This window comes from Glaciecola sp. SC05 (genome assembly GCF_041380235.1).
Classification (GTDB): domain Bacteria; phylum Pseudomonadota; class Gammaproteobacteria; order Enterobacterales; family Alteromonadaceae; genus Glaciecola.
Map to the genome: position 1 here is coordinate 115343 of NZ_JBGIYY010000009.1, position 57671 is coordinate 173013.

A 57671-nucleotide genomic window follows, 5' to 3' on the forward strand; every position below is an offset into this window, starting at 1 on the left:
GCCGTCATTACATTGTGTTCGCCATCTAACGACCAGATATGAAAATGATGAATGTCCTCTACATCCTCACTGCCTAACAAGACATCACGCACTTCATCCAATTGTTTCTTATCGGGCGTCGCTTGCAAAAACAATAGTAATGTTTCTTTTAAATTGCGCACTACGTTAAATAAAATGAACAAGGTAAAGCCTATGGATAGTATTGGATCGAGTATTGGCCACGGCTTAAACATTAGCACAACAGATACAATGAGCACGGCTACCCAACCAAGCACATCTTCCAGTAAGTGCCAGTTGAGTATTTTTTCATTAAGCGTAGTCCCACCGCTCAATTTGTAAGCCGCAAAACCGTTTACGGTAATGCCAAAGATAGAAAGCAATAACATGCCCTCTACTTGCGGCATCTCAGGGTTCGATAGACGAGGTATAGCTTCAAATAATATCCACACTGAGCCGGTGATTAACACCAACCCATTTATTAATGCGCCTAGCAGCGAAAAACGCTTATAACCATACGAGAATGTATTGTTGGCCTCTTTATCACCGAGTTTGTTTAAGCCCCAAGCGGTACCTATCGATAGACTATCACCTAAATCATGAACGGCATCTGCCATGATAGCGGTGCTGTTTGTTAGCCAGCCGCCAATAAACTCGATAATCGTAAACACCACATTTAGGAAAAATGCCCAGCCTATTCGATTGGAAGCGCCGTCACTGTCATTTGCATGGTTATGACTGTGCATGATTAATTTGCTCCAATATTTTTTGATTTTCATCGCTTATGGGTAGTGTTTTAAACGGGCTAACGTTTGCGCCGCCGGTGTTGCCTGTTGGAATAAAGCCAATGGCTGTTTTCGTTAATGCACCTATTAAACGAAAAACCTGTCCTACGGTTTCTTTAGGATCGCGTTGTTTAATGCCGTGTTTGAGCATGTGAAAATGTGCTAAACAATGTAGGTAAGTGGAGTGTTGACCGATGACGTGAGCATCTTCTAAGTGATGAAATGCCGAATCATACTGCTTACTGCGAATTGCTTTGGAATAGTCCTTAAGTTTACCTTCAACAAAAGGCTTTGCCGCTTGATAATAACTCATGATACGCCCCCAGAATTTTCATTGTCAGTTAGTGTTTGATTAGCGACTAATTCATTTTTCGCATCTTTTAATATCATCCATGCCCCGCGCAGCACAATTACTGAAACAACCACACCGATAATTAAGTCTGGTAAACGGCTGTCTAGCCATAGCACCAATGCGCCAGCGAAAATAACGCCCATATTCGCAATCACATCATTCGCTGAAAAAATCCAACTTGCTCGCATGTGCACTTCACCATTTTTATGGCTGCGGATAATAAACAAACAAATGACATTGGCGACTAAGGCCACCGCACCCATTCCCATCATAAGATGAGAGACTGGTTCACTTCCCATGACGGAGCGGCGAATAATATCGATTAGAATAATAGCGCCTAGCATCAATTGAAAATAACCACTCACTCTTGCCGCTTTGGCCTTGTGAATAATAGACTTTCCCACTGCATAAATACCAATCGCATATACAACGGCATCAGCCAGCATATCGAGCGAATCAGCAATTAAAGCCGTGGAGTCAGCGAGCACGCCAACGCCAAGCTCAATCACAAACATGATCGCATTAATCCCCAATAGCCAATACAAGACCTTTTTTTGGGATGCATCTTGGATTTCAACTTCGCAGCCGCAACCGCTCATGAAACAGTCCTCTTTTATACTTAATGAAACTAGTATAAAGTCTATACCCACTATAGAGTCAATTAACAAAAAGCGTTTTTTATGAAAATAGGCGAATTATCAAAAAAGAGCGGTTGTTCAATTCAAACCATCCGATTTTATGAGCGAGAAAAACTCATTAGTCCTTCTCAGCGAACAGATAGTAATTATCGGCTTTATGATGCATCATCATTGAGCCGTTTGCGCTTCATACGTCAGTGCCGCTCACTTGACTTGACCTTGGCGGAAATTACGCAGTTATTGGAAACTAAAGAGAGTCCTGAAACGAGCTGCGCTAGTATTAACAATTTAATACATGACCACATGGAAGATGTAAGTCAAAAAATTGCAGAACTTAACGAGTTAAAAGCGACACTTGCACTGATGGTAAAAGCATGTAGTGACAATAACAAAGTAAAGGAATGCGGCGTATTGCAGCTTCTAGCAGATTAGTGTTTCTAACCTAATGATGCCGTCACTCTTGTTGAGCTAACAATTAGAAAGCGGGTTAGTCACTGCTTTTTTGTTGTTGTCAATTAAAGCAATAATCACGAACTAGGAAACGCTTTTTTATGTGCTTCGAATGTCCGGAATGGAAGTTAGAGCAGCCCGTCAAAAGTTCGCATCTCAATGATTGCTGTTAACATAAACTTTTCACACAAATTTGAACGGCGTACGTCCCCTTGCCGTTGAGCTGTCTTAGACAAGTTCGGGCAGTTGCGACATACCCATTTTCTTGTATTTGTTATCGTTAGAGTGAAAAACGGTTATTTGGAAGTTGATAATGAAACTAATTTTTTTTCCAATAGCTGACGTTTAATAACGCACGCGTATGGGCTGATAATAATTTGCTAAAATGGAAATCGACCGTCTGTCGAAAGTCCTGATTAGATGGGTTGTTTTGTGTCAATTCAAATTGATATTTTCAATATAGGTAAGTAGCGGCCTTCGATACTACCAGATTGCTCTTTACCAGTAACTTCCATTCCCATGGATTTATAAAAACCTTCTGCATTAGGATCACTTTGGACCTCAATAAATTCAGCTCCTCTAGCAGCTCCGGTTTGTTTAGCATGTTCATATAACTCGCGGCCGACACCCCGTCCAATCATTGATGGATCAATAAACAATGCTTCCAATAGAATAGTTTGTTGGTAGATATTTTCGAGTTTATAAAAGCCAATAATGGATTTGTTTTTAACTGCAACAATGTAAATGCACTTTTCATTAGCAAGTTGCTCTGGCGTATGAGACAGCTCAGCTTTGCATGCTTCCATAAACTCTAAAGAATAACCCCAGTGGGCTTTTGAAGTTATGGCTAATGCAGATAACCTTTCTGCTTCACTTGGTTTTGCTGTTCGAAACTTGGTCATAGAATACCCATGCTAAATCGTTTGCAATGTTCCTGCGTTAAGCCAAAAGTTTTATGAAATCTGCGAGTCAAACTGCACGTATGAGTGAAGCTCATTTTGGTGGAAATCCGCTAAAGGCTATTAGACAACACACAGCAACTGAACCGCTTACGTTGGTTTTTAACCGCCTTTATGACTATTTCTCAGGTGAGTTCTCCATTTACTTTCTAATTCTAACTCAGATAATCCAAAAATTGCCTCAAAGTCATTAGGTTGTATAATTAGTTTTCTGATAGCGTCATAGCCGTAATTACTAATTAAAAACTCAACTATTAATGCAGAAAAAATATATCCATTCTTATCACCAAACTCAACAGTTCCAGCATTGCTTAAAATTTCCCAGCTAGGAATCTCATATTCGTTATCACTATTCACGAGAATCCTTTCATTTGTTTCTGTTAACTGCTTAGCGTAGTAAAAAGCAAATCCTTCATCCAACCATTTTGGTAAACCAACTTGACCTTGTTCACGCATATTTAATACAACAGCATGGCATAATTCGTGAATGATTGACTTCATAAGAGATTCGTAATTGTGAACCTTACCTGGATTCAAAGGGGATACCATCATCAATAAATTTTTCCCAGCAGCCCCAACGACCCAATCAGGAGCATCTTCAAAATTAATTGCTTTATGAAATTCTTTAATATCTGGATAGATAATCACTGCAATTTTATCTGCAAATTTTGTTTTCATTGTTCTGGTCAAGTCCAACCGGACACATTCCTAAAGGAATTTTCATACTCAATGGGTGATTGATCGCCGTTCGACGAATGCAATCGCTCCAGATTGTAATATTTCACATATGCAGCAACATCTTGCGTCATGTGCTCTCGTGTTGGTTGCGCTACTTTGAACAACCAGTCATATTTTAAACTGCCAAAAAACCTTTCAACCACCGCGTTATCCCAACACGCACTGTTGTGGTTGAATTAGCCGGACACTTCAATAAAGGATAATATTAGGCCTCAATGGCCGATATCAAATCGATTACTCCAACAATCGATATCATTCGTTTAGGGTTATAGGCCAATGCATGCAAGCTCATTTCAGTAGCCACATTCTGTTTGCGCTTCATTAAGAAGTGGGTAGCGTCCTTCCACATTTTGATGGTGCCAAATGGATGCTCGACGGCTTGCTTTCGTAGTACAGCCGTTTCGGGTGCGTTATCGAGTCTCTATTGCATTGCGTTGTCCATATTCACTTCCATCATTTACTGGAATAGTTTTCAAGGTAAACACTTTTTGTACTTGCTGTGCATGATAGCGATGCGGTAGATGGAGGATGCGCCTTGCAGGTGTGATTAACATTCTCTTTTCCAAAGCGCTTGGCATCTGCGACAAGTTGCACAACGTAACAACTCGTCCGAGCATATGCCGTTATAACTTCTAATGCACAACAAAATAAAGAATGGATTCTAATTTCAGAAAAATAAATTTGTATTTATAAAATAAGTTAATATACTTAAATAAGTTATTTAAGTTTTTATTTTGAAGGAGTATTAAATGGGTAGAGTCGCGGAATTTTCTGATGAGGAGATCATCAAGGCAGGTAATCATTTACTCAGTTTGAGTAAAATCGTTACACCTTTTGGTATAAGGCAGCTTATAGGAGGTGGAAGTGCACAGCGTATAAAAACAGTATGGTCCGAAGAGGTGGCAAAACGAAATAACGAGGCACTTAATGGCGACTCCAGCAAAGAAATCGAACTGCCAGCTGAAATGCAGGAGGCTCTTGAAAAAAGTATTGAAATGATTTCTCAACAATTAACGAGAGTAACCAAAATAAATTACAAGGTAGCCGCGGATGTAGCTGAAAGCAGAGTCGCTTCAGTTATAAAGAAACATGAAGAAAAGCTGGAAGAGTACAAACACTCAGAGTTCGAGGCATGCCAAGCTATTGACTCGCTTGATAAAGAAAATGAGGAACTTAAAAATGAGGTTACTTCTCTTTTAGCAAAAAATAGCTTACTTAGTAATGATAACGCTAAGTATTTCGGATCGATTGATTCATTAAAATCTCGTTTAGACGGTATGGACTTAAAGCTCGAATCGAAACAGTCTGAGCTTGTCGTACTTGCTAGAGAAAATGCTGAGTTAAAAATGCAAGCTAAGTCAGGTACTGGTAGCGCTTAAGTAAAAGTCTTAAGATTCTCGTTAGACTTTGATCTTCCCCTATATCTGTAGACATCTTTTACTTATTAAGGAAAATAAGGTAAGAAGGTAGAAAGTTTCTGGCAAAACCTAGGAAGAGCGAACATTATGGTTGAGATAATTAGAAAACTGAGTCGCCTTATAAAAGACCCAGCAATTGAGCGACTCGACTTGACGTTATCTAACCCAAATTTTTTCGAAATTTTGAGAATTTCTCATACCGAAATTAGGCACTCTAATTTTCTTGCATGGATATCAGATCCTTGTTCATATCCATAATCATCGAATCAATATCAATGACGAACAATATGATGACTTAGATATGTTGGAAGCCGATATTAAAAAATTGTTAGCGAAAGAAAAGTCATTCATCGAAAACGTTGAATCAGTGTTATTAAGTGCGCTAGAAAAAAGCTAAACGCCTTTTTAGTATCGTTTTATTGATACCATATTAATCGAGATATCGATATTGGGAACACTGTTTGCCTATGATCAATATGCCTTGGCCACTACAAAATCTAAAGCGCTACTTATGGAGGCATAGTGAGCAAACCTAAAATCCACCAATCCTTACAAAGCCGCTACCCTGAAGTAGCTAAAGAATGGCACCCCACAAAGAACGGAGCTCTGACGCCTGAGGATGTTTTTCCGAAGTCGGACAAGAAAGCATGGTTTCTATGTTCAAATAACAACACACATGAATGGTATACAAGACTTGCAGATAGAACGAGTAAGAGCTCTGGATGTCCATTTTGCTACCGACGAGTCACCCCAGAAACCAGTTTAGCGGCTAAGCACCCTGAAATTGCACAAGACTGGCACCCTACAAAAAATATCGACATTACGCCTAAGCAAGTAGCACCCAAAAGTAACAAATACTTCTGGTGGGTATGTAGCAAAGGGCATGAATATAAGATGCAACCCACTGAAAGAGTCAGTTATCATCGGGGATGCACAGAGTGCGCAAAATTTGGCTGGTCAGCACAAGAAACACGCATATATTGTGAGATTAAAGCGCTTTTCCCAGGGACTAAGTATCGATATAAGGTAAAGGGGAGTGAGATAGATGTATACATTCAATCCATTAGAATTGGCATCGAATATGATGGTCACTATTATCATCACAGCAAGGCGGTTAAAGATCGCGATAAAAACATATTCATGAAAAAACAAGATGTCGCGATTGTGCGAGTACGTGAACATCCCCTCCCGAAATTGTCACTATTAGATGTGATTACACCCGCTCGAGAGATATCAAAACAGGATGTAGATGCACTTATAACGTCCATAGTCGCATTAGTCCCATCAACCGCTAATATGGTATCTGATTACCTTAAGGAGACTGAATTTGTAAACGATGACGAATTCTTGGTTTATATGAGTTATTTTCCAGATCCCTTTCCAGAGAAGTCCTTAGCAGTGGTATATCCAGAGGTTGCATCACAATGGGATCATCGTAAAAACCATCCATTAACGCCTTATAACTTTACCCATGGCAGTCACCATCGCATCTGGTGGAAGTGTGCACATGGCCATTCGTTCCAACGCACCATTAATCATATGACGGGCAGTCGTGATAACAAATATAAAGGGTGTATAGCTTGCCGTAACGCCAAAAAGCTACCGCCTAATGACGCGCAATTGGACATTTTTGATTAATAAGCATGTCTATACAACACCACAAACGCCAATAGCGCTTTTTTAACATAACCCCCGATATGCGCTGCAGCCAACCGGCGTTGGTGACGATACTCGCGCTATAGGCGCAAAGGGCAGTTTAAGGCTCCGATTTTAGGGAAATTATGACCATTTAAATGGTGGAGAAATTAACCACTTTAGAGTTTTCAGGATTTTGCATTATTATCAATGATTGAAGGCTACTTTTAAACGTTCTCATATCAAAAGCTAAGAATAGTATTCTTTTGCACATTTTCATCATCAACTCGCTGCTAGCTATACTCTCGCACTTTTTGCAGCGATAGCTTAGCCATTTCGTGCTTATAAAAGGCATAAGAAATTTTGAGCCATCACAAGCGTCGCGTATGTTTAAATAGAATATGGAGTTACTGCAAATAAAAATTATTCACCATTTTGTTTTGAGTAGAATGCAATTTTTTGATACTTGTTACTTATAAACAAGCACAAAGGTCTATGTAAATAGCATTAATGAAAGATAAAATGATGCAACTTAATTAATAATAAACAATTGCTGGCATTTGATAATTCATAAAGTAGTATTATCATTTTGCAAATAATGAACTAAGAGCGCTGTGCAATACATTAAGAACGACGTTAAGACTATTCTTGAGAAAATCAAAGAGGTTTATTCGCTGAAAACTGACACCGATCTTTCTAAAAAACTTGGCGTTACTAAATCGTTTATGTCTCGTTTGAGGGCAGGTGAGCGTTCATTTTCCCCGACAAAAATGCGCGAAGTCGAAGCTTTGCTATACGCTAAACAGATCATAACATGCTCATATTTGGAAGGCGGATTTGAGCCTTCAGCACTCGATACTACTTCAGTAAGCCCTGAAATGCGTAAACGCATTATTGAAGTGGTTAAGGGTAAGTGTCAGCTTTGTATCAGCGATGCACCCTTCAAAGACAGCAGTGGGACTCCATATTTAATCGTCAAACCACTACAAGAATATGAAATGAGTACATCTTCAAAACTAACTGCACTTTGCCCAAACTGCTCTGCTCGTGTGATTATATTAAAGAATCCAAAAGACATTAGTCTTTTAAAAAGCTTTGTACATCTATGAGTTAAGCATATATACCTTTCTTAAATTTCAAAAATTGTGGCTATAAATTAAATGTTAATATTGATGAAGTCTTAGCTTTTCACGAGCTGAGATATCTCGTCGACCTAATGTCTACACTAAAATCAACTTCTATATTTTCTTAATAAATCAAAGGGAAATAAGCTATTAAAATTAAAGTTGACAAATAGGCAACTTTATCATATCATCCTCAAAGTCAAATTAAAGGAGAAAAATATGGCGTTAAAACTAACACGTAAATCAGGCGAGTCTGTCATTCTAAAGTATTCTGATACTTATGGTTTGCCTCAAAAAGTTCGAATTCTGCTTCGAAAAATTAAACGAAACGGTGACTTTGAGCTTGATTATCAATCATCAGTAGGCGCTAGGATACTTTCGTCGAGTGGACTAATTCAGGCCGTCAAATCAAATGAAAATCTTTTCATACGTCATGGAGTTGAGGACGTTTTATTGGTTAATGTGTCAGACGGTGTTGGTTCTAGACTTATTGTACGATTCGGTGTTGATAACACCGTGGGATCGCAATTTCGTATGTGGTTTGATGCACCAGAGGAGGTGAAAATTATCCGAGATGAACTAGAAAATGCTGCTTAGCAATTGAATAAATTTGACTACCCTGGGTGGTCGTCTATGCGGCAAAAAGTTGGATATAAGGCAGCGTTACACAGAAGCGCTGCTATTAAAGTATTGAGGTCTACAGAGGGATAAGTATGTCTGTAAATGAAAATCATCGAGCTAAAATAGAGATAGCGTTTCGTGAATATTTGAACAGCGACTATTTTCAAGGGCATGTTTACCCCGGTCAATTTTATGAGTTTTGTAAACAAAAGCGGGAATTTGAAAAAATAAATCACACACTTTGCAATCGAGTTCAGTTATCTGTAGAGCGGCTTGCAATGAGAGTAGATGCGTCTTTTCGAAGAAACGCGCCGCTCGACTCAACCGTTAATCAAGCTAAGCAATATTTAAAAATAGCGTTAGAGTGTACTGAAAATACGACAAATTTGTCGAGAGAATTGAGGACTTGTTTAGGTGATAAATTTGGCGATTTCACGAAGTATTTACCCGTTAAGACTATTGAGTATATGCATTCGATAGGCTTAAAACCTAATGAACTACCGGCGCTTGTGCGTGATGATTACCCAAAATTTTTCAGAAAAATGCAAATGGAAGGCTATCAGAAAACGTCTCAATACGTTGAATATATGAGAAATGAAACGATTCCTCTGCCGTTACGAGAGACAGTTCAGCAAGATGAGTCTGGGTTTCTTTACTGCTTCATCTCGAACCATGCGGCTAGAACGAAGGGGTATGTTGTCGTAAAAATCGGGCGCACAAAGCGTGCACTCTCTCGAATTTTATCTCATAAGTCGAGCTGGGATGAGCATCGGGTTATGCTACTGGCGTACACTTCGGCAGTTAAAAACAATGAGGAAAAACTCATTGCACACTTTGAGAGTGATCCCTTAACGATATCTTTTTATGACCCTAAGACTAAACGCAAATCGCCAGAGCTTTTCGAAATTCCGGCTTTATACGCTAATAAGTTATTTGCAGATTTTTTGGAAAGTCTAGGTTAATTTTTGCTTGAGAAAATTGCCATTTAGGAGCCCACTATGAATATAAGATTTAAAGAATTCAATCGTGAAACTGTAATTAGTTTTTTTAGAAACGATGTAGCTTGCGCCGTTGTTCATCTCAAAAATGGTGACTCATTCGCGTTCTATAATGATTCATTTAAGGCACTTAACGATGGCCCAAATAATGAGAGTGTCGTTATGAAGGCTGTGTGTGATGTTCACGATAAGCTCGGTGGATAATGGCATCTTATGCTCAACAACCAACAATATTGAGCGCCATATTCGATTGCAAAATTCTCAAGCGGCAACTAATTCACTCGCATCATTTTTAAAATTTCTTAAAGACAATAGCGAAGCAAGTCCTAGTTGACGACGACTCAGCAATAATATCGCCCCCGTTAATTTTTATAATGGACTTGGCAATCGTTAAGCCAAGTCCCGCACCTTGCCCATCTCGTTTGCGTGAAAAATCTGTTCTGTAGAAGCGATCAAACAAACGACTTAAATGTTCTTCAGGGATGACATCTCCATGGTTAATTATTGAAATGGAGATGGCGTCAATCGAATCCTTTGTTTCAATAATAATTTCATCGTCGTTAGGTGAGTAACGAATAGCGTTAGATATCAAATTACTAAGTGCCTGGCGAAACATTGTTTTATCACACACTAACTCAATTGACGGGCCGCGCAGTGTAATCGTTATATCTTTCTCATCCGAAAGTACTTCAAAATACTCAGTTAAGTCTTTGATCTCTTGGTTAACGGCTATTTTGTCTTTACTGGGTGTAATCAATCCATGCTCGGTTTGCGCTAGCAACAACATGTCGCTGACCATCTTGCTCATTCTTTCATATTCTTCAAGATGCGAATACAGTATATCCGTATACTCTTCGTTACTTCTTTCTCGGTTTAAAATTACTTGCGTTTGTGTCGTCAAGTTAGTTATTGGGGTTCTTAATTCATGTGCGATATCGGCGGAAAAAAATGACAGTCTTGAAAAACCATCTTCCAACTTTTGGATCATAGTATTGAACGAGTCGACTAACACCGTTAATTCAGTTGGAACGCCATTGGTGCTTAACCTCGCATCTAAATGGTCAGCAGATATTGTTTCAATTTTTCTACTTAAGTTTCTAAGTGGCGAATGTCCTCTATAAATCGCGAACCTTGCAGCTAATATCGTTACAATGGCTGCGAAGATAGTAATTAGCCATAGCGTTTTCTTAAAATTTTCCATATACGTCATATGGAATTCCATATTTGAAGCAACAATAACGCTATACGTTTCTTCTTGGCCACTTAAACTGACACTCGTTGTTAGCTTAGTTGCACGCAACATATGCTGAGTGTCTTGAAACAATATTAAATTATCAGGCGCTACGATTTCAAAAGTGGACGAATTCTTAGGAAAAAAACTAAAATCGGCATCCTTACTTGAGAAGAGTGTTTCGCCCAGTGCGTTTTCAACATGATAGTAAACACCATGATGGCCAGAAACCGCTTCAAACAGGGTTTCCGAAGGGGGCGTATTGTTCAGTGCTGCTTCTTTAAGTTTGGCATCAACAGCCAGGTAAACTTCGTTGAGTTCAGACGCATCTTGCTCGGTAAAATGCTGCTCTATTGAATGGATGACAATTGCATGCATCACCGAAAAGCATAATAGGACCGTTATTCCAACTAGGCTGGTTGTGCGAAAAGCGAGAGAGTTAGGCACAGAAAACCACTTATTCATTGTCAATCGCTGATAATTTGTAGCCCATACCACGAATAGTTTGGATTAATTTTGGAGAAAAATCGTCGTCAATTTTTGCTCTGAGACGTCTAATAGCCACGTCAATCACGTTGGTGTCGCTATCAAAATTAATGTCCCAAACTTGTGAAGCAATTAGGGAGCGCGGCAGCACTTCTCCTTGCCGCCTAACCATTAGCTCAAGTAAGGTAAATTCTTTGGTCGTGAGATTAATGGTTTTACCTGAGCGTGTGGCAATGCGAGACGGTATATCTAGCTGTAAATCGGCAATTGCGAGGGTATTGATTGGTACTGCAATGCCACGCCTCAGTAGTGAGCGCACTCGAGCAAGTAATTCTGCAAAGGCAAAAGGCTTTACTAGATAATCATCAGCGCCTAACTCAAGTCCTTTAACTCTGTCTTTAACGCTGTCTCTGGCCGTCAAAAATAATACAGGAGTGGGGTTGTTTGATTCTCGGAGCGAACTCATTATTTTCCAACCGTCAATATCAGGTAGCATGACATCTAAAATGACGAGCTCGAAATTACCTGTCATGGCTTTGTGGTGACCGTCCAAGCCGTTTCTCACCAACTCAATCACGAATCCCGCTTCTGATAGACCTTGTTTGATGTAATCGCCCGTTTTAGTTTCATCTTCAACTACCAATATTTTCATTTCAACTCCAGTTGATGAGGCAAAACCAATGCACCTAATTCTAAAGTGGGATTATTCTTTCATTGTGCCTGCGTCATTACTAAACCGCTGATCGCCATTATAAGGTACAACCGCATCTAATGTTGTCTTGATGACAAAATTGTAATCTGCATGTAATCGTATCGTCAGGTTGTATCGGTAATATAGCGTACTCAACTAGGTTTTATTAACAGCGACTGTCGCATTTGCTGGTTTATATTAAACTTCACAACATTGGATAAGCTTAACTTGTTTAAACGTTTCGTGCATATTATCTTCATCATTACGATGCTTGTATCGCAAGGTGCTAAGGCGTTTAGTTCTACTAATATGCCATGCTCGCAAGATCAAATGATGATGCCTAGCATGATTGAGATAGATACTCAAAGCTCACCTCAAACCAAACGCGCAATGGATGAAGGAGATATGAATTGTTGTGCAAAGGACTGTTGCTGCCCCATCGGTTTATTAACTATTGCCGCGCTCATAGGCGACAGTTTAATCGCGGAACCAAACTTCACTGAAACAAAAGTAGCGTCTTGCCACGCCGTATTCACAAGCATTTTCCCCTCACAATTACAACGCCCCCCAAAGAGCCTCACTGTTTAGTCACGCGCGTTTTTTGCTAATAGCCTCGTGAAAATAAGCATTGGCAAGGCCCAAGTTTATTTTCGCTCATTCATACTAAACACATTTTAATTGAGAGGACTTCACTATGAAATTTTCTATCTTGTTGCTTGCAAAGGCAAGCATACTTGCATCCGTTTTTATCATGACGGCATGCTCAGATGCATCAGATGCATCAGATGCATCAGATATTACGGCACCTCAAACGGTTGCAAACGATTCAACGAAAACAACACCTATTGAACTTACTGTATTTAAAAGTCGAACGTGCGGCTGCTGCCAAAAATGGATAGATCATGCCGAAGAATACGGTTTTGACGTCACAGCTAACAACGTAACGTTTCTTTCTGAGCTAAAGGATGACAAAGGCATTGCGCCGAACTACCGCTCTTGTCATACAGCAGAGTCAAAAGAGGGTTACGTATTTGAAGGGCATGTACCAGCAAAATTTATCAAACAATACTTAGCTACAGTGCCAGCCAACAGCATTGGTTTATCAGTACCTGCTATGCCTGTTGGTTCGCCAGGTATGGAAATGGGAGAGCGTTTTATGCCTTATCAAATACTCCTTTTGCATAGCGACGGCAGCTCAACAGTATATGCAGAGGTGGCAACTTATGAGGAGCAATTTTAATGAAATGTTTTATGTCTTTCATTTCGGTCACAACGTTCGTGTTTTTTAGTGCCAATGCAGTCGCGACTGACTCAAGTATTTTAACGTTAGAAGAAGCAATAACAGCGGCCGTCAAACAAGATCCTTGGTTAAAAGGGAGTCAATATAACGAAAACGCTATAATGGCAAATAGTGTGGCGGCGTCTACCTTACCGGATCCCGTTGTGTCAATTGGCTTAGCGAATCTGCCGACCGATGGATTTGCGTTTGACCAAGAACCCATGACACAGCTAAAAGCGGGCGTTTCGCAAATGTTTCCGCGCGGAGATAGTTTAGATATTCGCCGCCGGCAATTGCAAGAGCTTGCCAAACAACACCCTATTATGCGTCAAGATAGAATAGCCAAAACAACACTGGCAGTATCAATAAAGTGGTTAGAGATATTTCGCGCACAGCAAACTATAGGGTTAATTGAGCAAGACCGAGCCTTGTTCGAACAGTTAGGTGAAGTTGCACAAGCGAGTTATTCGTCTGCTGTAGGTAAAGTCCGCCAGCAAGATATTGTAAGGGCGCAGCTAGAGCTGACAAGGCTTGAAGATAGGCTTACTCAATTACACTCTCAAAAAGAACAAGCAACAGCGCAACTATTAGAATGGTTGTCTGACGAAGCAGCTTGGCCATCGAGTTCTCTAAATTACCAGCAAAATATTGACCTGCCTGTGTCTGCACCAACGATTCGTCCATTGTATCTAAATGCTCAGGGTGAATTAGAAAGCGGCAACATTCAAACATTGGCAAACTTGCTGAATAATCACCCCTACGTGCAGGCAATTGAGCAAAAGATAGAAGCCAGTAAAACCGGCATTGATTTAGCCAAGCAACAATACAAACCACAATGGGGCGTTAATGCAAGCTATGCTTATCGCGCAGACGATCAACTAGGACGCAGTCGAGCTGACTTCATCTCGGTCGGCGTAACGTTTGATCTCCCTCTATTTACCAATAACAAGCAAGACCAAGAGGTGTCGGCGGCCATCAGTCAAACCGAGGCCATAAAGACCGAAAAGAGGCTTGCATTGCGAGCACTGTTGTCGCAACTACAATCAGCTTATGCCGCGCACCAAAGACTGCTGCAACGTGCAGCCTTATATAAGACCGATATTTTGGTGCAAATGAGCGACCAAGCGGAAGCATCTTTAACTGCATATACCAATGATGATGGTGATTTTGCCGAAGTCGTTAGAGCAAGAATAGCCGACCTTAACGCCAGAATAGATGCACTGAACATAGACATTGACTTACTCAAGTCCCAATCACAATTAAACTACTTTTTTAGCGATGAACCTACTATCGCCAATACTCGTTTTGGAGACAAATAATGAAAAACGCTAGCACACTTGCTATTGGTCTGATTGCAGGTGCGGTGATCACTGCGCTTGTTTATACTTTCATCATGCCGCCAAGCAATAACAATGCTTCTGAGAGCACCGCAGATGCTGACCAACCCTTGTATTGGGTAGCGCCAATGGATCCTAACTATAGAAGAGATGCGCCCGGCAAGTCTCCGATGGGTATGGACTTAATTCCTGTTTTTGATGACGGCGGCAGCAATGCAGATAGTCCTGGGACAATTAAAATACACCCTAACGTGGAAAACAATTTAGGCGTACGAACAGCCAAAGTTGAGAAAAAAGCCCTACATGTGCCCATCAGAACAGTTGGCTATGTGCAGTATAACGAAGATACCCTTGTTCATATCCACCCTCGTGTTGAAGGCTGGGTTGACAACCTTTACGTCAAAGCCGCAGGTGATTATGTTGAAAAAGGTGAGCCACTGTATGCCCTCTACTCTCCTGAATTAGTGAACGCCCAAGAAGAGTATTTACTCGCGCGTAATCGCCAAAACAAAAACCTTATCGAGGCGGCCTCATCTCGTTTAGAAGCGCTTCAAATGCCAGCCTCAATCATAAAAAAACTTAATGACACTGGTAAAGTGCAACACACAATTACGTTTACAGCGCCCCAGACTGGTTTTGTAGATAATCTCAATATAAGACAAGGCTTTTACGTAAAACCCGGTGTGACTATGTTATCGATTGGTGCCTTAGATGAAGTATGGGTAGATGCAGAAATATTTGAGCGCCAGTCCAACCAGATTAAAAAAGGCTTAGCTGTCACCATGACCTTAGAGTATTTGCCAGGCAAAGAGTGGCAAGGAAAAGTGGATTACGTTTACCCAACCCTAGACGAAGGCACAAGAACATTAAAAGCACGGCTTCGCTTTGACAATCCAGACTACTTTTTAAAACCAAACATGTTTGCTCAGGTGACCATTCATTCTGATTTAGACGATGAAAACCTGCTCGTTCCCACCGAGGCGGTTATACGAACCGGCACACAAGACAGAGTCGTGCTGGCACTGGGCGAGGGACGCTTCAAATCTGTTGAAGTTAAAGTGGGCAATATTGTTAATGAATATACTGAAATCTTAACGGGTTTGAATGTCGATGATCTTATCGTTACCTCTGCACAGTTCTTGTTGGACTCAGAAAGCAGCATTTCATCAGATTTTAAACGAATGGAAGAGCCTGATGCCGCTCCAATGATGGTTTGGACAACCGCAACGGTGAATAGCGTAATGATAGATCATCAAATGGTTAACCTAGATCATGCGGCAATTGAAGATTGGGGTTGGCCAAGTATGACAATGGATTTCAATGTCGCAGACGATATTGATATTAGCCAGTTAACTGTAGGTATGTCACTGCACCTTCAAATCACCAAGCTGGATTCGGGAGACTATTACATCAGTACTATTCATATTGTTGATGAAGACGGCAATATGATGCACATGGAAGAGATGATGGATATGGACGATATGGACATGGGCGATATGGAAAGCATGGATCATTCTTCTGAGTCAGGTGCTAGCAAAGAAATGGATCATGCTAATCATGGAGGACAATACTAATGATTACAGCCATTATTAAATGGTCTATCAATAACCGTTTTTTCGTTTTACTCATGGCCGCGTTAATTGTGAGCGGTGGTTTATTAGCGCTAAAAAACACACCTGTAGACGCCTTGCCTGACTTGTCAGATGTACAAGTGATTATTAAAACGAGTTACCCGGGCCAAGCTCCACAGGTCGTAGAAGATCAAGTTACCTATCCTTTAACCACGGCAATGTTATCGGTGCCCGGTGCTAAAACGGTTCGGGGCTTTTCGTTCTTTGGTGACTCATTTGTTTATATTATATTTGATGATGATACAGACCTTTACTGGGCACGAAGCCGAGTGTTGGAATACTTATCTCAGGTTGCACCTAACTTACCAGACAATGCAAAGCCACAATTAGGTCCTGATGCCACTGGTGTGGGCTGGGTCTACCTTTATGCACTGGTCGATAAGACTGGCCAGCACGATATTAGTCAGTTACGTAGCTTACAAGATTGGTTTTTGAAGTTTGAATTACAAACAGTGCCAGGCGTTTCTGAGGTATCTGCTATTGGCGGCATGGTTAAGCAATATCAGGTCAGAGTCGACCCCGAAAAGCTTAGAGCATATGGGATCCCACTGTCGCATGTTCAAACGGCTATCAAGCGAGGTAATCAAGAGATTGGCGCATCAGTGATTGAGATGGCTGAAGCTGAGTATATGGTAAGAGCAACGGGCTATATAGAAAATAAGCGAGATATTGAGCTAATTCCCTTAGGCGTTAATGACAAGGGCACGCCATTGCTGATTAAAGATATCGCCGATGTGCAAATAGGGCCGCAGATGAGACGCGGGGTGGCTGAACTAAATGGTGAGGGCGAAACGGTTGGTGGCATTGTGGTTATGCGCTTTGGTGAAAATGCACAAACAACCATCGATGGCGTAAAAGCCAAGCTAGAAGAACTCAAAAAAGGCCTTCCTGATGGTGTAGAAATAGTCACGGTGTATGACCGTTCGGCTTTAATAGAACGTGCAGTAGAGAATTTAGCATACAAACTACTTCAAGAATTTGCTGTGGTGGCGCTAGTGTGTATCGCTTTTTTGTTTCACATTCGTTCATCGCTAGTGGTTATTATTAGTCTTCCCGTGGGTATTTTAGCAGCATTTATCGTGATGTATTTTCAAGGGATAAATGCCAATATTATGTCGCTAGGCGGCATTGCCATTGCGATAGGAGCGATGGTAGATGGTGCAATCGTAATGATTGAAAATATGCACAAGCATATGGAAAAAACACCGCTTACCAAGGAAAATAGATGGCGGGTGGTGACAGAAGCCGCGACAGAAGTTGGCCCTGCGATTTTCTTTAGTTTATTAATCATAACGGTTAGTTTTCTGCCTGTATTTACCTTAGAAGCACAGGAAGGCAGGATGTTCTCGCCTTTGGCATATACTAAAACATACGCAATGGCCGCCGCTGCAATATTGGCAATCACCTTAGCGCCAGTGCTTATGGGATATTTCATTCGTGGCAAGGTCTTAGCTGAAAATAAAAACCCAGTGAATAAAAGCCTATCATTTGTATATATTCCAACCTTAAAAAAAGTACTAAAGTTTCCAAAGATTACTTTGCTAGCAGCGCTTGTGGTTTTAGTCGTTGGCTTTTGGCCAATCAATAAAATCGGCAGCGAATTTATCCCGCCCCTAAATGAAGGCGATTTGATGTATATGCCCACCACCTATGCGGGTATATCCATTGGAAAGGCTAGAGAATTACTGCAACAAACCAATAAGTTGATTAAAACAGTCCCTGAGGTTGAAACTGTGTTTGGAAAAGTGGGTAGGGCAGACTCCGCTACTGATCCTGCGCCGCTGACTATGATAGAAACGTTTATCCAACTTAAACCACAATCGCAGTGGCGAGAGGGCTTAAGCAGCGATGATCTTATAAAAGAATTTGATTCGCTAATCGATATTCCAGGCTTAACCAATGCGTGGGTCATGCCAATAAAAACCCGCATTGATATGTTGGCAACGGGAATAAAAACGCCAGTGGGCATAAAAATAGGCGGGCCCGACCTTAAGGAAATACAAGGCATTGGGCAACAAATAGAAACGATACTATCGAAAGTTGAAGGCACTGCGTCTGTTTACTCTGAGCGTGTTGCTGGCGGCAGGTATGTAAAGGTTGATATTCAGCGTGAGAAAGCCGCTCGCTATGGCTTAAACATCGCAGATATTCAGTCAGTTGTAGCCAGTGCGATTGGTGGCATGAATGTGACCCAAAGCGTAGAAGGTTTAGAAAGATACCCTGTTAATGTTCGCTACCCGCAGTCATATCGCTCGTCTCCTGAGGCCTTATCTTTATTGCCTATTGTTACGCCCCAAGGTCAAAGAATTGCGCTGGCTGATGTTGCCGATGTGTATATTGAAGATGGTCCTCCAGGCATTAAAAGCGAGAATGCAAGGTTAAATGGTTGGGTGTTTGTTGATATTGAGGGTGTTGATATTGGCAGCTACGTTGTCAACGCACAAAAAGCAGTAAATGAACAAATTGTTTTGCCAGCGGGCTACTCTATTAAATGGTCAGGACAGTATGAGTACATGATGAGGGCGAAAGCGAAGCTAGCCTATGTGGTGCCATTAACATTGGCAATTATCATTGTACTGTTGTACTTGAACTTTCGAAATGCGATTGAGGTGGCGATCATCCTAGGCACTGTTCCCTTGGCAATGGTGGGTAGCATTTGGTTGATGTATTTAGAGGGTTTTAATTTCTCAGTTGCGGTTGGCGTTGGTTTTATTGCGCTAGTTGGAGTCGCCGTTGAAATAGGAGTCATAATGCTGGTATATCTGAACCAAGAGTACAAAGAGATGTTGGAGAAATGCCGCAATAACAATACTCGACCAACTTTAGAGAGCCTTACCACTGTGGTGTTAAATGCCGCGGCGTTAAGAGTACGCCCCGTTATGATGACGGCGCTAACGATTATTATAGGCCTACTGCCTATTTTATATGGGTCGGGAACCGGCTCAGAAGTTATGAGTAGAATTGCAGCACCTATGGTCGGGGGCATGGTGAGTGCAGTACTACTCACGCTTTTAGTATTACCTGCTATATATCTACTGTGGAAAAAAAGACAGATACAGAATCTAGACGACAATTTTAACCCTAAAACTTAACATAAGAGAGATAAAAATATGAAAAAGTACATCACAATTTTATTTGCAGCCATAACCAGCATGTCTGCGTTCGCGCATACCGATTTGGCATCGTCAGTACCCAATAACAATGCCATGTTGATGGAAAGCCCAGAGGAAGTAGCCGTGACATTTGAAGAGAAAGTGCGTTTAGTCAGCTTAACTGTATCAAATAGCAAGGATGAACCAGTAGCAATAGACTTTGCGCCATCAATGGAGGCGAGCGAGATCTTTTCTTATAGCCTACCCGTGTTAATGCCAAGCACTTACACCGTGTCTTGGACGATCATGGGAGACGACGGCCATAAAATGAAAGGTGACTTTTCATTTATGGTACACGCCATGGACAAAAAGAAAGGTATGAAGAATATGCATGACATGCATGACATGAAGGACATGAAAGATAAAAAGATGGACCATACACAGCATAACGAGCACTGAGAGAGATGTTCATTACACCAGAAATTTGGACAGCTTTACTTATACTGAATAAGTTTCTGGTGTACCTCGGGATATCAGCAGCCATTGGTATTAGTGTAACGATGCTGATATTTACCCATCGGGATGTATTAAATAATAGACACTTTATTGTCAGCCAATGGCAAACAAGCATCAGTAAGTATGGTGTTCTATTTATTTCTGTTGCCTTTATCGCCAACCTCTTTGACTTTTTAGTACAAGTGGGGAATATGTCCGAGACTGGTTTGAAGGGGATGTTTGAACCCATTATGCTAAACATGCTTTGGGTTAGCTCAGTTGGCACATTAACCGTTGTTAGAGCAATAGCGTTTGCCTTAGCGGCTGCGATGATGATTTATGCGTTAAGGTTACATAATCCACTTAATAGTGCTGCTAAGTTACTTGTCTTTGGACTATTCACTCTTATAGTGATATTTCTGCTTAGCGTCTCATTTACCCTTTCTGGACATACCAATACGCTTGAGTTTGGAAGTGTCACACTAATTACCTTGCATGTTGCGATAGCCTTTGCATGGCTTGGATCGCTTGTGCCACTGCTATATGCAAGCTATTGCTTCAATGACAATGAGCTGTATTTATTAATGCACCGATTTGGTCGCTACGCATCATGGGTTGTGGCTGTCATGTTGATTGCAGGCACAGTGATGTTAGTGCAGCTAGTGCCTAACATTGAGGATCTTTTTTCGAGCGCCTACGGTCAACTTTTCATACTGAAAATTGTTGGGGTGCTATTACTACTTGCTTTTGCAATCGCGCATAAGTTTTTTCTCGTTCCTCACATACTCCAAAAAGACAAGGGAGCTATAAAACTGCGACATTCAATTATAGCTGAAGCCGTTATTGGCCTGCTCGTATTATTTACCACCAGTATTGTCACAACAGCAGTTGGGCCGGCAATGTAGCAGCTTCAACTCTTAACCAATTACTTTATTTACTATCTATTGAAGGTACCTTTATGAACCACATGATTAAAACTAAGTTTATTACAATGCTCGCTCTTATTCTCTTGAGTGGGGTAGTATTTTCTCATGAAAATGACACTGCAAAAGAAGCAAAATCGAAGATGTTCTCGGGTCTTGAAACCTCAGCGGGCAAGACAGTGTTAGCTTTTCATAAAGCCCTAGAAACCGGTGATGCACAAACAGCCCGCAGCTTGCTTGCTGATGACGTATTGATACTCGAAGGGAAGGGCGTTGAGAGAAGCGCACAAGAGTATGCAAGTCATCATATGCTATCGGATATGAAATATTTAAAAGCGATGACAATCACTTCACTAGAACATCACATAAACCAACTCAACAACGTGGCTATTTCGATAGCTAGAAGCAGTGTGAAAGGTACCTATAAAGATAAAAATGTTGATCGCATAGGCAATGAGACGATAACACTCATGAAGTTAAATGATACTTGGAAAATTACCCATATACATTGGTCCAATTAATTGCCAATAGCTTGGCGTTTTATACACAAGCTATTTCTATCCATCTGTTTTCATGACAGAAATGTAATTGAATGGTAATGCAATTGCCGTTAATGATTGACGTAGATCATGTAAGTTATAAGCCACCCCAGTAAGCTTTGTATCAATTCGCGGTTTGATTGAATACTGTCCCGGCTAAATGGTAACAAATAGGTGTTGACCTGTGAGCAGCTCACAGGTTTACCATTCAGTTGTAATTTATACACAAAGCAGTTTTGGTGAATCAGAGACGTGAAACAAATGAAAAAGGAGTGCCAAATGCAAGTGACAGAATTAGCAGACACATTCGGCGTAAAAAAAGACACCGTTCGATACTACACAAGGATTGGTTTACTGCGTCCGTCAAAATCATCGAACAACGGTTATAAATTCTATGCTACGCCTGAGCAAAGTCGTCTTCGCTTTATTCTAAGTGCTCGCGATTTAGGCTTCTCGATTGAAGACATAAAACAAATATTCTCAGAATCTGATGAGGGTAAAACACCTTGCCCAACAGTAAGAGTGTTAATTGAACAAAGGCTGCAAGAAACTGAACAACGGTTTATTGAAATGGCGAGGCTGAGAGACCGAATGCAAAGCGCAATAAAGGCTTGGGATCATATGCCAGACAAAGCGCCCTGTAGCAACGTTATCTGCCATTTAATTGAAGATTTCGAGCTTGTACAAAGCGACACAAAAAACAGTAACGTACAGACATAAAAGAACACGTAACCATTCTAAACGGAGGGTTTGATGAGTAATACAAACAATGATGCGAGTGAGACTAAACACGCATGCTGTAGCAACAAAAAAGCACCTAGCGGCAAAGTAGCAGCTACTAAAGACGAGCCTAAGCAAGAGAAGGTCGACACCCCTAGCAGTGCCAATGCTCAATCCAACAAAACTGAAGAACATCATTTAATTATTGATGGTGCCAGTTGTGCTAGCTGTGTAACTAAGATTGAAAAAGCATTGCGGGCTGTTGACGGGGTGCAAAGTGCAGATATGAACTTCGCACAACGCAGCGTCATCGTTACTGGCAACGTTAAGGACTCAAATCTGATTACAGCAGTTGAAATTGCCGGTTATAACGCAAAAGTAGATACCAGTGAGTCAGAAGAACAAGCGCTAGACGAAAAAGAAAAAGCCGATTGGCAGTATTACAAAAAGCTCATGCGAGACATGACTATTGCCTTGGCTCTCGGCGTGCCACTGATGATATATGGCCTTACCATAGGCGAGATGACGGTTAATACCACGGGCGAGCGAATTGGCTGGTTCATGGTGGGTTTGGCAACCCTAGGCGTGATGTACTTCTCGGGTAAGCATTTTTATATTGGCGCATGGAATTCGTTAAAAAACCATTCAGCTAATATGGATACCCTAATTGCATTAGGTACTGGCACCGCGTGGATATATTCAATGGTAGTTGTTTCCGTGCCAGACTTATTGCCGCAAATGGCACGTCATGTCTACTTTGAAGCGACGGCCATGATCATTGGCTTAATTAACCTCGGTTTAGCACTTGAAATAAAAGCACGCGGGAAAACCTCAGAAGCAATTAAACGATTAATTGGCCTGCAAGCCAAAACCGCTAGAGTAATTAGAGATGACAAAGATATAGATATACCTATCGAAGATGTATTGCTCAACGATTTAATTCGAGTACGCCCAGGGGAAAAAATATCCGTCGATGGGCTGGTGGTTGAAGGGCACACTGCGGTAGATGAATCCATGTTAACGGGTGAGCCCATGCCCGTTGAGAAAAGCGAAGGCGACAAAGTGGTTGCTGGAACGATTAATAAATCAGGTTCAATTATATTTAAAGCGACGCGTGTGGGTAAAGATACTGCGCTTGCACACATCATCAATATGGTGAAAAGAGCGCAAAATTCTAAGCCACCAATAGGTCGCTTAGCGGATGTGATTTCAGCATACTTCGTCCCAGTAATTATGATTATTGCGGTACTCAGTGCACTAGCTTGGCTAAACTTTGGCCCTTCTCCAGCCGTTGCATTTGCGATTGTATCGGCGACCACGGTGCTGATCATCGCCTGCCCTTGTGCACTGGGTTTAGCCACGCCCATGTCAGTAATGGTGGGGGTAGGCAAAGCAGCAGAAGCTGGCGTATTAATTCGAAACGGTGAAGCGCTACAAACAGCGTCCAAAATCACCACCATGATCCTTGATAAGACGGGTACGATTACCGAAGGTGCGCCAAAAGTTACAGATGTCTTATTAGCTGAAGGGCAAGAAAGAGAGCATGTATTAATGCTTGCTGCGAGTATTGAAGCGGGCTCTGAACATCCACTGTCAATGGCCATTGTCGAAAGTGCCAAAGAACAAGGTATTGAAGCACGCAAAGTCAGTGCTTTTGCCTCAATTGCCGGTAAAGGCGTTGAAGCTACATTAGATGACAGTCAGCTATTGTTTGGTAACGAAAAGCTAATGAAAGACCGTGGCATTAACATTGATGCGTTCATAGACAAAGCACAAGCACTAGCTCAAGAAGCAAAAACACCTATGTATTTTGCTATCAACAATAAACTGGCGGCCGTAATAGCGGTTGCTGACCCCATTAAACCAGATTCGATTGAAGCCATTAAACGACTACAAAGCAAGGGGATCCGCATTGTTATGTTGACTGGTGATAATCGCTTAACAGCAAAAGCAATAGCAAGCAAAGTAGGGATCACGGAGTTTGTCGCTGAAGTCATGCCAGAAGACAAAGCAAACAAAGTCGCACAATTGCAACAAGAGGGCGAAATAGTCGGCATGACCGGTGACGGTATTAATGATGCGCCTGCTCTGGCACATGCCAATGTTGGTTTCGCTATCGGTACTGGCACTGATGTCGCCATTGAGAGCGCTGATATCACCCTTATGCGCGGCTCATTGCATGGCTTAGCCGATGCTATAGCTATAAGCAAAGCGACCTTAACAAACATTAAGCAGAACTTGTTTGGTGCATTCATTTACAACATGGCTGGCGTGCCCATAGCGGCCGGTGTTTTATATCCATTTTTTGGTTTGTTATTAAGTCCCATTATAGCTGGTGCAGCCATGGCGTTTTCGTCATTAACCGTGGTAACTAACGCCAATCGTCTGCGTCTTTTTAAGGCAAAAGACCACTAGGAGGTTTGAATTATGTTGTGGATAAATTTAGCAGGGGCAGCACTTATCGCGCTTATTGTGTGGTGGTTTTGGATTTATAAATCCGCCAGTGTCGCCATGCAAGATGGTGCTATTGAAATATTGGTAAAAGATGGGGTGTATCAACCCTCGAAAATTAGACTGCCAGCCAATCAAAAAGCGACGCTCACATTTACGAGGTTAGATTCATCACCTTGCTCTGAGCCTTTGCAAATTCCAGATTTGGATATCAGTGCAAGCTTGACCTTAAACAAAAAAGTGGATGTAACAATTCCACCTACTGAGCCTGGACGGCACGCGTTTCACTGCCAGATGAAAATGTATGTGGGTGAGCTGATTTTCGAATGAGTCGCAGAATGCACAAGCATTCTTCAATTCTATAAACATTAAAAGAACTGAGCGTAATTGCTCAACTCAACTAGGAGATGATAAATGGACGGCGTATTTTCATTTTTAATATTTGCGGTTTTTTTCTACCTAATGATGCGCTTTGGTTGCGGGGCACATATGGCTCATGGTCATCACAAAGACTCAAATTCGACTGAAGAAGAACCAACTATAGATCCCGTTTGCAATAAAATTGTGGAGTCAAAAAAAGGTTATGGAAAAGTGCACGAGGGAAAGCTGTATCGCTTTTGCTCAAGGCAATGTCTTGATGAGTTTGACCAACATCCCGAAAAGTATATCGACTCCTTGAATAATGCAGGAGCGGTATCATGACGCATAAAATATCCTTAATGGCCTTTGGTCATGCGAGTAGTCTGTTTATTAGCATCAGTTTTATGCTTTGCGTCGTATTCGGCCTGTTGTTTCCACAAAATACCATGTATGAAGCTTGGCAACCCTTGTTGCCTGGTTTTGAGTGGCTAAGCTGGCAGAGTTTCTTTTTAGGGTTAGAAGAGAGCTATATGTATGGTTGGTTCATCACCCTTATTTGGGTGCCTTTGTATAATTTTTTTGGTAGCAAAGCGAAATAGCACTGCAACACAGCATTACTAGGCGTTTTGACTTTTCACGAGCGGAGATGGATTTATGAACGAACCAATAGCACATTCAGGGATATGGATTTTAGCGCTAATTATGATAGTCGCTGCGTCTTGGTACCTTTATAAATATATGGCACCGTCATCATGGCACGAGTGGGCCGGTGCGGGAGTTGTGCAAGCTTTTATAATTGCTTTGTATGCAGAAATGTATGGCTTTCCTTTGACTATTTATCTCTTGGCTCGCTTTGGAGGCCTTGATAAAACAGGACTCAATGCCAATTTGTGGTCGTCTCTTTTAGATATGGGAGAGACAGGTATGATGATATCAATGGTCTTGGGATACATTTTATTGTTCTTGGGTATCGGCCTGTTTTTTCAAGGTTGGCGTCAAGTATATAAAGCGCGACAAGAAAACAAACTAGTGACCGATGGCTTATATGCATTGGCACGGCATCCTCAATACACTGGTTTGTTTATTGCCCTATTTGGCGAAGGCGTTGTGCATTGGCCCACATTGTTTTCAGTGGCACTATTTCCAATAATTGTTTTTATTTATTACCGTCTGTCTTTGCGTGAAGAGAAAAAAGTGATTGCTGAATTTGGTACTAAATATTTGGCTTACAAAGCACAAGTGCCAATGTTTATTCCACGCATAGAGCAATGGAAGTCATTTGTTAAGCAAGCAAAAATGTAGCGGTTAGATTTTGAGTATAGACAAAAGAGGAGAAAATATCTCTTGAGCGACTTAGACCACAGAGTAGGGGTGTCAGAGGCGAATTTAGTGCTTCGCCATCTTAAGTTGACGAACGTCGATGACGCTAAAATTAGCGCCATTATTCGTGATATCGATGCCGCGTTTGGTGTCGACGCTGTTTCTTTTGAAAGTAATAAGCAGATTTTACACATAGGCTATGACGCAACCCATTGTGACCTTGATGGTATAGAAAACATCGTGAAGATAAACGGCGGTGATATATCTCATGATTGGTGGACAAATTTCAAAGAGGGTTACTATCAATTTGTTGATGAAAACATCAGAGAAAACGCTAAGCACAAGCCGTGGAGTTGTCATTCATTACCACCAGGTAGTCGAAAAAAGCGTTAGTTCGGTGTTATTTATGGTCAACCAAAAGTGAAAATTCAAATTGGTGCAGTTAGTGTAATGTTATCTTGGGCAAGTTGTTATCCCTTAATTTTTTTAACATTAGACTATGCACCGGTTATGCTTACCGCTTTTTATCGTTCTGTCATTGCAGGCCTATTTCTGGTATTCATTGCCTTATTACTAAAAAGACCACTCCCTAACAATCGGCGACAATGGCTTTTTATTATCGCTATAGGTATTTCGGCTACCAGTATAGGATTTTGGGGTATGTTCTATTCCGCCAGCTTAATTTCTCCCGGTTTGGCTACTGTGCTAACTAACACGCAACCTTTGATTGCAGGGATCCTTGGTTGGTTCATTCTAAAAGAACACATGAACAAAAGCGTAGCCTTAGCTATGGCTATTGGCTTTGCTGGGATTGCGATGATCGGGAGTGAATCTCTTTGGAGTAACAATGGACAGTCTGTTTATGGTGTTATTTATATTTTGATAGCAGCAAGTGGTATTGCGGTAAGTAACATATTACTTAAATTAATCGCAAGTAAAGTGGATATTTATTATGCCACGGGCTTTCAACTGTTGATTGGTGCCATACCGTTAGGAATTTTTAGTTTTTATCAGGCACACGTGACCAATACAAGCGTGGTTGACCCGATAGTTGAATCGATAGTATATCCCAGTGTTGTCACCTTGCTTGCGATACCCGGCACCGCGCTTCCATTTCTTATCTGGTTTTGGTTAATGGACAAAGCACCTTTGTATCATCTTAATATGTATAGTTTTTTAACGCCGGTATTTGGCCTATATCTGGGTTGGTTTTATTTCGATGAAAGCTTAACTTTTTGGCAATGGACAGGCATTGTCATTATCGCTTTGGCTGTTGGCTATATTTCACTTAATTCAACCACAAAACGTGCATTAAATTGAACGCTATGAACTTGCCCGGTAAGAAACATAAAGAGCCCTATGAAGTTGGGGAGATTGAATCTTAAAGCATTAAAAAATCAACGTGGTCATGTTTTCAAAAGAAGGGCCTAAATTTGTTCTGCTCAATGAGTTTGGAGGTACGTACCGATGCTAGCTGACCGGCCTAGTGCATCCACAAGCAAATTAAAATGCGATTCTGAAAAACCGCGGATCAATGACGTTGGCTCAACGCCCGTTGACCGGCTAGTTAGAACGAGTATTCAATATTGACATCAACGAATGCGAAAAATGCGAGAAACACAATGTAAACATTATAGCTTGCATTAGAGACAGTGACGTTATCCAAAAAATACTGGCACATTTAGATAAAAAATATCCTACTTCTAAACAAACAACGCTATTACCACCATTGCGTGCGACACCTGATGAAGATTACGACTTCAATATTCAGCGTGACTTCAACTTTGGGGCATAGACTACCTTTACTGCAAGAGTGAAATAAACACACTATTACATGGTGGGAGCACTGGCATCCCAATTGCCCAATTCCAGTACCAATGGCTATATACGCATGATGTTGAAGGCCAATACGTCATATAAAAACTTCAACAATTCGACATTTAAACAAATCAATCTAGTCAAAAAGACAGCCGTCACGATGGGTAGCGTATAGTGCTAATCTGTCTTATACTTAAAATTTAATGTTATTGCATTGTGGGCAATATTCCAGTGCAAAATATATGCGTATATATTTTGTTTAATAAACAAAATATTTTGCATGTAGGAAATGAATTAAGCTTGGAACTGACATATCGGACTATTATAGTAATCAAAAATTATTTTTATTTGAGAGAACAATTCTTCATAGTGCCACAACACTCTACGTCCAACTTTTTTACTTCATTTATATAATCATTTTCTAACTGCCTTCTTACTATCTCCAGTCTGTTCAATTCATCAACCACATCTTTATTCGGGCAGCTTGAACGGAGTATAGGCTTATGTAATTTATTGCAGTCAGTTCGACAAGCGCTATTCGAGCAGGATAATTTTTTGTATGGTGAGTGGAGTTGTTTACAACCCCGAATGCAAGGAGAACTAGAGTTTACGAAGCCGGTATTGCGTTTATTTGGACGCATTAGTGTACCAGACAACCACCCTTGACCTCTAAACCATGAAAGTCGCAATTCGTCTTCCCACCCCAATTCAGAGACTGTTTTTTCCATTTTAAGCTGTAAAAAAGCTGCGTCTCCATGGCATAAACCTTTGGCAAGAGGCCATTGGCCATACTTAGTTGCATAATCTTGGTTGTTTAAGTAATCGCCTAACGCGTTCCACCAATAAAGCGCGTTCTCGATGGAGCCTATAAGATTTGTTGAATTAAGATATAAGCAGAAGCTCCCGTCCGTATTTATGTGACGCTCTAAGCAACAGTTGGGTAAGTGGTTTTTATTTGAAATCTCGGAAACTACTAACATGGCTCCATGGTTTATACAAATTACTAGATAGTACTTTACACCGGTCTTTCCGCTTTTTTTGGGGCTAGTCGCCTCAATTTCTATGCTGTCCTCTGTTTTTTTTACAATAGACGCCCATTTTGGCAATGCTCCAACGAGATAATTCAAGGATGTCATTTTAATTTAGCGTGTGCTCTTGGTTTTTCAACTGGCCTGTTTGACAGCGTTTTATTATAAGGAGCGGTCAAATCTACTAGATCGCCCATCACGCTGCCGTCGACGACATCGTCATAGCTTAGGTTTGCAGTTAAACCGTTGTGATCTATTAAGTCAATGAGCGACGCGGGCATAATGTGCAATGCATTAGGTCCAAATTTTGTATCATTTAGGCCACATTCTTGCTGAAGTCGCTCTGATTTTGTAGTTGCTAAACTTGAAGCAATACGCACTGATCTATCACCTCTGATACCAATTCGGGATATAGGTGTTTCACCGTATTCTACTCCAATAGCAAGACCTAATTGGTGAATATTTCTTAAAAGCATCTGGCATAATTCAAAAGAATCTCTTAATCCACCTGCGCACGCGGCAGTATTAATTATAGTTTTCGAAGGGTCGATGGCGTCTTTGGTGCCAATAGCGATTAGGCCATGTATACAGTCACCAATAAACCGAACTTTTCGTCCACCAAAGTCATCTTCGAGTACATGCTGTAATTCTTGACGAATAACATACAGTGCTTTGACTGCATCTGCTATTTCACCCTTCGCAATCGAGTTGTCGACATAGTTTGTAAATCCAGACAGATCTGCGAATAATGACGCCAAAGGCATTCTGATGGAATTACTCGGCATTAAATCTGCAAAATCTATTTCTTTGAGTGGCGGCTCTTTGTAGCCGAAAGCAAAATTTGGGTTGGTAGGATTTGGAAAGTTCCCATTAATAATATCTCTATTCCAATTGCTAAGAATATCATCAAGCCCACGTGGCACTTGTTCTTCATTAAACTGAAGCCCTTCGGTTAGGTTTTTCGTCATAACTATATTCTCAAAAACCGATTCGTCGAGGCGCTTTAACGCTTCTGAGTCCCCTAAACCAACTATGTTAAACTTTAAACGGACTTTATCTGAAACATAGATTCCTGCTTCATCGCCGCATGCTAACTTTGCGGCATGGTTCGCTGGACTTCCAAGAAACATTGGCTCTTGCTCAGTTCCAGTACCGTTATTGATTGCGACGCAAGGTCCAATATCTACCCCAACCCTAAATTTGGCGGTAAATCTGTTTTTCGCAAGGCGGTTATTGGCTTGATTTGCAACCCAACGTAAATCACGGATGAACGCAAATGCGTCAGCTATAGTTTTATCTGTTACACCTTCGCCTGTGGTATCGATAATAACAGCGTGCATTCTTCCATCATGAAAATCTACTCGTTGTGCGGCGCTGGTTTCCATGACTCGGTCACATGCACTATAATGAAAGTGAAGAAATTTCAAAGCTTTTGCATGTGCCGCTTCAGTTTCTTGTCCATCATCAATCTTATAGTCATCATAATTTACGATGTTGACGTACACTTGAACTGTATCAACAACAATAGCTTTACCCAGCGGTAAGCCAAATAGTGGAGGCGTTCTGGCATTACCCAAAGCATCATTTTTTATCATGTTCTGCTTGTATAAGGGGAGGTAATCATCATTAAACTTTTCCACCTCAATATGTGGAGCATCGCTAATTAATTTTTCGATGCGTTTACGCGCGGTACTTTGATGCCAAGACATAACAACTCCGTTAACTGTTTACGATACTTATCTATGTAAAAATTACTTTTTAAGGTTATCCTATAAAATAGGGCTTTCTTATAAAATGTCAAGCTGTTATTATAAGTGAAAATTGGAGGTGGTCTTGGAAAGTTTAAACAAACTAAAAATAAATATTCGGCGGCGCTATGAATTCATTGAGTTTTGCTTAGCATGGGAGGGAGAGATTGGTCGCCCGCAGCTTCAAGAGTTATTTTCAATATCGCCACAGCAAGCTACAAAAGACTTGACGTCTTATGCCGATGCATACCCTGATAATATTCACTATGATCCGAGGAAGCGGACTTACGTTGTTTCACCAAAATTTAAATCAAAGCTAATTTCAGGAAAAGCTTCCGAATACTTCATGCATCTTCAAATGCTTGCTAATGAATTCCGCACGAAAGATGAGATCTGGATTCAATCTATCCCCGAATTTGAGACAGTGTCTGCGGCTCCTCGTAAACTATCGCCCAAAATACTTAAGAAAGTTACTGAAGCTATTAAGAAAAAGCATAGTCTCAAAGCTCGGTATTTATCTATGAGTTCTGGCAATGATAACTTTAGAACGCTTTTACCCTCTGCGATCGTTAGTGATGGCCATCGCTGGCACGTACGTGCATATCACTTCGAAAAACAAAGGTACTCAGACTTCGTGATGTCAAGGCTTCAAGAGCTAGAGTTAATCTCTTCGCCAGCAGAAAAGCCTCCGAAAGATGAAGCTTGGAATTTAAAAGTTAATATCGTACTTGAACCAGATGAGAAGGAATTCGATAAGGAGCGATGCGCACAACTAGCATATGAGTACGATATGAAGGACGGCATGCTAAATGTTCGCACTCGAAAAGCAATGGTCTACTATATGTTGAGACATTACGGTTTTAACCCTAGCGCACCAATTGGAAAAACGATGGTGAATAAAAGTAGCTTTAGTTTGAAAATTAAAAACTTTGAAGAGGTAGAAAGTTGGCTAGATCGCAGATAGATACTTTGGCCGCCTTTAAAGCAAAGGGTGAACACAATCGACTTAAGAGCACGCTTTTAAGAAATGGTCTTATTGGTAATGATGATGCAATAGTGTCTTTTGTCATTGAGAATCATAGCTTGATTGAATACTCCAAAGGAGACTTTGTAATTACCGAGGGGGCAGATGACGACGATGTTTATTTCATACTCGCTGGAGATGTGGAAATTATATCTGGCAAACGGGTTATTGACAAAAAATCTTCACCTTCAACCGTTGGTGAGATGGCTGCTAATAAAGCAGGTGAATTAAGAAGCGCTGATGTAGTAGTAAAAAGTAATACACTCATCTGCGCCAAAATAACAAGTTCCACCTTTCGCACAATACAAAAAGAATTTCCGCAGTTTAGCGTTCGGCTAAGCGACGAAACTGAAATATCTTATCGTAGAAAAATAAGACAATTAAGTATGTGGGAGAAAGAAGAATTTAGTTGGTTTGGTATTTGTGCAATTGTGTCAGCTCTTATTGGTTGTGGTTCAGGCATTCTATCGTGGCAATATGGATTATCAGTAACAACTATAGCAGTAGTTTCGTTGGTCAGTGCTTCAGCAGCGTTCGTCTTACTAATGCTGTCAAACCCTCTATTTGCCTATAGAAGAATATTCCAATTGTCAGCATATAGCATGGTAACGTTGGTTTTTTATAAAATATCAAGTGTGGCGTTTGAGTTAAAAGAAATAACTTTACCATTCTCTCTCAACGTTAACATTGGCCCGAACTTTAGTACAACTGAGTTCGCATTTTCAATATTAGGATTACTATTATTATGTTTATTGGCAGCCTATCGAGATGGTAAGTTCGATGGTAAATGAGCGATGAAGTTCAGCCAAAAACAAGCTTAGATTCTAAATAGTAAATTTACTTTGTATTCATGAGTACATAAGCAGTTTATTCGTAGGCGCAATTCCTTGCGCGAAGACCGTTTTTTTATTTACACGGGAATTTGTAGTTGACCAATATAGACGAGTTAATCAATGACGTGCAAACAATCGTCAATACTGAATGGAATAAGCGAACTGGCCAAAAAGTCCCTACAACTACAGGAATGGCTTTGGCGGGAGGGGCTGTTGAACTAGATGCAACATTTCTTTATGCAGACCTTGCCAATTCTTCAAAAATTGCAAAAGAATTAGATCGAAGGATAGCAGCTAAAATCATCAAATCATTTCTAATGACATCTGTGAAGCTAGTTAAATTGAACGGAGGTAGTGTTGTAAGTTTCGATGGCGATAGAATCCTTGGTGTATTCTATGGTGCCGGTAAGAACTCATCCGCTGTAAAATGTGCTTTAAATATTAATTACGCTGTTAGTGAAATCATTAGGCCTAAATTCGAAGCGAAATACAATTCAGTGAAAAATGCAACTTTCAAAATTGAGCATGGCGTTGGTGTAGATACAGGAACTGTGCTTGCTGTCCGTGGTGGTGTTCGAGGAGAAAATGATCTAATTTGGATTGGTCGAGCAGCTAACCTTGCAGCAAAGCTAAGTGATATTCGTGAATCTCCTAATCACTCTTTTATTACAGCTTCTGTATACAATCGTCTGAATAAGGAATCTATATACGCAAATGGAAAAAATATGTGGGAGAAAAGAACTTGGAATTTTCTGGATGACAAACTAAATATTTATAGGTCAACGTGGTATTGGGAACCGTAATTGGATTGGCTGGGCGACAACGACTTCGTGCTATTTATCTTCGGGTGCGATCATAATAGGATTATTATTGAGCTTGTAAATCGTTGATGTTAAGTATACTCAGCCATAGATTCTTTACCAGATGGTTTATAGGCGCAATACTCTTTTTAAAGCGCGGTGCATAATCGGCTATTGACAGATAGCGTGTATCAGGCCAGAGTTTATTGCGGTTGTTCGCGTACTATATGAACATTAAAATGACGCTGGGAGAAACATTGATGCTTTGTGGAATAAGATTCCAAGACAACTTAAAAGTGTTCGCAAGTTACAGCGAGAAGGAGCACGGTCCATTCAATTGCCCAGGATGTAAACATGAGCTTGTTCTGCGAAAAGGAAGAATAAAAGTACATCATTTTGCACACAAACCACCATACCATTGCCAAAGAGGAGAAGGTGAGTCTGATGCTCACCGAATGTGTAAAGAATCTATTTACAATTCACTTTCAAAATATACCCATGTAACAAATTTAGATGTTGAAGCTGATTTTGGTGCAGTTATCGCTGATGTCTATTGCTTAATAAATAACGTGCCAGTGGCAATTGAAATTCAAAGAAGCAACTTAAGTGTAAATGAAATAACCGCCCGAACCTCAGCATATGAGAAACTGGGAATTAACGTTTTATGGTTAGCGTTGTTTAACAAAAAATTAGGTGAGAAAAAATATAGCCGTAAAGCATGGGAAAAATGGTGTCATGCTACATATTATGGTCGGGTGTATTATTGGGTTGCAGATTTGACGATTGCACCTGTTCATTTTGCTGAATTTCAAAATTATGTCGAGTCATCAAGTTGGTACAGTGAATCTGGTGAGGAGCAATCAGCGGGCGGCTATTATAAATATTCTAAGCGTTATAGAACGCCATCTTTAGGTACATTCTTAAACCTAGCGACTGATTTTAATCCACACTACAAAAAAGCACGGACTAGCGGTACCGTCTATACCCCACAATCCAGGGTTTATCTCGATAAGCTTAAAAAATGGTGGTGAAGATATCGAAAATAAATAGTCCGAAAAAACGTTCTCACCAAAGGCGAAGTTGGGGGCGATTAGTTAGTGATTTTTGCTATCGGCATCTCAAAGATATTTTTTTCCAAATCCACTTAATGCACGGCTACATCATGCATTAAAAAATTGAGCATCGATTATCGGCTTCGATGTTCTAGGACTTATACTAGGATACCCAAAGTGCTAAGTACAACATCCAGGCACCTGCACCAATCATGAATACGTTTTCTGTCAGTGAAACGAACCCAAGTGGCACATTACTATCGCCACCAACGCAAGCGCACTTAAGGTCTCTTTTGTCGATATAAACGGCTTTAAATACTGAAATAGCGCCCACAGTGCCAATAAAGAGGGAAACTGGACCAACAATATAACCTGATATCGCCGCTAGCATCCCAATACCGGCAAAGGCCTCCGCAAATGGATAGATATAGGCATATCTAATATTGCGCATGGCTAGCAGGTCATAGGTAATAAATGAGTTAGAAAATGTATATAGGTCACGCAGTTTTTGAATGGCCAATATGGTCATGCTGTAGGCAACGAATAACTCAACTACTTTTATCAAGTTAAACTCGGCTGTGTATGCAAAACTAGTCGCTAAGCTCATTAAGAAGGCGACTGCAAAAATGGCCAACACAGGCGTATAAGTAGTGCCTGTTTGACCCGCAGGCCCCATGTCAAAGTACTCTCTAAGATCGTCATAACCGCCAATTTGCTTATCGTCTATAAAAGCCTGCGGGGTGGTCTTTACATCGTGTTTTTCTTTAAACTTGTCAGTTTCTTCTCGTGACGTCAATTTATAGTCTTGTACCTCAAAGCCTTTTCGTTCAAGGAGGTCTTTTGATCGCAGCCCATACGGGCAGATGTGTTCGTCAGTGTGCATTCGATATAGCTGTGCTGTATTTTTCATTTTGGAGTCCTTATGTCAGTCTAAGTAATAGATGATTATTCTGCGCTAAAATCAGGTACGGCTCTTCTTAATGCCTCATCGTCTGAAGCGGCGATACCATTTTTTTCTATATCTTCAAGAAGCCACTTCATTTCTTTAATTTCTCTTTCTTGCGCTTTGATAATTTCGCTTGCCAAGGTCTTTACGCGCGGGTCGTCGATATTTGCTCTAGTGCTGGTCAATATAGCGATGGAATGATGAGGTATCATTGCTTTCATCCAAGAGGAGTCAGCTACCGTTGTTTGTGAACGAACGAGAAACAATGAGATTGCAAAAACGGCAGCGCTGCCCAGCAATATCATTGTATTCTTTGACTTGTTTTCATACATATTCAACATAAATAACAACATAATAATCGCCATTATTGCCCCCATGTAAATCGCCATGTATAAGCGTGTTTCACTAAAAAACACATGGTCAAATGCGAAGGTGTTAAAGTACATCATGAACAACATTGCAGCTGTTGAAGTAAAGATCATTGCGAAAAATTTTGTATATTTAGTCATAATAAGTCCTATATTTATTGCTTATTCATTGTTTTAAAAATAAGAGAGGCTGAACAACTAACCAGCAAAAAACCGGTCATGGCTTCAAGACCTGCAAGCAGGTACAAATGCCCGGTTGGCTCAACTGGGGCCATTCCTAATGTCGTAAGGTTGATAAGAGAGAAGTAAAACGTTTCAATAAAAGTAACGAACACTTCACCCTTGAACGCCCCCAATCCAAGATAAATAGAAATTTCAATACTAATTGCAAACCAAAGAGCCGCGATTAACTGACTCAACGTTATTCCATAAACCACGCCGAGAAGGGTTAGAACAGGCGGTAGTCTCGTCTTGTTCATCCACTTTTTAAGGCGATTTAGGAAAGAGTAATGACTGGCGGTAGTAATGCCGACCGCCATAATTGCAATCAAAAGTTGGGTAAAGACTTCCATTTGTTTATTCTACCTATCTTTGTTAAAACCAAAATCGGGCGCCAAGCACGAGCCCAGTTTCATTTGTCGATTCACCTTTACGCTCAGCTGCATCCGCGCTATTACCTAGGGTCTTACTCCAATACATGCCTACATAAGGCGCAAATTCACGCGAGAATTCGTAACGGTAACGAAGCCCTAGTCGAATTGAATTAAAGCCTGATTGACGATCAAATCGCTCAGATTCCGATAGTGAGGCACTAATAGCTAAACGAGGCTGCAGATAAGAGACTTGAGTGACTCTTATTTCATATTCCGCTTCCATTGCAAAATTGATGTCACCGTCTTCATTAATCATCAATGAGTTATCCATTTCAAATTGATAAGGTGCCACACCGTAAAGGCTGATCACCGCATAATTTTCCATATTGGATTCACTGCTTAATGTGCCCCGTGTTCCCAATCCGGCCTGTAGCTCCCAGAACGGAGCTATCAACTTACTAGCAAGTATTTCTGCGCGTTCAATGTCAGTCGGCTCGCCGTCGTCTTGTTTATTTTCACCTTCACTTTTGAAATAAACACGATAGGTATCGCCGCCGTACCAGCCAACCATATCCCATACGCCAATATTTTCTTCATCGTCGGTGCGGGTGTATTCGAAGCGGTCAAACAATATGCTACCGGTGTAATATTCTGCAACTGGATCAGGCCAATCGTCGGGTGTCTCTTGTGCATGAGCGCTTGAAAGTAGGGTGCTTAGGCATGAGGCTATTAGAGATAGATTAATTACATTTATACGTTTCATAGTCATCTCCTAAGATACCGACACAATTCTGAACATGCCTGCATCCATGTGATACAAAAGATGGCAATGGAATGCCCAGTTTCCTGGAGCATCTGCGCTTATAAGTAGGGATACTTTTTCACTTGGTTTTAAGCTGATGGTGTGTTTTCTTGGCGGGGGATAATTGCCATTCTCCAACTCCATCCACATACCGTGTAAATGAATAGGGTGATTCATCATGGAGTCATTCACCAGAATGAGCCTTATTCGCTCTCCATACCTAAAATGTACAGGGTCTTTCACTTCACTAAATTTAAGACCATCGAACGACCACATATAACGCTCCATGTTGCCGGTTAAATGCAGCTCAATAGTCTGGGTTGGCTCACGCTCATCTGGCCATGGTTTTGCGCCTATCAAATCGCTATACACTAAAACTTTGTGCTGAACATTTTCCAATCCAATGCCCGGCTCATCTAAACGACTTGTTGGATTGCTCGCTATCATTGATGCACCAGCACCGTGACCAGATGCATCGTGTTTTATGGCAATACTGTCAACCGGCAAAGACGTTTTAGTTGGCGTCATATCCTTATTTTCTGAATGCCCCATTGCTTGCATATCTGACTGCATATTCATAGGCGTCGTTGAACTTTTATTTTCCATGTTAGACATGCTATTCATCGAGGACATGCCCTGCATCGAAGACATATCGCCCATTCCCATCGCCGCCATTCCTCGCTCGGGCATGTTGCGAAGCTCAGGTACAGAGGCCCGAGCGCCAAGTTCGGTGGCTAACGTGCCTCGAACATAACCGCTTCTATCCATACTTTCAGCATACAAGGTGTAGCTTGTATTGCCTTTTGGTCTGACGATAACATCATAGGTTTCGGCAACGGCTATCCTGATTTCTTCAACTGCTACCGGCTTTATGGGTTGGCCATCTGCGGCAACCACAAGCATTTCAAGACCGGGGATCCTAAAGTCAAAATAGGTCATAGCAGAGCCGTTTATTAAGCGCAGTCGTACGCTCTCATCAGCTTTATATAAGGCTGTCCAATTTGTTGAAGCGTCGCGTCCGTTCATTAAGTAGGTGTAGGTCGAGGCTGTTACATCCAAAATATCTCTTGGATTCATGCGCATCTCAGCCCACATTGCTCTTTCTTTCAGAGTGTTCATGAACCCTTGCTTCTTGACTTCGTTAACGGTGTCTCCAATGGTTCTCTGCTGATAGTTGTAGTAACCTTCAGCTACTTTTAAATGCCTAAACACATCGTGCGGGTCTTCGAATGTCCAATCGCTTAGTAAAATGACGTGTTCTCTGTCGGCACCTATATCCCCGTCTTTAGAGTCAATAATGACCGGCCCTAAATGGCCGAGTTGCTCTTGAAGGCCGGAGTGGCTGTGGTACCAATATGTACCATTTTGTTCAACGTCAAATTGGTATTGGAAGGTTGTGTCTGGCGCGATGCCAGGAAAGGCAACGCCCGGCACACCGTCCATTGTGTAAGGTAAAATAAAGCCATGCCAATGTATGGAAGAGCTATCCTTGAGTTGATTGGTTACATTGATGGTAACATTTTGCCCTTCTTTTAAGCGCAATAATGGGCCCGGTGATATTCCGTTTAAGGTAATAGGGTTTGAAGTACCGCCTGCAATGCGTTTTGCTTGTTTGGCTATCGTTAAATCGATGACCTCGCCACTCACCACGCTGTCGCCAAAATTCATTGCCAAGTCATTCTTATTTGTGATTTGGTTTGTGTAGCCTTGAGGTTTCGCCCAAGGAGCAGCCATGCGGCTAGTTAATGCTATACCGCCAGCGGTATACAGTGCATTTTTCATAAACGTACGACGCGGATGTTTGTTTGTGTTGTTCATATTGAACCTCTTGTATAAGTGTTCTGAACCAAATAATGCCTATTTCAAAGTACAATCAGATACTAGTCGTTATATTCTGATTGCTATTTAAAGGCTGAAAGCTTTTAATGCAGAGTTATAAAAGGCTGGGCGGTCGCAATAACGTTGAACTGGTGGAAAAATGATAGTGATTGACGAAGGAATATATAGATTGGCTAGATATGCCAAATGGCGTTAAGTCGCGGCTAACAAATACCCAGATGACAGAGCAAGCTCCGTGTGAGCAGTTGCAATTTGCGTGACAACACTTTCCATCGCAGTCATCATGCATCACTTTGCTATGCACATAGCTATTGTCAGCTAAGTCAATATTTACGCTTATATTGGTAGAATCTTTAGTAGGCGTTTGGTTTGAATCGCATGCCAATGTATTGTTAGAAAATAAGATGATAGCTAGCACAGCCATGCTCAATGCACTTTTAATGAGCGCATTAAGTGGAGTTATATTGCTACGAAACGTCTTCATCTTTATCCCTTCATCTAACTTATGAAAATCCAAACCTTTTACTGCGTATTTTTTTCACACAATCTGTAAAAGTTGCGCAACAAATAAAACCTAAGGTTCCCTTTATTAATCAAGCTTTAAAGCATCTTTAGCAATCTACCGGTTATTTAGTGAGAATTTATAAACTGACCAATGATTGTTACATAAACTGTCTGTTGCAAAATTCTTTCCAAACTGATTTTTCAGCTTCACCTTATCCTAAATCTCACCGAATAAAACACAAAGGCCCAATAAAAACAGCTATCTGACAAAGATGTAATGCAACGGTAATCTGCCTGTTATGAAGTTTGTATTTGCATCGTTTACATTGGTATTGCTTGCCGATTTGTTAGTTGGCCTCTAAATACCAAGGATATTTATGAAGATAGAAAGTATGCGCGACATACTGCACTGGACGGTGCAATTTCACGAGCAATTGGCGAAATGTCTTAAACATTGTGCGCCAAGTCATTCCGAGCGGACGAGAATGGCAATGCAATATTTACTCGTTCACGAACAACATCTTGCGGTGTTAGTTCAGTCATTTTCCGATAAAGCGCAGTTAGGTGAACTGGAAACTTTATTTATAGAGTATTTGGAGAAAAACCCAATTATTCTGCACGACCATTGCGAAGGTGATTTCGAAGATAAGACAGAGTCTGAAATTGTCGCAACGGTATTTGACCAACATCAACAAGTTATCGCCTTATATTCATACCTAAAAGAGCAGGCCGTTATCCCTCGTCATGTAGAGCTACTAAACAACTTATTGCAGCTTGAAAATCAAGAAATAATATTGATGGCACAAGGCTTGAATCGCTTTCAAGATATGTAGCATCGCTTTGCCAATAAATGTTGGTACGCGTTTTTTGTAAACTGATGATAAAGGAACTCATATATGGCTGATCACAATCACTCCAATTATGATAAAGGCAGTTTGAGCTTAGCCGGTGCAATAGCAATGGGTACGGGCGTAATGATAGGTGCTGGTATTTTCGCACTTACTGGCCAAGTAGCCGAGCTAGCGCGTGAATGGTTCCCCTTTGCTTTTCTCGCAGCCGCCATAATATCTTCAGCTAGCGCGTATTCTTACGTAAAACTATCTAACGCATACCCCTCGGCGGGCGGTATCGCGATGTTTTTAGAAAAAGCGTACGGGAAGGGCACAATAACGGCATGCTGCGCCTTATTAATGTACTTTTCAATGGTGATTAATCAAAGCTTAGTTGCGCGAACCTTTGGCAACTACGCCCTGCAACCTTTTGATTTTGAGCCTGAAAGATGGATGGTTCCCGCCCTCGGTGTTCTCTTACTAATTGCCGCATTTTTAATAAACGTACTTGGCAATAAAATCATTCAGACTACGTCGTTCATTATGGGCATAGCGAAAGCCTTGGGATTGCTAGTGTTGGCTGGCGGTGGTATTTACGTTGCTGACGCTGGCTTTACCAGTACTTTTATTGTGCCAGCTGATACCAGTGTTGGTAATTTTATCGGTTCAGTCGCGCTGGCCATACTGGCTTTCAAAGGCTTTACCACTATTACCAATAGCGGAGGTGAGATTGTTGACCCAAAGAAAAACGTGGGACGCGCCATCGTTGTTTCAATCTTAATCTGTTTTGTCATCTACATGTTAGTAGCAGTAGCTGTGGGAACCAATCTATCGATAGATGAAATTGTTGTGGCTAAAGACTACGCACTTGCAGAAGCTTCAAAACCCGCATTCGGTAAAAGCGGTCTTTGGATCACCGTAGGCTTTGCCATTGTCGCCACCGTGTCTGGCGTTATCGCAAGTGTGTTTGCCGTGTCGCGCATGTTAGCTATGTTGACCGATATGAAACTGGTCCCGCATAGTCATTTTGGCATGCCAGGCAGCATTCAGCAGCACACGGTTGTTTATACCGTTGTGATTGCCATACTGCTTACAATTTTCTTCGATTTAAGCCGCATAGCTTCATTGGGTGCAATTTTTTATCTACTAATGGACATTGCGATACATTGGGGGGTGTTTAAGCATTTGCGTAAAGAAATTAATGCAAGTGCAGTGATCCTGTTAACTGCCATCGTGCTGGATATAGTGGTGCTGGGCGCATTTATTTGGATTAAGGCTTCGTCTGACATGGTGGTAATCTGGGCTGCGATAATCGGTTTGGTATTAATTGTAGGGGCCGAGAAGCTTTATTTGAGTAAGTTTCGTGAAGAGGCTTAGTTGAAAGAGCTATAGTTTCAAGAGCTATAGTTTGAAATTATGCATAGTGACAAAGCCCCTTCAAGTGAGCATCAGTTTTTGGAAAAATAAAAAAGCGTCAGGAATATTCTGCTGACTAAGTTTTACTTAATTTAAAACATTGTGGAAACACCTAAAATTTGATATTTTCGTCTCGAAATTTATTGAGTAAGCCAAATAATGCTTAAAAAGTTTGTCTCTATCATTTTGTTAATCTGCATATCAGCCCAATCTCCCTTGGTTGCTGCATTGAGTGTGCATGATTCTCATCATAATAGTGAATCATCCATTCATGGTTATTTTCATGAGATTGGTCAACCGCATGAGCATGACGAAACAAATGCTGAAAAATTTGAAATCAGCTATTCAAAACAAGCACTAGAACACAATAACGCCCATCATGACGGGGGTGTGATTGGTATTTTTGCATTCTTGAGCCAAGGTATTCCGAACATACTGCCTGATGCCAGCCTGGATACTTTCTTTGCTTGGCGGCCATCACCCTTTATTAAATACGACACGCCACCACCCAAATTATAAATCCTTAATTTTAGCAATTGCCTTCCACTTGAGGGTCTTTTTTGTTGTTTTTAAATAATGGATTTAAGTCACATGATATATCGTTGTTATGCACCTAAAGCGCTGAGCGCTAAGATGCTTTTATTATTTGTTTTGGTGTTAGCCGCATTAACGCTTTCGCTATCTGTACAGTCTTCACCCGGCGCTCACGGTCCAAACGGTGAGCATCTCGATACGGAGAAAACTAATTCACAAACGCAAAGACCAAAGTTTGAAGCGTTTACGGAGTCGTTTGAGCTTTTAGGTGAAGTATTCAGAACTGAACTCATTGTCTATTTACATGATTTTGAAACAAACACTCCCATTCAGTTTGCCAGCATAGAGCTTGAGACAGGCGCTTTAGCTGCTAGTGCGACTTATGATGAAGCGCAAAACCGGTATATCGTCAACGCCCCCAAATTTCTAGCCTCTTTAAATGAACCAGGTGAGCATGAGGTGATTGCGACCATTATGACTGACGACAACGGTGATTTGTTGGTGGCAAATCTAGTGATGCCGCAAGACAATCAAATGTCAACTGCTGCAGCACATTCTCATGATGGCGACCATGATCACGATACTTCGCATACGGATGAAGAGGAACACCACCATTTTCCTTGGTGGGCGCTGGCTTTAGTGATTATCTTTTTTGTATTAGGCTTTTATCTTGGACGTAAAAAGAGAGGAGCTCAGTCATGAGAACGTTACTAATTGTACTCATCTGTTTTTCTACTTGGTATGCGATTGCATCACCAGGTGCGCATGGTCCCAATGGAGAACACCTTACAAACACAGAAAACGCATCCACTAACGACTTAGGTAGGCAAGCCGATGGCTCTGTAATAATGCCAATGTCAACCCAAGCCCTTTTGGGCATTAGAACGCAATTTGTGACTAGCCAAGATGTGAAACAAAGCATTACTTTAGCCGGGGTTGTTCGAGCTCATCCAGAAGGCCAAGCGCTAATTCAATCTAGCAGCGATGGTCGGTTTGAGGCTGGGGACACAGGCGTATTAGCGACAGGCGAAAAGGTAGTCGCAGGTCAATTATTGGGGTATGTCCGCTACCAAGATACAGCTTTTGAATTGGCCAACCAAACTAGCCAGTTACTGGCTGTACGAAGCGAGATTATGCAAGTTAAACGCGATGTGAAGCGTTTACGCGATCTGGCAGAACTGGCATCAAAACAGTCCCTAGAACGCCTTGAAACAGACCTGAAAATTCTAGTTGAACAAGAAGCGGCATTGCAACAAGGTTTAGAAAAACCCGAACCCCTGATTGCGCCAATTACAGGCATTCTAGTGAATCATCGAGCAAGACGCGGCCGTTGGGTTGAGGCGGGTACTACTCTTTTTGAGGTCATTGCATCAAACATGCGCTACATAGAAGCGCTTACCAATGACACTTCGCTTGTCGGGCAATTAACTACTGCTTCCATAGACAAGATACCAGAGCTCAATTTGCAATACCGTGGCTATTCTCCACAGCTTAATGCAGGTATGGCAACCTTGCACTTTGAGTTAGATACAAACAACAACGCTACATCTATGCTACTCATTGACCAGCCACTCACGGTATTCGCGGAGCTTGAAAACAGTCTAAACGGCATCGTGCTGCCGGCCGAAGCGGTGGTGACCAATACTGCTAATTTACCCATAGTATGGATAAAGGTATCTGCCGAACGATTCTTACCGCAAATCGTCCAGTATCGCCAGATATCAGCTAACCAAGTATTAATCACCCAAGGATTAGGGGCAGACAATCGTGTCGTGAGTAAGGGTACATCCTTACTTAACCAAATACGTTAGGAGTTCGCATGTTTAACTTATTAGTTCATGCGAGTCTGCGCAACCGACTGTTGGTATTGGCGCTCGCACTTATTACACTTGTTTATGGGTTTTGGCAAGGTAAGCAGTTACCAATTGACGTGTTTCCCGACCTCAATAAACCGGTGGTGACGGTGTTGACCGAAGCTGGCGGAATGGCACCTGAAGAAGTTGAGCAGTTGGTTTCATTCCCGTTAGAAAACTTGCTTAACGGCGTAACCGGGGTCACGCGCGTGCGCTCGACCTCAGGCATTGGGCTGTCTATTTTATATGTCGAGTTTGATTGGGATACCGATGTTTATCGCAATCGTCAGTTAGTGTCAGAACGGCTCGACCAAGCAATATCTCAATTACCAAACGGTATTACGCCAGTGATGGGCCCGGTATCATCTATTATGGGTGAAATTATGCTAATAGCGTTGCCCATTAATACCGATGCGAATATCGATCCAATGCTCGTGCGAGAGTATGCCGATTTTGTGCTACGCCCACGTTTACTCTCTATTCCTGGCATTTCGCAAGCTATTCCTATTGGTGGAGAGGTTAGGCAAATTAGAGTTGAGCCCAAATTAGACATCATGCGCAACCTAGGGATTACAATGGCACAGGTACGTGATGCCATTGAAAACTTTGCATCTAATAAAGGTGGTGGATTTATTGATCTCAACAATCGAGAGTTTTTAATACGGCACAAAGGGCGAACACTTGACCTTAATGATTTACGTCAGTTGGCGGTTTCGTGGCAAAGCAATGCATCGGTAAGATTAGAACAACTAGCAAACGTACGCTACGGCTCTGCGGTAAAACGCGGTGATGGCGGTTATAACGGCAAACCAGCAGTTATTATTAATGTTCAAAAACAACCTGGCGCTGACACTGTTAAACTGACCAATGATATAGAGATGGCATTAAGGGAGCTGGCTACAGGCTTGCCTGAGGGTGTGTCTGCACCCCAAATATTGTTCCGCCAAGCCGACTTTATAAAAGCGTCGGTTGACAATGTGACAGAAGCGCTAAGAGATGGCTCTATTCTTGTCGTTATCGTTTTGTTTGCATTTTTGTTATCTACCCGAACCACCTTTATATCTTTACTTGCTATCCCACTATCGCTTGCGGCTACCGTCCTCATTTTTAAATGGATGGGGCAAACTATCAATGTAATGACTCTAGGTGGCTTAGCTATTGCCATTGGAGAATTGGTTGACGATTCGGTAGTCGATGTAGAAAACATCCTTCGCCGCTTAAAGCAAAATGCCAAACAAGCTAACCCTCATCCTGTTTTTGATGTGATATGGCGGGCAAGTGTAGAAGTGCGCTCAGGTATAGTCTATGCGACCGCCATAGTCGTACTGGTGTTTTTACCATTATTCGCGCTGCCAGGAATAGAAGGGCGTTTGTTTGCTCCTTTAGGGCAGGCATACATTATTGCAGTACTTGCCTCTTTACTCGTTTCTATGACGGTTACGCCCGTGCTCTGCTATTTTTTGTTGCCACAAATGAAGCAACTTAATAAAGGTGACAGCTTTTTGGTGTCAGTTTTAAAGAAATGGCAGGGCGCATGGCTTATATGGGCCTTACCTAAGCGGCGTTCAATATTATTGGTAAGTGGGTTTGCTGCTGTCATAAGCGCGTCGTCGATTGTATTTTTTCCTCGTGCCTTTTTGCCAGCGTTTAATGAGGGCTCTTTGGTATTAGGGATGATTTTTCAGCCAAGCACGTCGTTGTCTGAATCTAATAGGATGGGTCACTTGGCAGAGTCATTATTGCTATCGGTTGATGAAGTCACAGCCGTCGGGCGCAGAACGGGTAGAGCCGAACTTGACGAGCACGCCGAGGGCGTCCATTCTTCGGAAATAGACGTGGATTTAAAAGAATCGTCTCGCTCAAGGGAAGAAGTACTCGCTGAAATTCGTGAAAAACTTAGCGTAATACCCGCGCAAGTAGCCATTGGTCAACCTATTTCCCATCGACTCGACCATCTTTTATCTGGCGTAAGAGCCCAACTAGCAATCAAAGTATTTGGCGACGATTTAGATCAGCTTCGCATTAATGCAGAAAAAATTAGGCAAAAGTTAGAAGCGATCCCGGGACTTGTCGATATTAATGTCGAAAAACAAGTGCTCATCCCACAAGTGTCGGTCAGTTTAAAGCCAGACAAGCTTTTGCAATATGGCTTGAGCCCTGGCAAAGCAATAGAATATTTAGCTTTATTAACCGATGGGGATCATGTTGTCGATATTATTGACGGCGTTAAACGTTATGCTTTGGTCATGCGTTTAGATGAAAAGATGAGAAGTCCACAAGCCTTGAGTGCAGTACTTATAGATACGCCAGCAGGTGCAATTCCCATTGCTAATATTGCAGACATCACTATCAGCGACGGTCCCAATCAAGTCCTAAGAGAAAACGGGCGACGTAGGTTGGTGATTTATGCCAACAGCATAGGTGTGGACGTAAAAGAACTGTTATCTATGGTGCGCGAGCAAGTAAATGGGGTTGAATTAAGCGCCGACAGCTTTTTAAGCATCGAGGGCCAGTTCTTAGCTCAAGAGCAAGCCATGCGCTTATTAGTTTTGTTATCAGCAATGTCATTTGCGCTCATTTTTTTAGTTTTATACATGCGTTATAGATCCCTTGTGTTCGCCAGTATTATCATGAGTAGTTTACCTATGGCTTTATTAGGCGCAGTTGCAGCCATGTGGCTGACCCATACGCCGCTTTCGGTGGCATCGGTCGTTGGCTTTATCACGCTTACTGGTATCGCCTCAAGAAACGGTATCTTGAAGTTAAGTCATTATCTGAATTTGATTAAATTTGAGGGCGAGCAATTTAACACTCAGTTAATTGTTAGAGGGGCGCAAGAACGATTAGCGCCGGTGATGATGACCTCCATGGTAACTGCATTTGCGCTTATTCCCTTGTTAATGGCTGCCGACGCACCAGGCAAGGAAATTTTGCATCCCGTTGCTGTTGTCATCTTTTCGGGACTGCTTAGCTCAACGTTATTAGATACTTTGCTCACACCTTTGCTCTTTAGGGAGTTTGGTAGCAAGGCAACAATGCTGTGGCAACAGCGTAAATCAGACGAAGTAATGTAAACAGGTTTGTGTTAGCGACACCTTTTGAAGTTCGCTATTAATTGGAGAAATAACAATGAAAGTAGTAATTACGTTTGTATTGATGGTCTTATTATTTGCGATGATTTTTGCCCCTAAGGTTTCAGCTCATGGCAGTTTGGAGCCTAAGCATGGCGGTATAGTCCAAGAAGCACATGACATGGTATTTGAGCTAGTCAAAGAAGAAAAATCGGTAAGCCTTTACATAAGGGATCATGGTGAAGATTATTCTGCTACTGATCTTGTTGCTAGTATTGTTGTGCTTGCGGGTAAAGAAAAAAGTGAGGCGTCATTTATTCCTTCTGGTGGGAATAGGATGGTAGCAGATATTGCCGTTAGTGAAGGGGCAAAGGTGTTGGTTAGAGTGACTGACGATGACCATCATCCAATCACGATTAGGTACACTTTTTAGAGTGATTTATAGACATCTTCTTTATTTAAATTTTAAAGATTTCGTGGCCTATTTCCAGTCAAAAGTTTCAGATAATCAATAATTAGGTATCTGCGGCTCTGATTAAAATTGTCAAAAAATTGCTAGCCCAGAGGGCCACGAAATCCTATTTGTTAATTTGCACAACAAATCCTGACATAGCGGGGGGGACATAGTCGAACGATTTTGACCGGAAGATGAACGGAGTTTTAAAGTTTGTAATGTCGCTTTCAATATAAAATATTCAATATCAATAGAGTCGAAAAAAAGCAAAATTTTGTGGCATCAAATTAAATAAAATATTTTTTACATAGTGAATTGCCGTGGTGGGAGGTGCAGTAAACCAACGATTATTTGTAACAGATTATTGCTAGCAGTAGGCTGGGTTTGCAGCAAGAAACTATCAAGCTCATGTTCATACAGTTCATCTTAAGTAACGCGGCTCGAAGCACGTTTTCGAAGATTTTCAAACCACTAGCGCATCGTTTCGTGATTATATATCACTATAATGTAATCCAATCGCTATCTAGTGTGAGCTCCGTGGTTTATCAAAGAACAGCGTCGCATCAACTCAAAATAGAGATTAAGTTGACTGTTTTATACACCACATCTGCTGGTTTTTACGCGTCCTTTTATTTGGGTTTTAACCCAGTATCGGGTATGCCAGAGTAAGTGTCGAAATGCTTTATGTCTCGTTTTTGTTCTTCACTAGGTTGTATATCTATGGCTGCATTACGCACTTCTCTTGCTACTTCAGGGTGGATCACAAACATTTTTTCTACGGCTTTTTCAATCAGTTTTAAATGTGATTCACTCGGGTTATTGGCATAACTGATAGCGCTCACTAATGTTGAATGTATCAAACCTTTTAACTTGTCTTCATACTCATTTAGTGTACTTCTTGTATCTTCTATCTTCGCTTTGAGAGTCTCGTTTTCGACTCTTAAACGGTAAATATCACTATGCATTGTTTTTATTTGCAGCTCACGCTGTGTTTGTTTATGTTTTATTTTTGTAGTTTCTTCGAGTACTTTTGAGTGTTCATTACAAAGAATAGCTAGTTCGTTCGATAGCTTATTTTTCTCTTTCGTTAAATAGTTAGCTGTGTTGTATTCTCTGTCTGCGATCCGCTTATTCGTATCAATTGCAATTTTCTTGCGTTCTAATTTCTTAAGCTCGGGTGTTTCATATTCTTTTTTTGCAAATACATGTTTCTGTTGCTGAGTGTTTAAATATCTATAAAAGTGAGTCTGCAATAGCCGACCAACATTAGCAATCTGTTTTGTTTTTTGCTTCTTACTTTTTCCCAAATCAGAATAAAGATCTTCATAGTCAGCAATGCTATTAGCCAGCTTTTTTATCAACTCATACTGTGCCTGCACGAAGTCATATTCTCCGGTGTTTTTGTTTCTTGCATCAATAGCAAGATGTACATGATGATCGATTTCATCTTTGTGAAGAGCCGAAAAAACAATCGGAAATTGAGGGAAATACTGCCCGAAGTAACCCACTACTAAACGTTCTTGCTCCTCTGCTGATAGCTGATGTTCGTTCAAAGAAGGTATCTTAAATACAATAGATACTAAGCAAATTTTAAGCTGTGATGATTGATCTATATTTAAAGAAGCTCGCAGATTGTGTAGTTGTAAAATCGCAATCAATGCGCGACTTTTATCTGAAATTCTTTTGACTAACTCAAGCGCATTAAACTTATTCAACACATCGCTACTCTTAATTATTGTAGACTTTTCGTTCTGTATCAGATTTAATATGGTTTCATAGAACTTGCGTTCTGGTGCAGAATTTCTGTTATTTTGACTCCATTTCTTCAGCTTATGTTTGAGCTTTCTGAACGCTTGTAAGTCCATTTTATGGTTGTCATTTGTGAATAGTAACTCGACAGCTTCAAGCGCTTTTGTTCTATCTGCTGGGTTTATAATCAGCTTACCATAGAGTTTGTAAACATTATCTTTGGATTTTTCTGTAATCCTGTTTTGGCTTCTTTTTGCTTCGTTATCTAGAAGCAAATCATGCTTAACCAACGCCATCGCAAGATTTTTATTGCATTTAGCGACTCTTTTCTGTTTGTAAAGTACCGTCAATGGTGTCATGCCAAATCCTTATATATTCCGCCATATGAATGAAGTGAGACGTAAACAAACTATTTTGTTACCGTCCTACTTATTTTATCACAAAATTTTCACTTCGATTTTAATAGTGTGTTTTTCCATATTTAAAATTTCTCCGTTTATCAGAGGCTATTGTTTAGCTTAACCAACGACTATCGTAATATTGACGATGTTTTCTAGCAATTTGGCAGTTACTTTAAAACACTACATGTACAATGTTTGTATCGATGAAATAGAGGAATAGCTATACGCCTCAGTTTTTTTGTGAGTTGATGCCGTTGTATTTCAACTCGTACGGTAAATGTAATCATTATATTGATTTATAATTTACTAATGCCAAACTGAACTTGTAAATACATTAGGGGAAGAGGGCAGAGGATAGGCGTGAAAGACGAAGAAAAAATTGCATTGTTTATCGATGCAGATAATGTGCCAGCGGCTAAAATTGAAACCACTCTTTCAGAGCTTGCAAGATATGGCGCAGTCAATATTCGAAAGGCTTACGGAAATTGGGAAAGCCAGAACATAAAACAATTGGAAGATGTACTCCACGAATTTGCTATTCAGCCCATACAGCAGTTTGACCTAACTAAAGACAAAAATGCCACTGACATTGCGCTAGTAATTGATGCCATGGATATTCTGTACACTAAAGACGTGGACGCAATATGCCGCCTGGTATCCTCAGATTGTGAACTACGCCACTCGTTACACGAGCGTTGGCAGATGGAAAGTTTGTCATTGGTTTTGGCGAGCGCAAAGCGCCTGCGGCCTTAGTTAATAGTTGTTCTAAGTTCTTGTATCTTGATGACGAAACGAGCGACGAAAAGCCAGTTAAGAAATCAAAACCCAATATAAAAAGCGATATAAAACTGATGAATATGTTGCGCCAAGCAATCGAGGCATCTGAAGATGACACGGATTGGGCAAATTTAGGCACAATAGGACAACACATTTCCAACCATGCGTCTTTTGATCCACGTAATTATGGGTTTAAAAAGATAAAAGATTTATTTGCGGTAATTGACCTATTCGAGATGAAAATGCAAAACGGCAGTGGCACTTATATTCGGGACAAGCGTAAAATGAAATCATAGTTACTGAACGCTTTTTATAGCAGACGGTTGCAACGAGAAAATGTTAAAAGGACTTTAATTCATGAGTAACAAAGATATTGACAAGCTAAAAGACTTAAGCAAAAGTTGTGAACCAGATTATCGCCAAAAATACTTTTCAACAACGCTGGAAATTGAGCACGACGCATTAAGTCAAACTGCGATTAATGAAACTGCACCAAGAACAACAGTTCAATTGTTTGAAACAGCTAAGAATCTTTCTTTATATTCTTGGTTTGTATATCGGTTTCATCAAGTCTCCGAGTTGATAGCGTTTTCGGCGCTAGAAGTTGCTTTGAAAGAAAAGTATTTGCTCGAAAATCCTTCCGGAAGAAGTGAAAAAAAACAGGGGCGCTTGACACTTTTCAAACTGCTTGAATATGGCAAGAAAAATCAGTGGATCAAGAATGAAGGCTTTTCGAGTCTTTATAGGCGAGCTCGGAGATTTGCTGAAGAAAAGAAGAATAGGGAAAAAGCGGAGGCACATGACTTTGAAAAAGAACCAGAAATGTTTTGCGAGGAACCAACTGCACAAGAGATTGATGATGCGCTTAGGAGTATTGATTTAGTTTCAGCTGTGACTGAGAACACTAATAAGCATCGAAACAACCTAGCGCATGGTTCGAACACATTACAGGTGATAAAGTCGTGACTCAAGAAGACAACAAACAAGCCTTAACAACCTTATTTTTAGAAACTCGCCCAGAGGCTACACCAAAAATTATCGGCGACGTAGTTGGGCAAATCGACAAAATTGTAAAAGCCACACGGTTTGATGGTTGGCAAAACACTAATAGCGGACCTCGTGAGATTCAAAGAGCTTTGTTATTAACCTTGGCGCAATTTGGCTTAGGCAAAGATAAAGATTTGTTTAGTAAGGCTTATGATTATATTGAAGGGCATTATTAATGCGTGCTACAAAAGACTTGGTTTGTGAGCCTTGAAGGGAACACAATGCTTTGAGGGGGCACATTTAAAATATTACGGAAAGGAGGTCTTAAAATGCTGGTAGATAACACATTTAAATTCTTGTCTTCAGATATCGCTAAGATTGACGGAGCAGATGTTCGAGAAAATTTGGAAATTGACTTGAGCAGCGATGAAGAAAGCGATGGACTAAAGTTGTTTTTACGTTTCGTTAATAAAATTTTAGATGTCGACAACTTAATCATACTGGCAGGGTCTGGTACATCTATGACATTTAACGATCCTAATGAAGCAACTCCAATTGCTCCAAGTATGTGGCACTTATGGGAGTATTGCCGCTTAGAAGATGAAAAATTGTTTGATTTGACATTAAAAGCAACAAATTATGCTGTTTTGCAATCTCAAAAAGATGCTACTGGAAAACCAAAGCCAGATATAGAATTACTTTTATCGCTTTGCGACTCCTCACTTGCAGTAGGTAATTTGTCTGCGACGAGAACGAGCCAAGTCTCTAAGTTTTTAGAAAAGGCTAAACAAACCATTTTGGAAAAAACGGACTTTGTTGACCTTATTCCAAATGAAGCGAACTGGGCAAGCCACAACAAATTTATTCGCACTGTCGCGCGAAGAAGTGCACAACAGCAGAGGTTGAAACTTTTCACTACAAACTATGATTTAGCCTTTGAAAATGCCGCTTCAAATACGGGGTTTGTCGTAATAGATGGTTTTGAATATTCCAACCCTTCTTATTTCAACCCCATGTGGTTTAACTACGATATTGTTAATAGAGGACAATCACTTAATAGTGAAGGCGCTTATCTACCTAACGTGTTTCAGCTATATAAAATGCATGGTTCTGTTGATTGGCGAAGAATTAACGGCCGAATTAGGAAAACCTCATCCGATAATATCAGCGGAGACCCTGTTTTCATTTATCCTAGCAGTTCCAAGTACCAAAACTCCTATGACTCCCCGTACCTAGATATGATGACATCATTTTTAGATGCTGTTAAAAAGCCCAAAACGGGGGTGCTCTGCTTAGGCTTCGGGTTTAATGACAAGCACATCAATAACGCATTAACGATGGCGCTAAGAACAAATCCTGAATTTATGTTAATGGTAGCTACTAAAGATGCATTTAATGAGAGTGGCTCTTTTAATAGTGACATTAGACTGTTGTTGAAATCTGCGATTAACCATGGTGATGGCAGAATGGCAATAGTCGATTCTACTTTCGAACAGTTTTCTGAAATCTTGCCTGAGAGAAGATCGAAGAGTCCAGAAGATGACTTGTTTAAATTATTCGAAAAGCTAACGGCCAACAACCAATAAGGGAGCGTGATATATGGATTTACACGAATGGTTTTCACCGTATGACTCAGCAAGAAGAATCGGTAGTGTCATAAGCGTTTCAGCGACAGAAATAGTAATAAATTTATCCAAAGCGGGATCCGGTGAACCCAATTGGTCATTCGGTAATAGAATAGGCGCTGGTGAAGTCAATGAGTTTGTTTTTGTTGATGTAGGTGATACATCAATACTAGGTCGGCTGGTTAAAGTATGGATCGAAGGTGGTGAACGGCTAAGTGTAGATGGTTTAATTGACAAACCAACAGCAAATCATCCTATTGGATTAGTTCAGATACTGGTAAGCATAAACCCTGCGAATGGTCGAAATTTTAAAGGAATTAGACAACACCCTCGTTTGGGTAGTCAGGTTTATTCCGCACATCCTTATTTGGTTTCTTTGCTAGCAGAGGGAAAACAAGATGATTCAAGCGCACATATTTATATGCCCCTGGCAGAGCTCCCCCATGATGAAGGCGTCACTATTCACGTAACACCCGAAAAGTTATTTTCGAGACATTGTGCAATTCTTGGCACTACTGGTGGAGGCAAAAGCTTTTCAATGGCAACCATTATAGAACAGGTAGAGTCAGCCGGCGGTAAAGCGATAATAATAGATCCGACCGGAGAATATAGCGAACTACCTTGTCAAAGTTACTTTGTGGGTGAAAATCAAAATGCAACGCCAGCAAATAAAGTTACTTTTCCACACTGGCAATTTACTGATTCAGATATTAGAGCTTTTTTACGACCATCGGCACAGAGTCAATCACCAAAGTTAGATGCTGCAATTGAAAGTTTAAAAGTCGTCAATCAATATTTTAGGGAAGACAATCACGGTCTGCCAATAACACCTAACAATCTTCTTATTAAGGCTGGGCAACTAAAGCAAACTTTTGAAAATGCACTTTTAAATATGAGCAACATTATGCATTTAAGCCCATGGAGTTTTAGTAGTGTTGCCGAACAGATCGTAAATGAGTGTGTTTGGCCAAATGGAGGCTCTGCAAATAATCCGGATACAACTATCTGGGGAAATCGTGCTGACAACGATGTTGGGCATTGTCTGAATCTTATATCAAGAGTTAAGGCTTATTCTAATAACAATCATTTAAAGTGGATGATTGATGTTGATCCTAACTTGAAAACAGTGCCGAATTTAATTGATGACTTTTGTTCGCCTGATAATCAGGACAAGCTCATTCGTTTAGACTTGTCAGAGGTCCCTTTCGAAGCTAACTCCCGCGAAATATTAGTTAATGCAATTGGCAGAAAATTATTGTCGGTAGCAAGAAATGGGCATATTAGCCATGACAAACCTTTATTAGTCTTTATTGATGAGGCACATCAATTCCTTAACAAACGAATTGGCGAAGACACTAGCCGATTTGAGCTTGACGCTTTTGGTAACATAGCTAAAGAGGGCAGAAAATATGGGCTTAATACGGTCATCGCAACACAAAGGCCTAGAGATATTCCAGAAGATGTTTTAAGTCAAATAGGTACGCTGATAGTCCACAGATTAACCAATCAACTAGATCAAGATATAGTGAGAAAAGCGGTCGGTGCTATTGATCAACGTTCTGCTTCCTTCTTACCAGTCCTAGGACAAGGCGAAGCACTGCTCTTGGGAGTCGACTTTCCATTCCCTATGACAGTGAAAATGAAGCAGCCCGAAAACAAACCAACGTCAAAAAGTGCAGAGTTTTCTTTCAGTTGGCAACAGTAGCGTTATTGTATTTTGAAAGCTCAATGTTTATTGAGCTTTAATTGCTGTTCAATGAAAAGTTGTGACGTATTTCAATTAACTTTTAGTGCTTAAGCGATTCATTTGACTATTATAGTAGACGCATACTAAGCGCAAAAGGCATTAAGAAAAACAGCTACTTTACACTGCCACTAAACTCTGTCATCATAATTACACAGTAGCTACAAACCACGAGTTACAAGGGCTTGAGTTTTCTGGCGGAGATTTCCTCTCTCTAACCCAACTAATTTTAAAGCCTGCTAATATTAGTGAATGAAAATCGTGAGTTAACGTACCTAAATACGAAAAATTAACTTTGTCATATTACTCTGCTATAGCAATCTACCACCAAGATACTAAGTTAGTATGTATTAATACAAGCCAACTGTAACTATCCCCTAAAATTAATAGCGCTCAAAAAAGACACAAACGTCAAAAAAATTCATAACACTATATTTTGCCTCGTCTTTCGATGAATTATTTAATGGATATCAATATTTTACTGTAAAGTTCAACAGATAAACGCTTATTGTATTTACTCAGGAACTTTATTACGAAGTGCAAAAAATATTTAAAGGAATTTTCAAAAAGTAAATATGTATATCTATACATAGGTATAAAAAACAACACGACAATATAAGATCTCAGAGCATACATTTGGAACTCACATGGACGTCAGCTTTGCATGCGCTGTCATGCCAAGAAATCCAATTTTATGAAGTACTCAAAGGATGAGATTTATGATTGAAAACAAATTCTACACTACGCAGCAAATGTGCGAACTATTTGGTATTTCTCAAACGACGCTATGGCGTTACCGAGAACTTAATCAATTACCACGTTCAATAAAACTGGGCGGCAAGCGCAGATGGCTCCGAGATGATGTCGATCGTTTCATTGAGAGACGATTCGAAGGTGATGTATAGAGATATAAAAAATGTTTTGAGGGATCTCAGATATGCTAAACCATATCTGTAGTCGACTTGATTCTTTTAATTACGGCTAACTGGCGAATAGGCAAGGATTGTTTGGTGACCCTAATACTAATTCGCCATTTAATCATCAAAATCACCAGAGATGATGTTCATTGCCTTCTGAGAAACATCAGGACAGAGATGACTATAATATTTTTCAATCATGCGCTGACTTTTATGGCCAACTAGTTTAGCAACCGATAATAACGGTATTCCTTCAGCAACCAATTTGCTACAAAAGTGATGTCTCAGTGAATAGAAGTGCAGCTCATATTCAATGCCAGCTAGTTCTAGTAGTTCTTTCCAATAACGTTCATGTGCTTGTCGATGGCGCCGTCTACCATCAACATTGGCAAAGACGAAGCCAGAAGTTGGGGAGCCTGTTAGCGCGTGCCACCATTTAATCTCGTCTAGTATCCCTGTATTTAAAGGTATGGTCACCTCGCAAGGATTGGGATGATGCTGAGTTTTTGAAGGAATAAGACTGATACGCTCTTGCTCAAGCATAATCTCTTCCCATCTTAATTCATGGAGGTCTCCAACCCTTAGGGCAGAATAAGCTCCAATTTTATAAAACATGTAAAACCAAAAGCCATCCGCATGGTATCCAAAATGGTCTGTTTTAGAATACTTCTTTTTGAAAAGTTTCAGTGCTTTAGACAGGCTACCAAGCTCATCTTTTGTGAGCATCCTGCGTTTTCGTTTGTCTTCGGTGCTTTTTTGTTTGACTTTGCCATCAGTTTTTTGGCTTTGGAGAACTACGGAGTCAAGCGGGTTTTTAGCAACTACTTTGTCGTTCACCGCTTTTCTTATCATAGTCTTAAAGACCTTGTAATAGCTTTCAATCGTTACATGAGCGATGCGATTTTCTTCTAGGGCGTGTTGCCATTGGTTAATCAATTTCTGGTCAACATCAGCGATGGGGAGCTTTAAATATTCTTTAAAGCTGGAATTAATCTTATTAAACGTAGCCTTTCCAGAATTTGTTTTTCTGCTTAGATGAATTGAATAATCGGTATTTAAGTATTCACCTATAGTGATATGCGAATATGCTTTTATTTCATTCTTTGTTTCTTCTTTTTGTTTATTCTTATTCGCAAGGACATCAATGCCATTGTTGATATCAGCCCTATGTTGAAGGGCTATTTCAGCAGCTTTAATCCGATCGGCAGTACCGTCTACATAATTTGCAATAACAAAAGATTTCTTATCCCCCTCAGCATTGGTATAACGGAATCGCCAACTTGCACCCGATTTCAATTTTTGTAGGTGAAACCCAACAATCTTCTGGCAGCTCAACTCTTGACGATAATTTCCGTCTTTAACATGCTTTATCGATTTCTCTTCTGTTATGGACGTTATGCTTTTCCGTGACATGATAAACTCCTGGTTTGCATGCAAACTAAAAATGGGTAATAGTGTGAAAGGGAATTATAGCAAATGAAAAGGTATATTTGAAATTAATATTTAAAAACAATGCTTTATGAATACATTTGAGGTAGGTTGAAAAATATTGAAATGTAAAAAATCTACCTTGACATGGTAGAGGTCCCCAGTTCGAGTCTGGGTAGTCGTACCAATCATACTCCTAAATCGCTAATGCGAATTCTTCAAATAATAAAACGTCACCTGGTCGTAATCAGAGCCAACAC

57 protein-coding genes and 4 pseudogenes (2 of these 61 running past the window's edge) are annotated in these 57671 nt (G+C 40.8%); 40 read left to right on the plus strand and 21 right to left on the minus strand.

From position 1 onward, the window contains the following. The 3 genes in view from AB9H30_RS10130 to AB9H30_RS10140 are tightly spaced (each overlapping or abutting the next) and all read right to left on the minus strand, a layout consistent with a single transcriptional unit that may run on beyond the window. Positions 1-743, minus strand: the 5' portion of a protein-coding gene (locus AB9H30_RS10130) for a cation diffusion facilitator family transporter (RefSeq protein WP_371194552.1). It extends 154 nt beyond the left edge of the window; only the first 743 of its 897 coding nucleotides appear in the window; it begins with the start codon at positions 741-743; its stop codon lies beyond the left edge, outside the window. After that, positions 730-1095, minus strand: a complete 366-nt coding sequence (locus AB9H30_RS10135) for a DUF3703 domain-containing protein (protein ID WP_371194553.1) — start codon at positions 1093-1095, stop codon at positions 730-732. Before AB9H30_RS10135 ends, AB9H30_RS10130 begins: the two co-directional genes overlap by 14 nt. Further along, positions 1092-1733, minus strand: a complete 642-nt coding sequence (locus AB9H30_RS10140) for a cation transporter (protein WP_371194554.1) — start codon at positions 1731-1733, stop codon at positions 1092-1094. Before AB9H30_RS10140 ends, AB9H30_RS10135 begins: the two co-directional genes overlap by 4 nt. 81 nt (positions 1734-1814) lie before the next feature. On the opposite strand from AB9H30_RS10140, the gene cadR reads away from it, so the two are divergent. Then, complete coding sequence (cadR, locus tag AB9H30_RS10145; protein WP_371194555.1) at positions 1815-2204, plus strand: Cd(II)/Pb(II)-responsive transcriptional regulator; 390 nt, start codon at positions 1815-1817, stop codon at positions 2202-2204. 458 nt (positions 2205-2662) lie between these two features. On the opposite strand, the gene AB9H30_RS10150 is transcribed toward cadR, so the two are convergent. The 5 genes and pseudogenes from AB9H30_RS10150 to AB9H30_RS10170 form a co-directional block, all read right to left on the minus strand. Then, positions 2663-3124, minus strand: coding sequence for a GNAT family N-acetyltransferase (locus tag AB9H30_RS10150; protein WP_371194556.1), 462 nt, complete (start codon positions 3122-3124; stop codon positions 2663-2665). Positions 3125-3283: 159 nt separating this feature from the next. Then, a complete protein-coding gene (locus AB9H30_RS10155; RefSeq protein WP_371194557.1) occupies positions 3284-3859 on the minus strand; it encodes a peptidase MA family metallohydrolase in 576 nt (191 codons plus the stop codon). A gap of 8 nt (positions 3860-3867) precedes the next feature. Then, positions 3868-4080, minus strand: a pseudogene (locus tag AB9H30_RS10160) (integrase core domain-containing protein); the annotation flags it as partial. Between the two features lie 44 nt (positions 4081-4124). Beyond that, a pseudogene (locus AB9H30_RS10165) lies at positions 4125-4340 on the minus strand (IS5/IS1182 family transposase); the annotation flags it as partial. Next, positions 4330-4473 (minus strand): hypothetical protein, encoded by a 144-nt coding sequence (locus AB9H30_RS10170; protein ID WP_371194558.1) that lies wholly within the window; start codon positions 4471-4473, stop codon positions 4330-4332. The gene AB9H30_RS10170 and the pseudogene AB9H30_RS10165, both read right to left, overlap by 11 nt. Before the next feature lie 195 nt (positions 4474-4668). On the opposite strand from AB9H30_RS10170, the gene AB9H30_RS10175 reads away from it, so the two are divergent. The 7 genes from AB9H30_RS10175 to AB9H30_RS10205 all read left to right on the plus strand — a co-directional run bounded on the left by AB9H30_RS10175 (position 4669) and on the right by AB9H30_RS10205 (position 9919). Continuing rightward, positions 4669-5298, plus strand: coding sequence for a DNA-binding protein (locus AB9H30_RS10175; protein ID WP_371194559.1), 630 nt, complete (start codon positions 4669-4671; stop codon positions 5296-5298). 262 nt (positions 5299-5560) lie between these two features. Further along, positions 5561-5734 carry a hypothetical protein gene (locus AB9H30_RS10180; protein ID WP_371194560.1) on the plus strand — a complete coding sequence of 58 codons (174 nt, stop codon included), beginning with the start codon at positions 5561-5563 and terminating at the stop codon, positions 5732-5734. A 125-nt stretch (positions 5735-5859) separates the two neighbouring features. Then, a complete protein-coding gene (locus AB9H30_RS10185; protein ID WP_371194561.1) occupies positions 5860-6975 on the plus strand; it encodes a zinc-ribbon domain-containing protein in 1116 nt (371 codons plus the stop codon). Positions 6976-7586: 611 nt separating this feature from the next. After that, positions 7587-8081: a hypothetical protein gene (locus AB9H30_RS10190; RefSeq protein WP_371194562.1), complete on the plus strand. Its 495-nt coding sequence runs from the start codon at positions 7587-7589 to the stop codon at positions 8079-8081. 234 nt (positions 8082-8315) lie between these two features. After that, a complete protein-coding gene (locus AB9H30_RS10195; RefSeq protein WP_371194563.1) occupies positions 8316-8693 on the plus strand; it encodes a hypothetical protein in 378 nt (125 codons plus the stop codon). A 116-nt stretch (positions 8694-8809) separates the two neighbouring features. Further along, positions 8810-9679, plus strand: a complete 870-nt coding sequence (locus tag AB9H30_RS10200) for a hypothetical protein (protein ID WP_371194564.1) — start codon at positions 8810-8812, stop codon at positions 9677-9679. 36 nt (positions 9680-9715) lie between these two features. Then, positions 9716-9919 (plus strand): hypothetical protein, encoded by a 204-nt coding sequence (locus AB9H30_RS10205; RefSeq protein WP_371194565.1) that lies wholly within the window; start codon positions 9716-9718, stop codon positions 9917-9919. An 88-nt stretch (positions 9920-10007) separates the two neighbouring features. Here the strand turns inward: AB9H30_RS10205 and AB9H30_RS10210 are convergent, their stop codons facing one another. The 3 genes from AB9H30_RS10210 to AB9H30_RS10220 all read right to left on the minus strand — a co-directional run bounded on the left by AB9H30_RS10210 (position 10008) and on the right by AB9H30_RS10220 (position 12659). Next, positions 10008-11411: a heavy metal sensor histidine kinase gene (locus tag AB9H30_RS10210; protein ID WP_371194566.1), complete on the minus strand. Its 1404-nt coding sequence runs from the start codon at positions 11409-11411 to the stop codon at positions 10008-10010. After that, positions 11404-12084, minus strand: a complete 681-nt coding sequence (locus tag AB9H30_RS10215) for a heavy metal response regulator transcription factor (protein ID WP_371194567.1) — start codon at positions 12082-12084, stop codon at positions 11404-11406. The genes AB9H30_RS10210 and AB9H30_RS10215 overlap by 8 nt, the downstream gene beginning before the upstream one ends. Before the next feature lie 413 nt (positions 12085-12497). Beyond that, positions 12498-12659: a hypothetical protein gene (locus tag AB9H30_RS10220; RefSeq protein WP_371194568.1), complete on the minus strand. Its 162-nt coding sequence runs from the start codon at positions 12657-12659 to the stop codon at positions 12498-12500. 158 nt (positions 12660-12817) lie between these two features. Here AB9H30_RS10220 and AB9H30_RS10225 point away from each other — a divergent pair, with 158 nt between their 5' ends. From AB9H30_RS10225 to AB9H30_RS10295, 15 genes are all read left to right on the plus strand, one after another. Continuing rightward, a complete protein-coding gene (locus tag AB9H30_RS10225) occupies positions 12818-13363 on the plus strand; it encodes a DUF411 domain-containing protein (RefSeq protein WP_371194569.1) in 546 nt (181 codons plus the stop codon). Beyond that, complete coding sequence (locus AB9H30_RS10230; RefSeq protein WP_371194570.1) at positions 13363-14721, plus strand: TolC family protein; 1359 nt, start codon at positions 13363-13365, stop codon at positions 14719-14721. The genes AB9H30_RS10225 and AB9H30_RS10230 overlap by 1 nt, the downstream gene beginning before the upstream one ends. Beyond that, positions 14721-16313, plus strand: a complete 1593-nt coding sequence (locus tag AB9H30_RS10235; protein WP_371194571.1) for an efflux RND transporter periplasmic adaptor subunit — start codon at positions 14721-14723, stop codon at positions 16311-16313. The genes AB9H30_RS10230 and AB9H30_RS10235 overlap by 1 nt, the downstream gene beginning before the upstream one ends. Then, a complete protein-coding gene (locus AB9H30_RS10240; RefSeq protein ID WP_371194572.1) occupies positions 16313-19462 on the plus strand; it encodes an efflux RND transporter permease subunit in 3150 nt (1049 codons plus the stop codon). The genes AB9H30_RS10235 and AB9H30_RS10240 overlap by 1 nt, the downstream gene beginning before the upstream one ends. Before the next feature lie 18 nt (positions 19463-19480). Continuing rightward, positions 19481-19921, plus strand: coding sequence for a copper resistance protein CopC (locus AB9H30_RS10245; protein ID WP_371194573.1), 441 nt, complete (start codon positions 19481-19483; stop codon positions 19919-19921). A 5-nt stretch (positions 19922-19926) separates the two neighbouring features. Continuing rightward, positions 19927-20862, plus strand: coding sequence for a copper resistance D family protein (locus tag AB9H30_RS10250; protein WP_371194574.1), 936 nt, complete (start codon positions 19927-19929; stop codon positions 20860-20862). Positions 20863-20915: 53 nt separating this feature from the next. Then, entirely contained in the window at positions 20916-21401 is a 486-nt protein-coding gene (locus AB9H30_RS10255) for a DUF4440 domain-containing protein (RefSeq protein WP_371194575.1), read from the plus strand. A 297-nt stretch (positions 21402-21698) separates the two neighbouring features. Further along, positions 21699-22139, plus strand: a complete 441-nt coding sequence (locus tag AB9H30_RS10260; protein ID WP_371194576.1) for a MerR family DNA-binding protein — start codon at positions 21699-21701, stop codon at positions 22137-22139. Between the two features lie 33 nt (positions 22140-22172). Further along, a complete protein-coding gene (locus AB9H30_RS10265; RefSeq protein WP_371194577.1) occupies positions 22173-24554 on the plus strand; it encodes a copper-translocating P-type ATPase in 2382 nt (793 codons plus the stop codon). Between the two features lie 12 nt (positions 24555-24566). Further along, positions 24567-24920, plus strand: a complete 354-nt coding sequence (locus tag AB9H30_RS10270) for a cupredoxin domain-containing protein (RefSeq protein WP_371194578.1) — start codon at positions 24567-24569, stop codon at positions 24918-24920. Positions 24921-25004: 84 nt separating this feature from the next. Next, positions 25005-25292, plus strand: coding sequence for a YHS domain-containing protein (locus AB9H30_RS10275; RefSeq protein ID WP_371194579.1), 288 nt, complete (start codon positions 25005-25007; stop codon positions 25290-25292). Beyond that, entirely contained in the window at positions 25289-25549 is a 261-nt protein-coding gene (locus AB9H30_RS10280; protein WP_371194580.1) for a DUF5676 family membrane protein, read from the plus strand. Before AB9H30_RS10275 ends, AB9H30_RS10280 begins: the two co-directional genes overlap by 4 nt. Before the next feature lie 55 nt (positions 25550-25604). After that, complete coding sequence (locus AB9H30_RS10285) at positions 25605-26252, plus strand: isoprenylcysteine carboxylmethyltransferase family protein (RefSeq protein ID WP_371194581.1); 648 nt, start codon at positions 25605-25607, stop codon at positions 26250-26252. Between the two features lie 42 nt (positions 26253-26294). Continuing rightward, positions 26295-26663 carry a cation transporter gene (locus AB9H30_RS10290; RefSeq protein ID WP_371194582.1) on the plus strand — a complete coding sequence of 123 codons (369 nt, stop codon included), beginning with the start codon at positions 26295-26297 and terminating at the stop codon, positions 26661-26663. A gap of 27 nt (positions 26664-26690) precedes the next feature. Then, on the plus strand, positions 26691-27590 hold the full coding sequence (locus AB9H30_RS10295) for a DMT family transporter (protein ID WP_371194583.1): 900 nt from the start codon (positions 26691-26693) through the stop codon (positions 27588-27590). An 842-nt stretch (positions 27591-28432) separates the two neighbouring features. Here AB9H30_RS10295 and AB9H30_RS10300 read toward each other — a convergent pair. Beyond that, the gene (locus tag AB9H30_RS10300; protein ID WP_371194584.1) at positions 28433-29224 is read right to left on the minus strand and encodes an E2 domain-containing protein; all 792 of its coding nucleotides are present in this window, start codon (positions 29222-29224) and stop codon (positions 28433-28435) included. Further along, positions 29221-30825 (minus strand): hypothetical protein, encoded by a 1605-nt coding sequence (locus AB9H30_RS10305; RefSeq protein ID WP_371194585.1) that lies wholly within the window; start codon positions 30823-30825, stop codon positions 29221-29223. Before AB9H30_RS10305 ends, AB9H30_RS10300 begins: the two co-directional genes overlap by 4 nt. A gap of 124 nt (positions 30826-30949) precedes the next feature. Here AB9H30_RS10305 and AB9H30_RS10310 point away from each other — a divergent pair, with 124 nt between their 5' ends. The 4 genes from AB9H30_RS10310 to AB9H30_RS10325 all read left to right on the plus strand — a co-directional run bounded on the left by AB9H30_RS10310 (position 30950) and on the right by AB9H30_RS10325 (position 34552). Further along, positions 30950-31828 (plus strand): WYL domain-containing protein, encoded by an 879-nt coding sequence (locus AB9H30_RS10310; RefSeq protein WP_371194586.1) that lies wholly within the window; start codon positions 30950-30952, stop codon positions 31826-31828. Then, entirely contained in the window at positions 31810-32679 is an 870-nt protein-coding gene (locus tag AB9H30_RS10315) for a cyclic nucleotide-binding domain-containing protein (RefSeq protein ID WP_371194587.1), read from the plus strand. The genes AB9H30_RS10310 and AB9H30_RS10315 overlap by 19 nt, the downstream gene beginning before the upstream one ends. Before the next feature lie 137 nt (positions 32680-32816). After that, a complete protein-coding gene (locus AB9H30_RS10320) occupies positions 32817-33524 on the plus strand; it encodes an adenylate/guanylate cyclase domain-containing protein (protein WP_371194588.1) in 708 nt (235 codons plus the stop codon). A gap of 224 nt (positions 33525-33748) precedes the next feature. After that, positions 33749-34552: a competence protein CoiA gene (locus AB9H30_RS10325; RefSeq protein WP_371194589.1), complete on the plus strand. Its 804-nt coding sequence runs from the start codon at positions 33749-33751 to the stop codon at positions 34550-34552. A 184-nt stretch (positions 34553-34736) separates the two neighbouring features. Here the strand turns inward: AB9H30_RS10325 and AB9H30_RS10330 are convergent, their stop codons facing one another. From AB9H30_RS10330 to AB9H30_RS10350, 5 genes are read right to left on the minus strand one after another with little or no spacing between them, the layout of a single operon-like run. Further along, positions 34737-35483 (minus strand): MauE/DoxX family redox-associated membrane protein, encoded by a 747-nt coding sequence (locus AB9H30_RS10330; RefSeq protein WP_371194590.1) that lies wholly within the window; start codon positions 35481-35483, stop codon positions 34737-34739. A 35-nt stretch (positions 35484-35518) separates the two neighbouring features. Continuing rightward, entirely contained in the window at positions 35519-36028 is a 510-nt protein-coding gene (locus AB9H30_RS10335) for a DUF305 domain-containing protein (RefSeq protein ID WP_371194591.1), read from the minus strand. Positions 36029-36042: 14 nt separating this feature from the next. Next, entirely contained in the window at positions 36043-36459 is a 417-nt protein-coding gene (locus AB9H30_RS10340) for a two pore domain potassium channel family protein (RefSeq protein WP_371194592.1), read from the minus strand. Positions 36460-36481: 22 nt separating this feature from the next. Further along, the gene (locus AB9H30_RS10345) at positions 36482-37243 is read right to left on the minus strand and encodes a copper resistance protein B (RefSeq protein WP_371194593.1); all 762 of its coding nucleotides are present in this window, start codon (positions 37241-37243) and stop codon (positions 36482-36484) included. Between the two features lie 9 nt (positions 37244-37252). Beyond that, entirely contained in the window at positions 37253-39100 is a 1848-nt protein-coding gene (locus tag AB9H30_RS10350; RefSeq protein ID WP_371194594.1) for a copper resistance system multicopper oxidase, read from the minus strand. A 902-nt stretch (positions 39101-40002) separates the two neighbouring features. On the opposite strand from AB9H30_RS10350, the gene AB9H30_RS10355 reads away from it, so the two are divergent. From AB9H30_RS10355 to AB9H30_RS10385, 7 genes are all read left to right on the plus strand, one after another. Beyond that, positions 40003-40458 carry a hypothetical protein gene (locus AB9H30_RS10355; RefSeq protein WP_371194595.1) on the plus strand — a complete coding sequence of 152 codons (456 nt, stop codon included), beginning with the start codon at positions 40003-40005 and terminating at the stop codon, positions 40456-40458. Between the two features lie 63 nt (positions 40459-40521). Beyond that, entirely contained in the window at positions 40522-41832 is a 1311-nt protein-coding gene (locus AB9H30_RS10360; RefSeq protein ID WP_371194596.1) for an APC family permease, read from the plus strand. Positions 41833-42030: 198 nt separating this feature from the next. Further along, the gene (locus AB9H30_RS10365) at positions 42031-42390 is read left to right on the plus strand and encodes a hypothetical protein (RefSeq protein WP_371194597.1); all 360 of its coding nucleotides are present in this window, start codon (positions 42031-42033) and stop codon (positions 42388-42390) included. A 114-nt stretch (positions 42391-42504) separates the two neighbouring features. After that, positions 42505-43107, plus strand: a complete 603-nt coding sequence (locus tag AB9H30_RS10370) for a hypothetical protein (protein WP_371194598.1) — start codon at positions 42505-42507, stop codon at positions 43105-43107. After that, positions 43104-44216 (plus strand): efflux RND transporter periplasmic adaptor subunit, encoded by a 1113-nt coding sequence (locus AB9H30_RS10375; protein WP_371194599.1) that lies wholly within the window; start codon positions 43104-43106, stop codon positions 44214-44216. The genes AB9H30_RS10370 and AB9H30_RS10375 overlap by 4 nt, the downstream gene beginning before the upstream one ends. Positions 44217-44224: 8 nt before the next feature. Continuing rightward, on the plus strand, positions 44225-47332 hold the full coding sequence (locus AB9H30_RS10380) for an efflux RND transporter permease subunit (RefSeq protein WP_371194600.1): 3108 nt from the start codon (positions 44225-44227) through the stop codon (positions 47330-47332). 55 nt (positions 47333-47387) lie between these two features. Continuing rightward, a complete protein-coding gene (locus tag AB9H30_RS10385) occupies positions 47388-47762 on the plus strand; it encodes a hypothetical protein (protein ID WP_371194601.1) in 375 nt (124 codons plus the stop codon). Positions 47763-48412: 650 nt separating this feature from the next. On the opposite strand, the gene AB9H30_RS10390 is transcribed toward AB9H30_RS10385, so the two are convergent. Then, positions 48413-49891 carry a hypothetical protein gene (locus AB9H30_RS10390; RefSeq protein WP_371194602.1) on the minus strand — a complete coding sequence of 493 codons (1479 nt, stop codon included), beginning with the start codon at positions 49889-49891 and terminating at the stop codon, positions 48413-48415. Between the two features lie 402 nt (positions 49892-50293). Here AB9H30_RS10390 and AB9H30_RS10395 point away from each other — a divergent pair. From AB9H30_RS10395 to AB9H30_RS10420, 6 genes and pseudogenes are all read left to right on the plus strand, one after another. Further along, positions 50294-51006: pseudogene (locus AB9H30_RS10395) on the plus strand (NYN domain-containing protein). 61 nt (positions 51007-51067) lie between these two features. Further along, positions 51068-51676, plus strand: coding sequence for a hypothetical protein (locus AB9H30_RS10400; protein ID WP_371194603.1), 609 nt, complete (start codon positions 51068-51070; stop codon positions 51674-51676). Continuing rightward, positions 51649-51933 (plus strand): annotated as a pseudogene (locus AB9H30_RS10405) (hypothetical protein); the annotation flags it as partial. The gene AB9H30_RS10400 and the pseudogene AB9H30_RS10405, both read left to right, overlap by 28 nt. Positions 51934-52113: 180 nt before the next feature. Further along, the gene (locus AB9H30_RS10410; protein ID WP_371194604.1) at positions 52114-53283 is read left to right on the plus strand and encodes an SIR2 family protein; all 1170 of its coding nucleotides are present in this window, start codon (positions 52114-52116) and stop codon (positions 53281-53283) included. Positions 53284-53296: 13 nt separating this feature from the next. Continuing rightward, entirely contained in the window at positions 53297-55027 is a 1731-nt protein-coding gene (locus AB9H30_RS10415; RefSeq protein ID WP_371194605.1) for an ATP-binding protein, read from the plus strand. Between the two features lie 758 nt (positions 55028-55785). Continuing rightward, entirely contained in the window at positions 55786-55971 is a 186-nt protein-coding gene (locus tag AB9H30_RS10420) for a helix-turn-helix transcriptional regulator (RefSeq protein WP_371194606.1), read from the plus strand. A 129-nt stretch (positions 55972-56100) separates the two neighbouring features. Here AB9H30_RS10420 and AB9H30_RS10425 read toward each other — a convergent pair whose 3' ends face one another. Together AB9H30_RS10425 and AB9H30_RS10430 are read right to left on the minus strand one after the other, a co-directional pair. Then, positions 56101-57396, minus strand: a complete 1296-nt coding sequence (locus tag AB9H30_RS10425) for a tyrosine-type recombinase/integrase (protein ID WP_371194607.1) — start codon at positions 57394-57396, stop codon at positions 56101-56103. A 219-nt stretch (positions 57397-57615) separates the two neighbouring features. Further along, a protein-coding gene (locus AB9H30_RS10430) for a polysaccharide lyase family 7 protein (RefSeq protein ID WP_371194608.1) crosses the window boundary here: on the minus strand, positions 57616-57671 show its final stretch. 1462 nt of this gene lie beyond the right edge of the window; 56 of the gene's 1518 nt are visible here — the last part of the coding sequence; its start codon lies beyond the right edge, outside the window — the gene reads right to left on this strand; its stop codon occupies positions 57616-57618.

What these genes read in the sequence shown, in the direction of transcription:
- AB9H30_RS10135 (WP_371194553.1), bottom strand. Translation starts at nt 1,095, where the DNA reads ATGAGTTATTATCAAGCGGCAAAGCCTTTTGTTGAAGGTAAACTTAAG.
- AB9H30_RS10140 (WP_371194554.1), bottom strand. Translation starts at nt 1,733, where the DNA reads ATGAGCGGTTGCGGCTGCGAAGTTGAAATCCAAGATGCATCCCAAAAA.
- cadR (WP_371194555.1), top strand. Translation starts at nt 1,815, where the DNA reads ATGAAAATAGGCGAATTATCAAAAAAGAGCGGTTGTTCAATTCAAACC.
- AB9H30_RS10150 (WP_371194556.1), bottom strand. Translation starts at nt 3,124, where the DNA reads ATGACCAAGTTTCGAACAGCAAAACCAAGTGAAGCAGAAAGGTTATCT.
- AB9H30_RS10155 (WP_371194557.1), bottom strand. Translation starts at nt 3,859, where the DNA reads ATGAAAACAAAATTTGCAGATAAAATTGCAGTGATTATCTATCCAGAT.
- AB9H30_RS10170 (WP_371194558.1), bottom strand. Translation starts at nt 4,473, where the DNA reads ATGTTAATCACACCTGCAAGGCGCATCCTCCATCTACCGCATCGCTAT.
- AB9H30_RS10175 (WP_371194559.1), top strand. Translation starts at nt 4,669, where the DNA reads ATGGGTAGAGTCGCGGAATTTTCTGATGAGGAGATCATCAAGGCAGGT.
- AB9H30_RS10195 (WP_371194563.1), top strand. Translation starts at nt 8,316, where the DNA reads ATGGCGTTAAAACTAACACGTAAATCAGGCGAGTCTGTCATTCTAAAG.
- AB9H30_RS10200 (WP_371194564.1), top strand. Translation starts at nt 8,810, where the DNA reads ATGTCTGTAAATGAAAATCATCGAGCTAAAATAGAGATAGCGTTTCGT.
- AB9H30_RS10205 (WP_371194565.1), top strand. Translation starts at nt 9,716, where the DNA reads ATGAATATAAGATTTAAAGAATTCAATCGTGAAACTGTAATTAGTTTT.
- AB9H30_RS10210 (WP_371194566.1), bottom strand. Translation starts at nt 11,411, where the DNA reads ATGAATAAGTGGTTTTCTGTGCCTAACTCTCTCGCTTTTCGCACAACC.
- AB9H30_RS10215 (WP_371194567.1), bottom strand. Translation starts at nt 12,084, where the DNA reads ATGAAAATATTGGTAGTTGAAGATGAAACTAAAACGGGCGATTACATC.
- AB9H30_RS10225 (WP_371194569.1), top strand. Translation starts at nt 12,818, where the DNA reads ATGAAATTTTCTATCTTGTTGCTTGCAAAGGCAAGCATACTTGCATCC.
- AB9H30_RS10230 (WP_371194570.1), top strand. Translation starts at nt 13,363, where the DNA reads ATGAAATGTTTTATGTCTTTCATTTCGGTCACAACGTTCGTGTTTTTT.
- AB9H30_RS10235 (WP_371194571.1), top strand. Translation starts at nt 14,721, where the DNA reads ATGAAAAACGCTAGCACACTTGCTATTGGTCTGATTGCAGGTGCGGTG.
- AB9H30_RS10240 (WP_371194572.1), top strand. Translation starts at nt 16,313, where the DNA reads ATGATTACAGCCATTATTAAATGGTCTATCAATAACCGTTTTTTCGTT.
- AB9H30_RS10245 (WP_371194573.1), top strand. Translation starts at nt 19,481, where the DNA reads ATGAAAAAGTACATCACAATTTTATTTGCAGCCATAACCAGCATGTCT.
- AB9H30_RS10250 (WP_371194574.1), top strand. Translation starts at nt 19,927, where the DNA reads ATGTTCATTACACCAGAAATTTGGACAGCTTTACTTATACTGAATAAG.
- AB9H30_RS10255 (WP_371194575.1), top strand. Translation starts at nt 20,916, where the DNA reads ATGAACCACATGATTAAAACTAAGTTTATTACAATGCTCGCTCTTATT.
- AB9H30_RS10260 (WP_371194576.1), top strand. Translation starts at nt 21,699, where the DNA reads ATGCAAGTGACAGAATTAGCAGACACATTCGGCGTAAAAAAAGACACC.
- AB9H30_RS10265 (WP_371194577.1), top strand. Translation starts at nt 22,173, where the DNA reads ATGAGTAATACAAACAATGATGCGAGTGAGACTAAACACGCATGCTGT.
- AB9H30_RS10270 (WP_371194578.1), top strand. Translation starts at nt 24,567, where the DNA reads ATGTTGTGGATAAATTTAGCAGGGGCAGCACTTATCGCGCTTATTGTG.
- AB9H30_RS10275 (WP_371194579.1), top strand. Translation starts at nt 25,005, where the DNA reads ATGGACGGCGTATTTTCATTTTTAATATTTGCGGTTTTTTTCTACCTA.
- AB9H30_RS10280 (WP_371194580.1), top strand. Translation starts at nt 25,289, where the DNA reads ATGACGCATAAAATATCCTTAATGGCCTTTGGTCATGCGAGTAGTCTG.
- AB9H30_RS10285 (WP_371194581.1), top strand. Translation starts at nt 25,605, where the DNA reads ATGAACGAACCAATAGCACATTCAGGGATATGGATTTTAGCGCTAATT.
- AB9H30_RS10300 (WP_371194584.1), bottom strand. Translation starts at nt 29,224, where the DNA reads ATGACATCCTTGAATTATCTCGTTGGAGCATTGCCAAAATGGGCGTCT.
- AB9H30_RS10305 (WP_371194585.1), bottom strand. Translation starts at nt 30,825, where the DNA reads ATGTCTTGGCATCAAAGTACCGCGCGTAAACGCATCGAAAAATTAATT.
- AB9H30_RS10325 (WP_371194589.1), top strand. Translation starts at nt 33,749, where the DNA reads ATGAACATTAAAATGACGCTGGGAGAAACATTGATGCTTTGTGGAATA.
- AB9H30_RS10330 (WP_371194590.1), bottom strand. Translation starts at nt 35,483, where the DNA reads ATGAAAAATACAGCACAGCTATATCGAATGCACACTGACGAACACATC.
- AB9H30_RS10335 (WP_371194591.1), bottom strand. Translation starts at nt 36,028, where the DNA reads ATGACTAAATATACAAAATTTTTCGCAATGATCTTTACTTCAACAGCT.
- AB9H30_RS10340 (WP_371194592.1), bottom strand. Translation starts at nt 36,459, where the DNA reads ATGGAAGTCTTTACCCAACTTTTGATTGCAATTATGGCGGTCGGCATT.
- AB9H30_RS10345 (WP_371194593.1), bottom strand. Translation starts at nt 37,243, where the DNA reads ATGAAACGTATAAATGTAATTAATCTATCTCTAATAGCCTCATGCCTA.
- AB9H30_RS10350 (WP_371194594.1), bottom strand. Translation starts at nt 39,100, where the DNA reads ATGAACAACACAAACAAACATCCGCGTCGTACGTTTATGAAAAATGCA.
- AB9H30_RS10355 (WP_371194595.1), top strand. Translation starts at nt 40,003, where the DNA reads ATGAAGATAGAAAGTATGCGCGACATACTGCACTGGACGGTGCAATTT.
- AB9H30_RS10360 (WP_371194596.1), top strand. Translation starts at nt 40,522, where the DNA reads ATGGCTGATCACAATCACTCCAATTATGATAAAGGCAGTTTGAGCTTA.
- AB9H30_RS10365 (WP_371194597.1), top strand. Translation starts at nt 42,031, where the DNA reads ATGCTTAAAAAGTTTGTCTCTATCATTTTGTTAATCTGCATATCAGCC.
- AB9H30_RS10370 (WP_371194598.1), top strand. Translation starts at nt 42,505, where the DNA reads ATGCTTTTATTATTTGTTTTGGTGTTAGCCGCATTAACGCTTTCGCTA.
- AB9H30_RS10375 (WP_371194599.1), top strand. Translation starts at nt 43,104, where the DNA reads ATGAGAACGTTACTAATTGTACTCATCTGTTTTTCTACTTGGTATGCG.
- AB9H30_RS10380 (WP_371194600.1), top strand. Translation starts at nt 44,225, where the DNA reads ATGTTTAACTTATTAGTTCATGCGAGTCTGCGCAACCGACTGTTGGTA.
- AB9H30_RS10385 (WP_371194601.1), top strand. Translation starts at nt 47,388, where the DNA reads ATGAAAGTAGTAATTACGTTTGTATTGATGGTCTTATTATTTGCGATG.
- AB9H30_RS10390 (WP_371194602.1), bottom strand. Translation starts at nt 49,891, where the DNA reads ATGACACCATTGACGGTACTTTACAAACAGAAAAGAGTCGCTAAATGC.
- AB9H30_RS10400 (WP_371194603.1), top strand. Translation starts at nt 51,068, where the DNA reads ATGAGTAACAAAGATATTGACAAGCTAAAAGACTTAAGCAAAAGTTGT.
- AB9H30_RS10415 (WP_371194605.1), top strand. Translation starts at nt 53,297, where the DNA reads ATGGATTTACACGAATGGTTTTCACCGTATGACTCAGCAAGAAGAATC.
- AB9H30_RS10420 (WP_371194606.1), top strand. Translation starts at nt 55,786, where the DNA reads ATGATTGAAAACAAATTCTACACTACGCAGCAAATGTGCGAACTATTT.
- AB9H30_RS10425 (WP_371194607.1), bottom strand. Translation starts at nt 57,396, where the DNA reads ATGTCACGGAAAAGCATAACGTCCATAACAGAAGAGAAATCGATAAAG.